A 57,671-nucleotide genomic window follows, 5' to 3' on the forward strand; every position below is an offset into this window, starting at 1 on the left:
AAAAGCAATTCCAAGCTTTTCGCAATATTGCAACGTATCTTCGTTTTCTAAATGAACTGGAGAATATTGATTTTGTACTGCTACTAGCTTTTCTCCTAAAATATTGCGCGCAATGTCGATTTGTTCCACAGAAGCGTTAGAAATACCAATCTCTCGAGCTACACCTTCGTCAAGAAGTTGTTGCATTGCTTCAATAGACTCATTGTATGGAACCTCAGGATCTGGCCTGTGGAAGTAAAGAAGATCAATAGTATCGACTCCCAAAACCATTGCCGATTCTTTTGCATGACGAATCAAATGCTCTGGCTTACCATCCTTGCCCCATGTTGGACGACCGTCAGTGAAGTTGCGGAAATGACCGACTTTCGTTGCTACAAGAATAGAAGACTTGTCACCTTTCCAGCTTTCCAAAGCTTCGTGCACAAGCTTTTCTCCAGTTTGTTCTTCACCCCCGGAGCAGTAATACGCCCATGCGGTATCAATATGCGTGCAACCTGCATCAAGAGCTGCATGAATAGTTTCAATACCCATATCATGACCAAGATTATTTTCGATAGTAAGCGGCATTTCACCAAATCCAATAGCTGTTGTATCAAACGAGCCTATTGTGCGATGCATTACCATATTTCCACCCCTATTTTGTAAATCTTATGTTTTAGTAAGTATTTAGTATTGCATTACGCTACTTTACGCAGTAGCAATATATTATTACTTTTATATTTTATTTTATTGCACAGATTGCATAAAACATTTTAAATCACTATCGACAAGAAATGCCTCCAAACGCAAACGCAGCTTGAAGGCATTTCTATAAATATTTATTTTTATTTAGTATTTAATAACAAATTTTGTTTTAATACTATTTACGCAATTAATCCTCATCAAACGGATCAAAATCGCGACGCACACGACGGCGAGGGCGTTCAGTACGCTCTTCGCGTGCTGAACGATATTCATCATAGTGATCATCGTCTGCAGCATAACGCGGATTGCGATCAGAGCCTCGACGACCTTCTGAAATACGACGGCTCGAACGGTCCGCACGCTCATCACGGCTTTCACGAGTATCGCGCTCGTCGCGATCTTCATAATGATCATCACGACGAGAAACACGACGAGGACGATCGTCAAAATCGTTGTCATTGTAACGATCCTCGCGACGAACATTGCGTTCTTCATAACGACTTTCACGATCGCTATAACGATCATCACGGTCGTCACGCATGCGACGACGAGGGCGATCATCTCGATCCGAGCGTTCACGACTATCTCGGTCATCTCGACGAGCGCGACCGCGGTAATCACCACGGCTATCCCTATCATCACGGGAGTTGCGACTACGATTTTCACGACCAGTAGAAGTAGAAGATTCTTGATCTTCAAAACCTGGAATTGCCAAGGAAATCTTGCCACGCTCATCTACGCTTTGGACGATAACTTCAACATTATCGCCTTCCTTAAGCACATCTTCAACAGTGTCAATACGCTCACCATTCGCTAAATTGCGAATCTGAGAAATATGCAACAAACCATCAGTACCAGGTGTTAAATTCACGAAAGCACCAAAACTTGTAGTTTTCACTACCTTACCCGTGAAAGTCTCACCAGCCTTTGGAACGCGAGGATTTGCAATAGAATCAATAATTTCCTTTGCCTTCTGAGCAGCTTCGCCACCTTCGGAAGCAATATAAACAGTACCATCATCTTCAATAGCGATCTCAGCACCAGTTTCTTCTTGAATCTGGTTAATCATCTTGCCCTTAGGACCAATAACTTCGCCAATCTTATCGACAGGAATGGTGGTTGTGATAATGCGTGGAGCAAATGGACTCATCTCTGCAGGGCAATCAATGCACTCGTTAATAACTTCAAGAATAGTTGTACGAGCTTCGTGAGCCTGTTGCAAAGCCGCAGCCAAAATATCTGCTGGAATACCATCGAGCTTAGTGTCAAGCTGCAAAGCAGTAATGAACTCGGAAGTACCAGCAACCTTAAAGTCCATGTCTCCAAATGCATCTTCTGCACCGAGAATATCGGTTAAGGTCTTAAAGATATGCTTACCATCAACATCGCCAGAAACCAAGCCCATAGCAATGCCCGCAACTGGAGCCTTCAAAGGAACGCCTGCTGCAAGCAGGGAAAGCGTAGAAGCGCACACAGAACCCATAGAAGTGGAGCCGTTGGAACCAATAGCCTCAGACACCTGACGAATAGCATATGGGAACTCTTCGCGACTTGGCAATACTGGCACCAAAGCCTTCTCTGCCAAAGCACCGTGACCAATCTCACGACGCTTTGGAGAACCAACGCGACCCGTTTCGCCAGTGGAATATGGAGGCATTTCGTAGTTGTGCATATAGCGCTTAGTCTGTGGACCGGAAAGCGCATCCACCTGCTGCTCCATCTTAAGCATGTTCAAAGTTGTTACGCCCAAAATCTGAGTTTCACCACGCTGGAAAAGTGCAGAACCATGAACACGAGGAACAATATCAACTTCTGCAGAAAGTGTACGAATATCACGCAAACCGCGTCCATCAATACGATAGTCTTCAGTCAAAATACGACGACGCACAATTTGACGCTGTAATTCCTTAAAGGCGTTGCCGAGTTCCTTTTCTTTCTCAGCTTCGTCCATATCAGTGAACTCTTCAGCGATTGTTGCTCGTACATTTTCTTTAATTTCTGCAATACGATCTTGACGAGGAAGTTTTTCAGCAATAGAAAGTGCCTCATTTAAATCAGCATGCGCAATCTCATCAATGCGAGCATAAAGATCATCAGTATACTCTGGGAAGAGCTGGAATTCCTTAGTTTCTTTAGCTGCAATACGCTTCAACTCGTTCTGAGCGTCGCAAATTACCTTAATAAATGGCTTAGCAGCTTCTAAACCACCAGCAACAACTTCCTCATCCGGCTTAGTTTGACCTTCATCGTAAATCAAATTCCAAGCGTTCTTGCCAGCTCCAGCTTCAATCATTGCTATTGCAACATCACCATTGTCAATAACACGACCAGCGACCACAATCTCAAATACAGCGCGCTCACGCTCACTCCAGCGTGGGAAAGCAACCCATTGTCCATCAATGAGAGCTAAACGCACGCCAGAAACCGGACCTTCAAATGGCAAGCCAGAAATCATAGTTGACGCAGACGCAGCATTCAAAGCGATTACATCGTAGGCATCGTCTGGATTAATAGATAAAACTGTTTCCACAACTTGCACTTCGTTACGCAAAGTATGTGGGAATAGTGGTCGCAACGGGCGATCAATAATACGGCATGCAAGCGTCGCTTCGTTAGAAGGACGACCTTCGCGGCGGAAGAAAGATCCTGGAATCTTCCCAGCAGCATACATTTTCTCTTCCACATCAACAGTTAATGGGAAGAAGTCATAATTTTCCTTCGGACTAGATCCTGCGGTCGTTGTCGACAAAATCATGGAATCATCGTCCAAATATGCAGCAACAGCACCGTCAGCTTGTTGTGCAAGACGACCAGTTTCAAAGCGCAACGTACGCTTACCAAATGAACCATTATCAATAACGGCTTCTACAGCCTTAATTTCGGGACCCTCCACGGGTTCCTCCTTTTCTTAACTTACCTAATCAACCAACATGCGTAATAATATTGGCGAATTCGCACCATTACCATCTATGCGAATACTTGCACTCTTTGCAACCCTTGCGTTACGCCAACATTTCGTAGTGTTTTTTGTTTCGGCTACTTCAATCATCCGTATTCAGTTATGCTTCATTTTTCAATTATGTGTTGAATTATGCAGTAATTCTTTTTAGTTATAAATCTTACTTTTTCAGTTATAAATCCTCAATATTGCTTAACGTATCCCCATAATCTTTTACTCGATCAACCCAACTCGCACATACGCAAGTAATACAAAAGCAATACAAAAAGCCCGAGCTTAAGCCCGGGCTACAAGACTATCGGCGCAAGCCGAGTCGCTCAATCAAAGAACGATAACGATTGATATCAACACGCTTCAAGTAATCGAGAAGACGGCGACGATCACCAACCATAAGCAGCAAACCACGACGAGAATGATGATCGTGCTTATGCTCCTTCAAGTGCTCAGTCAGGTCAGCAATACGCTTGCTCAGTAAAGCAACCTGCACTTCTGGGGAACCCGTGTCACCCTCATGCGTCGCGTATTCGTTGATAATATTCTTCTTATCTTCAGCCGTTAATGCCACGGCGTCCTCCTTAATATCACTGCGCGGTGCTATAACCTTCTGCCATAGCGCTCTCGATCCGCGGGCGTTACACGCCGAATTTCTATTGTACAACTACTCGCCAACAACTTATTTTGTTGATCAAAATTTCCCATGCAAAATATCACATTGCTGTCATAAAACCGCCAAAAATCACCACTAGTATCGCCAAAACTTCAACCGCATAAAACATAATAAAAGATGCCCAGCTGCGAGTTAGCACATTTAGACGCGATTTTTTAGGAATAATAACAAGCAAACCAACGAATAATACAGCAAAAACAGCCACAGCAAATCCTGCAGAAATAATACCAAGATTAGCAGCATTTGCTAAGCCAGAAGCCGAACCGTATACAACGTATGTTGAATACCAAAAACTCATACTTAGCATACATAGACCTGCAATAAGCTGCTCCAACGAAAGAAATACCACAAGAACAAAACGCCAAATCCACCGATGCGATTCGATAAGTGCCATCGCAAGACTCGTAAAGGTAGCAACAGTAACCACCCAAGAAAGAAATACTACACCCTGAGCGGATAATCCTGCACAATGTGAGACCACCCATGACGTATACTGAACTGCAAGAGTACGACCAATCCAATATGGAACAACAATTGCAGTGAGCAATACTCCCAAATACACCCACCAGCGCTTAGGATTCGCATGTTTGCGCGAAAAATCAGCAATTGACAACTCTGTTTCTGGTAACTCTGGGCTTAAATATTCGGTAGCAACTATTTTTTCACCAGCGTGGTTATGAGTAGCTGTAGCGCAATTATGAAACTCAGCAGATTTAACTTCATTTTTTGCAACTGGAGTTCTTGCAGAAGTCACCTTCGATACAGCAGCGCGCTTTCTTGTTTTAATCGGTGTAAAGCTTTGAGGACGCTCCGTATTATGTTCATTATTCGACGCCATGAACTACTTCTCCTGCTCATCTTTAGTATTTATCTAATTTCGTAAGTCTTAATTTTGCAGCATTCCAATACCGCTTATCATTGTATGTTATAGCGTGCGCAATCAGTAGTACATACACTATATGCGTCCGTTTATGCCGACTGCTAAGCTCATAGGAAATGCATGCTTGCATGCGATTTTTGCTTACACAGCGGCACAAGACCCGCAAAACTACGACAGGATATCATGGAATTTATTCATTTTATTGTCAACTTACTTAAGGATCCACGCTCCGCTATTGCAAGTTGGATTGCGATGGGTACAGCTCCAGCATTAGGTCTTATTTTTCTCATTATTTTTATTGAAACCGGTGTAGTATTTTTCCCATTCCTTCCAGGCGACTCGTTACTGTTTGCAGCCGGCTTCTTCGCAGCACCGGACGCACAAACAGGACATAGTGCACTACCATTACCACTACTGCTCGCAATAGTATGGCTTGCTCCAATTATTGGCGATCAGTGTAATTATTTCATTGGTCATTTCTTTGGTCGTCGCATCGTAGAATCCGGCAAAGTTAAGGTACTTACGAAAGAGCGAGTTGCTAAAACTGAAGCCATGATTGAAAAATGGGGACCATTAGCCGTATTCCTCGGTCGATTCTTCCCATTTATTCGTACGTTTATGCCGTTTATTTCAGGCGTTTCTGGCATGCGTTGGATTCGATTTACACCATTCTCAATTCTTGGTGGTGTCATATGGTCGTCGCTTTTTACGTTACTTGGATATTTCTTTGGCAATATTCCGTTTGTGCAGAAAAATTTTGAATTAGTAATTGTTGCGATTTTGTTAATTTCTCTCGTTCCAACGTTTATTGGTTTATACAAAGCACATCAAGCAAAGAAAACAAACTGCAACTTACCTAACGACACAAACAACAATGCTCATACTGAAACAACGCAGGAGTAGCATATACACTTTCAAATAATTATTTTGCGACACTCAAGCACACTGCACTTATGAAATATTGTTTTTTTACATGATTTGTAGTACAGTGTGCAGAGTTGTCGTAAGATAGCATGTTGTTAGAACATTGGGGCTATAGCTCAGTTGGTAGAGCGCTTCGTTCGCATCGAAGAGGTCGTGGTTTCGATTACCATTAGCTCCACGGAGCCCACTGCATTCATTCCACCGCAGTGGGCTTTTAAATTTTTATGCGATTTTTAATATTCGACCCATGCAATAAAATCACGCTTTCACTTATTATCAGTTATTTATTATTTGTTTATGCCTCTTATTACGAAATACACTAATGCCGAGTGCTACACACAGAATTGCAATAACGCCAATGCCACAGTAGGCAACTGTTGCTAAAGAATTCGCAGACTCTTTTTGCCATGAACCCGCTTCGTATGCTACCGCACGAGAAGGTTCTTGTACTTGTGAATTAATTATCCAGTTGGTACGATTGTTATCATTTTTCTCACTTTCTTTACTAGTATGATTCGTTACAACTTCTTTCGCTGTTACACGCTGTATTGGCTTAGTACGATTCACAGCCTTATGCAAAATGGGCATAACCGTAACATTGTCATATTGCAACACCGTTACGTTCCCTGCATAATCAGTTGCTTCCACTAACACATTATGAGCAATACCGTCTGGTTTCATGAATAGTGACAACATTGGCTTATTGGCTGCTTTACCACGCCAAGTACGTTGCGTTTTGCCATCAATGCTATATGTTACTGATTGTAAATCTGCATTATCTTTGGCACTGATTCGTATTAATTTACCTTTTTTAGGAGTTTGATACACTTCATTACTACGCATATCAAAAACCGCTACTTTTGGCGCAAGATTATCTACTATAAATTGCAAGGTTGCAGAGTATACTTTCAATTTGCGTTGTTGCTTACTTGCACTATTTTCATTACAAGAATAATTACCAGCTTTATCTACTGAAGCAATAAGCACACGATAATGCGCATTATCTGCAAAATTACGACGAAAAATAGTATAGGTTAATCGATGCCAACCATGCTGCATACTACGATTTACAGAAAAATCTTGCCGCGATAATATTCGTGAAACACCGTCTTGTACAATACTCACTTTTGCAGGAGCTACTAGTCCACTCGGATTAAGCTCCTCAATATGTACATCCTGAGCATGTTGTAGTTGTTGATTATTCATTGCTGCTGTGGACTTGTCAACAGTAAATCTTGAACCACCACGGTTCATAGAAAATTGCAATAATCCACGAACAGTATTGTTCACTACATCTTGCGCACTCCATTGTAACTGGTAAACGTCATCGTCTTGTTTACCGTGATAAAACCCAGTATATTGCACCTTTACACCACGATTACTAGCCTTCACAGGCGTAGAAGGACGCAGAATTTGTGAAGCATGCATGCGACGTAACGAATATGTTATACTTTTGGTTTTTAGCCAACGATCCCTAATGGTCACTGTTGGCGTTACACTATGCGCATATGCTCCACCATTTTGAACTCCAGTAATAGTAACCTCTGGCGGATGTGTATCGATTATAAACGTATCGTGCCGCGAAGATGCCATGTTGCCAGATAAATCCTTCGCATAATATTTCACATCCCAAATAGCGTCACGTGCAAAAGAAATATCCGTATACCACACTTCTGGATTCCTACTGTCATTCTTTAAATTTTGCGCTGTTATATTCAAAACTTGTTTACCATCTGCAAATACTTTCGCAATTGATGTTGCATCATGGAGCAAATGCGCAAAAACGAAATAATCATCTTTAATAAGTATTCTCACAGAACGATTTTTTCGGAAATATTTACCTTCAGACGCACTGTTATTATCATAATTCAAACTTAGTTGAGGAGCAGTGTTATCAATAATCACAAATCGCAAAGGAATTTTGCGCTTAGTAGAATTTAATGTACGTAAACGCTGTTGTGCAATGACAGCATGCTCATTATTAGTCCTACGCAAAGGCTGTAAACTATGAGATTGATTACCTTGATGAAGTAGCACTTTCGGCAGGTATACGCTTACTCCAGCTATACGAACTGACACAGTACGTAAATCGTAAATCCCCTCATTGTTCAACTCAACTTTCGCTACACCAATCAATGTAGCACGATGCTTTTTGCAACGAAAATCTGTTACGACTGAAACTAGTTGTGATTTTGTTAACGTATTTACTTGTGTTACTCGATACTTATTCACGTTTACTGTAACTTTATGAATCTCTTTAGCTACAGTGGCATCTATACCGCTGATTGTTACAAGCAACGTAACTGAATGTCTAGCAAATACGTATTCTCCTTTCGTACGAACAGCGCGCTGCTTCGGCATAATAGCAATATTATTGATGTGTGCAATGTTCGAAATATGCTGCTGAAGTTCTTGTGCTTGCATCGGAAACTTTTGAGAATGCACTGACTTATGCAACGATGCTGTATGCGTAGTTGTTGTTGCGTGAGCAACAGAATTTACTGGCAATAGCAACGATGCAACACCCACACATACGAGTAACGCAGCATACGCACACGCCTGAATATTCATAAAACATGAGTCAAGAGTCTTATTAATACGTAGTTTCCAATTAATACGTAGTTTCCAAGATTGAGAACAATTCTTACACAATGTATTGTTCACTTGCGACCAAAAAATTATCCAGAATTCTCTCATATTTGCTAATACATGATTTTGTCGTGTCATCCGATTCCCCCCTTGTCATTGACACAAAATTGTTAGTATGCAAATTTGATTTACAATATTTTTCTTTTCACCTCCTGCATAGTTATGCTTCAACATCACACAAGATAATGCCGATCGTTTTAATAGCATTATTTTTCATCTTGTATTATTATTTTCGGCAAAAACTGCTGCAATCTCCTCTCGCACCTGCGGAACATTATTCAAAGCAATTCTTTGACGGTTTTCCGATTCATCGTTCACTACACGTGCCTGTTTAAGAAGATCATATGCATCATCACATAATTGCTGTAGCTCTTGCTTATTCACCCCACTTTCATAAAACATATGAAGCCATGAATGTAATGATTGCAATACAAGCTCTCCAGTATCCACACACAATACATCCTTTTGATTGCGCTGTGCTATTTGCACAAGCTGTTGCAACTGACGTACATATTGCTGATATGTTGTTGCATTCGGAGCATCCTGCACAACATCAACTATTCGCATATAACAGTCAGCAAGAGCAATGTATATATTCAATACAGATTTATGCGAAGTATCATGCAATATTCGTTCAGACGCAGATGCTACAGAAGATGATAAATCATCTTTTTTATGCTTTTCCTTTTCATATTTTTGAGCTTCACGGAACCAAACTTGCGCAACACGCATGCGTGCAAGCCTTTCTGTAGGCATAACTTTGCCAGAAAATCCCGCAAAATAGTACCAATATGCTTTAGCTATATCACCAGCAAATTGTGCCCATGCTTGAGTAGTTTCATGCAATTGTTGCTCATATACACTAATCAAACTCATAAGCTTCTGCTCTTCAACAGTACTCCACTGCTGATCGGCAAGTTGAACACGCAACAACACTCGAAGCGGACGCAAAGACATCTTACGAACATAATGTTTTTTCACCATGTTATTTTGTATTTGCATAGCATGGGCAACATAACGTCCTGCAACATCCGTCTTACTTTCACGTTCTGCTAAACGCACGTATGAATCATAATCAGCTTTATTACGACGTATTACATTCATACGTTTACGTTGCGATATGGATGTAGATGCTTGCTGTGTTTGTTTCATAGCAGCGTTACTACTGAGCACACCTAAGCAATTGAATAATATAGCTGTTAATACTATTACTGCAGCTAATACTCCTAGCGTTATGCCGTGTTTATTTTGTAGTAAGCGCCGCTTATTACGTTGCCTAGGATGACTACAATCCTTACGCTGTTTACTAGCATCACATTTCATATGTCGATAATGCTGAATCCGTTCCTTATGATGTTTACGTTTTATTCGTTTTGCATCAACATCATTATTTCGAGAACGATGTTCTTCATTATCATCGCATGCCTCTAATGCAGCAAACATAGCTTCACAATCTTGATATCGTTGCGTAGACTGCGTCGCTGTAGCAGTTGCAAGCACTGATACCAGTTGATCCAGCATTGCACAATGATTGCGATATGGTGATGCAACATGTAATCCCACATGCGAGGTTTCACTCGGCAATAATGCGTATAACAATGTCATACCAACTGAATACACATCACTTGCAGGAGTTACCACATTATTGTTCAACACTTCAGGAGCCGTAAACCGTGGCGTCGCAAACTGCACATCATTCTGCTCTATACTGCGCAGATCAAGAACACCAGTATGCGTATACCATTGTGTTGCAGCACCAAAATCAATTAAGCGTACCGACCCATCGTCAGCAATCATAACATGTGAAGGCTTAAGATCGCCGTATATAATCGGCGGGTAATGCGCATGCAAGTATGAAAGTATTGCACACAATTGCATACCCCAGTCACGTATTACTGTAGCATCTTGTAAACCATGCTCTCTCACTAACGTTTTCAGCGAACAACCTTTTACATAGTCACGAACAGCATATGCTCGACCATTTTCTTCAAAAAAGTCAACGATTCGAGGAATAGCAGGATGATCACATTCTTTTAACACATCAACTTCTGCACGTAACGATTGAACAAGACCCTTTTGGTATTCCTCATTACCTTGCAACACAGTTTCTTTTACAGCCCACTGTTTGTGTAATACAGTATCAACCGCAAGAAAAACGGTTGACATACCGCCATGACCCAATTCACCAAGTAACTGGTATCTACCACCTACGCAAACCACAATCAAGCCTCCGCAATGTTAACATCCTGCATTGTTCAGCGAATATTTCAACACATTGCTGAGCAATTGAATAACAATTGCGACTACTGTATCGATAAATTTGCGTAGCGCAAAGCTTTTTTAAGCTTTGTGGTTAAAAGGTCAAAGCCTAGCAAAAACTGAACACTTAACAATAAAGTATTCAGTCACCTAATAATATTTCTATATGAAAGAACGTGTATTAAATAAACGTTATCGTAGCAAAAATTGTACTAATCGATATTGGCCCCTAGTGCAAGCAACTTACCGCGGAAATCAGCATAACCACGATCAATTAACGAAATACCACGCACATTCGATGGACCTTGAGCAGTAAGAGCTGCAATCAAATGACTAAAGCCACCGCGCAAATCTGGAACATCAATATCTTGACCAGTTAACGGAGTAGGTCCAAAAATCACTGCAGAATGCTTGTAATTCCGCTGTTGGAAACGACAAGGCAAAGAACCCAAGCATTCACGATACAACTGAATCATAGCACCCATCTGTACAAGCGGCTTTGTAAAACCAAAACGATTTTCATATACCGTTTCATGCACAATACTCAAACCCTTAGCTTGTGTTAATGCCACAACAAGCGGTTGCTGCCAATCTGTCATGAAACCAGGATGTACGTCTGTTTCAATAGCAACAGGATGCAAATCTCCACCTGGATGCCAGAAACGAATGCCTTTATCCGTAACATCAAATTGTCCACCAACCTTACGGAATACATTCAAGAATGTCATCATTTCTGGCTGCGTTGCGCCCTTAATAAACACATCACCGTGGGTTGCAAGAGCAGCAGAAGCCCAAGATGCGGCTTCAATACGATCTGTTAACGCAGTATGCGTATAACCCTGTAACTCTTTTACTCCCTCAATACGGAATGTACGATCGACATCTACAGAAATAATGGCACCCATCTTTTGTAAAACGGCTACCAAATCCATAATTTCCGGCTCAATAGCAGCGCCAGAAAGCTCAGTACGACCTTCTGCAAGAACGGCTGCAAGAAGCGTCTGCTCGGTTGCACCAACCGAAGGATATGGCAAATGAATTTTAGTACCATGCAAACCATGAGGAGCAGTAATATGAATGCCATCCTCATGGTCTTTATCTACATTCGCGCCCAACTTTCGTAAAGTTTCAAGATGGAAATCAATTGGACGACCACCAATATTGCATCCACCGAGTGCTGGAATAAACGCTTCACCTAAACGATGCAACAATGGGCCTGAGAACAAAATAGGAATACGCGAAGAACCAGAAAGCGTATCAACATCCGCAACATCAGCAAGCTGCACTTTCGTAGCATCGATAGTAACAACACCATCTGAACCGTTTACTTCAACATTTACACCGTGCAAGCGCAATAAATCAGAGACAACGTGCACATCTCGAATTTCTGGCACGTTTTTTAACACAGACTTGCCTGGCGCTAAAAGAGCTGCAACCATGGCTTTGCTTACAAAATTCTTCGCACCACGAACCTTAATAGTTCCATTAAGCGGCTTACCACCTTCTACATGCAACACATCTGCAGCATCGACGCCACTATTGCTGTTCTGTTCAGCCGTATTACGTGCGGACACATTTACCTCTTTCGTTCGCGCTCAAACACTATTCACTATCATACCGACATACTTGCCAACGCGCTCATATAACTTATACAAAACTACTGTATTACACCAACATTTTTAATGAACAGAATACTGAGATTGAGCTTGATGCTGATGCTGAGCAGAATGCTGACGCCAACGACGCACCAATTTAGCAAATAATGATGGTTTACGAAGCAAATCCACCTCTGGTAACTCATGTTCGGATTCTGCAGTAAGACCATATGTATATGCTTTTTTAGATGAAGGCTTTCCAACAAGATCGCCAAATTCCAGCATTTGAGTGCGCGGTTCATATGGGTGACGAATATCGAACTCAAGTAAACGCACGCCACGCTTTGCAGGCTCAGGACCATAAGATCCAAAACCACAAGTAGGGGTTGCAACAAGAAGCATATTACCTTCAGGTTCCTTACCAGCAAAGGCATTGCGGTGATCGTGACCGGCAATAACAGCAAATGCACCAGATCGAGTTAGCACAGCATACTCGCCACTATCTTCGTCTGGGCAACTGATACCTTCCCCCAAATAGCCATCTGGAAGCACATACATATTATCAAGAACATAATAGTGACCAGCAAAAGCGCGATAACCTTCAATCGCACGCTCTTGCGCAGCTAATTCTTGAGGAACCTCACGTAGAACACGATAGAATTGCGGTAATGGAAAATGTTGGAAAACACAGAAATGCGGAGGTAAAGAAGCAGGCAATTTTGCTAGAAAATCAAGTGCTTGCTGAGAAGGTTTACCATAACCGCCTGATTGAGCATAATCGCCAGAATCTACCAGAACTATTGAAAAAACAACATTCTCATGCTTTTCATCCATAACAGGCAGAGCGAAAGTCCCTGGTTCACACGGAAGGATGATTTGTTTCGATAACACGGATTTCGTAGACTGCATAGCGCCTGTTGATGCTGTAACTATAGCATTACGATTCATACAGCATGAAAACTTTTGGTATATAACATCAAGATCTTCATTACTTAATCCACACTGAAAATCATGATTACCATATGTTACAACCCATGGAATCCTGCGCGTTTCAAGAGGTTCAACTAAACGAGCTATGCCACTCTTAATTTGCTGCAATAATTGCTGTTTATCAACAGATGAAGCATATTCAGATTTCTGCCACCGTCTACGGATAAAAGTTCGCGAAAACACTTTTTCATAGCCAGCAATTTGATTACCCGTAAACACCACTAAATCTGGACGCACAGCATCACAAGCAGATTCAATTAATCGAATTGTGTCCGATGACACTTTCGGCACATCTTGAACATCGGCGCATTGCAATACACGAAACTTTCCAGAAAGATGAAACTGCAAACGCCCTAAACGCGATGAAATTGATAAAGGAAGCGCAGCTGTATTAGCAGTAGCTTCAGATAGTGCAGAACCTGTCATACTTTAAGCATACGGCAGACACATCACGACTCACTCAATGTTTATAGAGTTTCATAAATTATAATGAAATTAGTGTTGCAAAATTTGTACTCCAATACAACATACACCCATATAACACTGCAAACAGGGAATGAAGAATACAATTTTGCAAATCAAAAAACTAAAATCAGTAGAATTATATTAAATTATTAGGAAATTCTCAGCTAATTATATTATTGCATCCAGCATATGGTGGTTATGATAGAGACATCAAAACAAGATGGACTACAAACAGTTCGGATTGACTTTATAATTTAACCTCTCTTCTTCTCTTCTTTCTCTAACCCCGGTCTTGTACCGGGGTTTTTGATTTTAAGCTACAAATAGCCATCTGGGGATTCATTCGTGAGAGTAATTCCAAAATGCAGGTTATAGGCCAAAAAGTGTGTAAGAAATCATGTCTCACGCATTGCAATACAAGCGTTTTGCGGTAATCGAATCTGTTTGCTGCACATTCGCCACCCGGACAAAAAGTGTGTAAAAAATAAGCTCATAACCCTTATAGCAGTAAGGCTCAATGTATATCGAATGTGGGTTATTTCTTATGCTAAGCGGCGTTCAAAGTAGGTATTAGCTGAATATTTAACAATAAATCGTCAAACTTTGTTACTAATGCAGATTACGTACTGCGCGAATAACGCTAAATCGCAATTATTCGTTACTAATGCAGATTACGTACTGCACCAGTAACATATGACTGTTCTTTCTCAGTTTGTTAGCTAAGTTTTTAATGCTGTTTAGATTATGGATTATAGACACATAATATTCATCATCATAGTTTTACACACTTTTTGGCCTATAACCCCAAAATGCAGGTAAGTAAACTGCAGATAAGTAACAAAAAAGCTCTCGACTTACGAGAGCTATTCGCTGGGGTACCTGGACTCGAACCAAGAATGGATGAACCAGAATCACCTGTGTTGCCAATTACACCATACCCCAATTGGCAGGCTTCGCGGCTCTTGGAACCGTTCCGTCTTTCGTACCCCCGACCGGATTTGAACCGGTGTTGGCGCCGTGAGAGGGCGTAGTCCTAGACCGCTAGACGACGGGGGCTTCATTTATTGCTACGCTCTTGACGCAACAAACGTCAACTCTACAACATAAAAGGATAATAAGCAAGAGCGGCGTGTTGAAAAAAATAATGTACAGTTTCATACACGCGCACCAATTCTTTTAAGACATTATGTGTTGACAACAAATACAACTCATTAATCAAAATAAATACACACTACACTGCCAAATAAACTAAAGAAAAAGGCGAAAACGTAGCTATATTGCCAAGTTCTCGCCTTATTCAAATTTTATTTGCGCTTATACATTATTTGCAATTTACAAATGCTCACGCAATCCAGCCAAACGCGCCAAAGTCACGTCTTTGCCCACGATTTCCATGGACTCAAACAATGGCGGAGAAACGCGACGACCAGAAAGTGCAACTCGCACAGGACCAAATGCCAAGCGCGGCTTGTAACCAGCTTCCTCAACAAGCTTCTTGTTCAAAAGCTCATGCAAGGAATCAGTGTGCCAATCAGAAGCATCAACGCCCTGCAGAGCAGCGATTGCGGCGTCAAGAACCTCGCCTGCAGATTCCTTCAACTGCTTACGAGCGTCGTCATCTGGCGCAATGTAGCCATCTTCGCTTAACAGGCTACCAACCATTCCAGCAACCTCACCAAGCAAACGCACGCGAGGCTGTACAAGAGGAGCTGCAGCGCTAAGCACCTCACGCTCGCGATCAGTCAACGCATCCCAAGAATCCGCGCTAACTACACCATCCTTATGCAAGTAAGGCACGGAACGGTTCAAGAAATCTTGAGGCTCAAGCATGCGAATATGCTCAGCGTTAATCGAAATTGCTTTATCCAAGTCAAAGTGCGCAGGATTTGCCTTAACGTCTCGCACATCGAACTTTTCAACCATCTCGTCCATAGTGAACACGTCACGATCAGGCGCAATAGACCATCCAAGCAAAGCCAAGTAATTCAACAAGCCTTCTGGAATAAAGCCGTTATCTCTATGCAAGAACAAGTTGGACTCTGGATCTCGCTTAGAAAGCTTCTTCTTACCTTCGCCCATAACGTAAGGCATATGACCGTAAAGTGGAGTTTCCTTAGCAATACCCATTTCCATAAGGTAACGGTACAGCACAATCTGACGAGGCGTAGAGCTCAAAATATCCTCACCGCGCAAAACCACGTTCACATCCATCAACGCGTCATCAACAGGATTTGTAAGCGTGTACAGCGGATCACCATTCGGGCGCACAATCACATAATCTGGAACAGATCCAGCTTTAAAAGTAATCTCACCACGAATCAAATCGTTAAAAGTAATGTCTTCATTTGGCATCTTCAAACGAAGCGCAGGTTTGCGACCTTCGTCGCGAAAAGCTTGCTTCTGCTCTTCAGTAAGATTGCGATCGTATCCATCGTAACCAAACTCAGCTGGACGACCTGCAGCAACGTTACGTTCCTTAATTTCTTCTGGAGTAGAGAAGGATTCGTAGGCATATCCTGCATCAAAAAGCTTTTTCGCTACGTCCTTATAAATCTCCATGCGCTGGGACTGGCGATATGGACCATTATCTCCACCAACGTCAATACCTTCATCCCAATCGATATTAAGCCAACGAAGAGCCTCAATAATCTGCTGGTAGCTTTCCTCGCTATCACGCTCATTGTCGGTATCTTCAATACGGAACAGCAATTTGCCATGAGTATGGCGAGCCTCAGCCCAGTTAAACAGCGCGGTACGAACCATACCCACGTGAGGCGTGCCGGTTGGCGAAGGGCAAAAACGCACACGAACATTTTTTGGAAGTTCAGGCTTTGCGGATTTTGTTGCATTATTAGCAACTTCTTGAGTTTCCTCGATATCAGTCATAGGTTCCATTGTGCCGCGCGTTACGGACGTGCCGTATGTACAGGTGAACATCAACCTATCAACAATGCTAATCTAAAGTTTGAGTTGATTCCTTATTGCCTTCAACATGCGCAAACTTAGCCGCTAGCGCTTCACGAGATTTGCGATCGTCTTCTTCTTTTGCACGCTTTTTAGCCTCTTCAGGATCCCACAGCACATCTTCACGATGCTTTTTCCACTCCGCAGCTAACAAAGGCGACGCAAAATTAATTATCGCGCTAATACTATTTTCATTACTTTCGCTATTTTTATTACTTTCACTGCAATCTACTTGCAAATTGCGCACGCAATCAACAAGCTCACGCCACTGAGTATCTTTAAACATCATGCGAGGCACACCAGCGCACTCACACACCTCGTTGATATAAAGGAAAATTGGTAAAGTTTCATAAATATCGCTAGCTTTTGCAACTAGCTTGATAAGAATACACAAAATCAGCATAATTTTTTGCGACTCTACAGATTCTTTGTATTCAAAGGATTGCTTTTTTGCGTATTCGATAGCGTTTTGCAAATCTTCAGCAACCCAATTTCCTTGCACTCCCAACGTATCTGCAGCGCTATTAATTGCATCGGCATCTTCAGAGGCGTGCGAGTAAAGTTCATTAAAAATGGTTTCTATATTATTTGCATTGTTTTCTAAAATTTCTGCTTCCGCTTCGTTGTAATGAGGCTCATAGCACGAATCCATTTCATCGTAGGCGTCCGCAGCCGCAAGCAAAGCATCCACAATTTCTTGCGGACGACCAGGGATTTCGTCTGCGCCTTCATACACAAACTCAGCGTCCGGCACAGTAACGTCAAGATTTGTAAGTATTCGCGCTATCGCTAACATTGAGCGCACTTCCAGATTTTCAGCATATTTTGCATCATTATCAAGATGACGAGCTTCGCTAAGAGGCCATAATTCCGTTAAGTCAGCTGCAGTTTGAGAAGCATTGCGTAGCATTGATACACATTCCGTATATTTAGCACATTCAGAACCATTCACCATTCCGATACTCCTTTGCATCACACAAAATATGGTATTACAAACTTATTTAATAAGCTCATTACATAGCTTCCATTCGCCGAAATAATGAGTTTACTTCACAACTTATTGAACATTCGCAGCAGGATCTACATACGTAATAGAAAGCACGCGCAAAGTCTTGCAATCGTAAGTAATAGAAGTAATTGATGCCAATGCCGTGTGCCTAAGAAGCATATTATGCTCAGCATGACCAGTTTCTAGCAGGTGGCGATAAGACCAAATCGGCGATTCGTGAGTGACTGCAACGATTTGCTCGCCAGGGTGCTTACGAACCTGCTCGCGCGCAAAATCACCAACGCGAGCGGCGATGCTTTTGTAGGATTCTCCCCAACTCGGCTTCCACAAATTTGCAACAAGCTTCCAGTTATTATTCTTCCAAAGTGCGCCCTCTCCGTAGCCAATGCGTTTTCCACGGAAATTATTACCAGCTTCAATCAAGCGCTTATCTAAAATAATGTCGCTTTCATGAGACTGAACCGAAGATTGCGAAGAAGATTGCTCAGAATCCTCACCGCAGTGCGCTTTTACATAGTAAGAATTTGTGATATCACGCAAAGCATCCTCAATTTCGCGCGCTGTTTCGCGAGTGCGATCAAGAGGCGACGAGTAAATTGCGCTAATTCCTCGCATTTGCGGAACTGTTGCAATATATTGCGCTGTAGCTCTTGCCATCCGCACACCTCGCGCAGAAAGATGAAAGCCTGGCAAGCGCTCGTACAGCACATGATTCGGATTATCTACTTCCCCATGACGCACAAAATGAATTGTTGTAGCCAGCATTCCTAACTCCTACTTTTACTTCCAACCTTTTGGCGTATGATGTAGCGACCACTGCCCTAGGCGATGTGCAAAACTCGTATCTTTTTCGGCAACATAATCAGGCTGCTTAGACTTAGTGTCATCAAGCAGCCACTTGCGAATCACAAAATTCCATACTGCCACAACAACCGTCGCAATTAACTTACCAATATTCGTTCTAAGCACGTATATTGCAGTTTTGCTCATAGCTGCTGTCATTCCCAAAGTACTCGCCCAAATAATCACATCGTTAATAAGCAAGCCAATAACCGCGGAAATAACAAAAATCAGCAATTCCATCCAACGAGCCATGTCTTCGCGGTGCTTAAACACGTATTTCATACTGGCAATATAGTTAAAAATAAGCGAAATAATAAACGAAATAGTGCCAGCAACCACGTTATTTACGTGCACAAGCAGCAACAAATTCAGCAGCGCGACGTCAATAATCAACGCAATAATGCCGACAATACCGAATTTCACAACCTGTTCAATAAGCTTTTTCATACATTCCATTAAACACGCGACGGCTAACAATTAACATATAATTGTTACGTAATATTGGAAGTAATATTGTGGAGTAATAAAACTTACTAAATTTAGCAAAGGAGCGATTATGCCAGTTATTCATACTCATGTTTCTGTAAGCACAACACCTGCCCAGCGCGACGCATTAAAAGCTGCTTACGGCAAGGCGATTAGCGCAGTTCCAGGCAAAAGTGAGCATTGGCTTATGTGCCCATTCGAAGATAATATGCCGATTTATTTTGCAGGAGATAATTCCAAGCCTGCAGCTTACGTTGAGGTGAATGTGTTTGGTTCCAGCGTGCCTGGTTCGGCTTGGGAAAAGTTGACTGAGCAGATTATGGCAGCTTTGGAGCGCGAGCTTGGCGTACCTCAAGACCGCACTTACATTCGTTACACTGCAACCACCGACTGGGGTTGGAACGGCGGCAACTTCTAAGCGCAAATCGCAAGCCTTCTACATGGGGACAATTTGTCCCCATGTAGGCATCTAACTGCTAGTCACGAATCGCATAAAATCGACATCAAATAACTTAAAGAAAAGCCTACAGCACGTGAAAACGTACCGTAGGCTTTTGGTTTAAAATCACCTAAGTCATTCAGTCTCTTTAGCAACATCCTCAATAAGTTTCCCAAAGTCAATTGCATTTTGCGATGTGACAACTGGTTTACCTGTTTCCTTTTCAATCTCTTTTCTAGCATTTCCAGCAATGCTTCCACCGCGTTTAGCAACTTGCTTATTTTCTGCTAAACCCTGTGGATTATTGGTTTTAGTAAGCTCGGTAGTTGTTGCTTCCGCAAGCATATTCAGAACTATTTCAAGAGTTGTCATGTTATCTCTAAGATTTTCTTTCTTAAGACCCTTAAAATCTTTATATGCTCTCGTCGTCATCCCCGACCAAGCTTTAGACACTTCGTCAGTTAGAATTGCATATTCTTTCCCAGCCTTCACACCATGATCTTGCCAAGCATCAGTCAATTCTTTTCTTACTTGAATTGACTGAAGTCTTTGATTAATCCATTCGCGCGAATAACCTTTTTTCAAATACGTTGCTAAAGCCCTATCAATAGCTTGCTCAGGGTCTATTACTTCATCAATTCTCTCTTTACCAACTGTTGCTAACCACATTTTGAATGGTTCAGCTTTGGGAGATGGTATTGATTGAATAATGCGCAAAATTCCTTGCATATCAGCAGCGTCTGTCTCATATTTTTTCCCGTCAGACGATGTAAGCTTCAGTTGTCGACAAAATGTCGACAACTCACTTTTTTCTTCCTCACTCATGCGCCTTTTTACACGATACCAATAGTCTCTTGGATTCTTGCTATCTGTCAAAACAGCAACTACATCCACTACCGAAAAATACCATTCTTCTTTTTCGTTATCCCAAGTGGAACGCACTTGCTTGCCTTCAAATAATTTAATTTCATTACCCATGTTGATCCCCTTCAACTACAGTTATCCCCTCTTTAAATATCAATTTTATAATATTGCTTGATTGCTAACAATATGAATTAACAATCGAAACGACTATAACTTCTAGGCAAAACCGCAAAATATATTAAAGCCAATTACTTCTTAAGAGGAGCTGCCCCAACCGATTCACGCACGATGAAGGCAGTTCCTAGTTTTTTATGCGAAACAGGCAAAGCTTCTTCATCAAAGCGTATTTGATCAATCAAACTTTCTGCAGCCAAGCGTCCTTTTGAAGTAATTGGCTGATGAACCGTAGTTAATCGTGGCGTACAAATTGTAGACAAAGGCAAATCATCATAACCAGTAATAGAAAGATCTTCAGGAACGCGTAATCCTTGCGCTTGAGCTGCTCCAAGCACACCCAACGCAATAATGTCACTAAACGACACAATCGCAGTAGGCCTACATTCGAGATTAGTATCATTCCACATTTTATTAAAAACATCAGCGCCACCCTGATACGTGCAAGGCGTTTCTATAACGGTAATCTCTTTATCTTCCGGCGATAAGTTGTGCTTTTTAAGCGCGCGCACAACACTTGCCATGCGCCTACCGACTATTCCTTGCCATCCCGGATAATCAGTATGCGATTTCGTTTCAATTGCCGCAATACCAATATTCCTATGACCTAAATCAATAAGTCGATCTACTAAATCTTCAAAATCATGCTCATCGTCAACTTCTACAGTCGGAACGTTGATAGGTTGAGCAGGATCCACAATCACGACAGGAACATGCTTATTCAAAATTTCAACAACTTCTGCACGTTCAGCTTCCAAGCCGCAAATTATAAAACCGCTTACTGCAGCTGTAGGAATAGCTTTTAACATTGAACCTCTTAGCGGAGGAACAAGCATCAAAGTGTAGCCTTCTGACTGGCAAACCTGCCCAATGCCTTGAATCAAAAGTGAATAATAAGGATTTTGCAAAATCGTATCAATACCTTGCGGAAGTAACAAGCCCAACGCATTCGAAGAATTTGTGCGCAATGCTCTAGCTGTTGCACTTCGCACATATCCCATTTCTTCAGCAGTTTGCATAATATGCTCAACCGTCGCCTCAGACAGTTTTGACGGATCATTATATGCAAAAGACACTGCAGACTTGGAAACATTAGCTTTCTTTGCAACATCCTTAATAGTCACTCTACGAACATTCATAGCTTCCCCACTGCTTCACCTTCATACAATATAATGGATTTTTCTCCCATACGGTATTGATTACCTATTATACTTGGCACACCAAATAGAGCACGATCCATACGCACTGGCAAATCATCACAATTGATGTAAACTCCAGATCCGCGATGCACTAAGCATAAGCACGCACGCCCCGAAGGTAAGTTGCGCGTAATACACACAGTATGTTTACCTAAAGCAGCTACATGCTGCCTGCCATATTGGAGAGCAGCATTTTCTCTACGCAGACGCATTAATTTGCAAACTGTTTTACGAACAGATAAATTCCAAGCATTCTCATTCCAAATCATAGGAGCACGGCAACCCGGATCATTTTCTCCTTCCATGCCATTTTCATCGCCGTAGTACACCATAGGAGCACCATCAGCAGCGAATAACAGCGCATAAGCTAAATTCTCAGCGTCTTCAGCAGGCGTATCCCAAGCATATTCATGAGCTTTTGTGCGCGTAAGTAATCGCTCAGTATCGTGACTCCCAAGCAAATTCAACATACAAGAGCGGTGCTCTTCTGGAATATCGTTATACAAAGCATTCATGCCATCTGCAAAATCATAAGCATCCAAAGTTTCATCAGTGCAAAAACCTAGGACTAAATCACGAACAGTATAATTCATGGTTCCATCCATAAGTTCAGGCGTAAGCCATTGAGAAGGGTTACGCCATTCTTCAGCTACTAAGTATTTATCATCTCCAAAAGATTTCACTATATTATGGAAACCTTTCCAAAATGTTTTATTGACGAAATATGGAACATCTAAACGCCAACCATCAATACCACGATTTAACCAATATTTAGCAACGTTATAGTGATGTCTACGAACTTCTGGATTATATACATTCCATTTTGGCAAATAGTAGCAGCCGGAACATGTTTTATAATTTGGTTCCGGATGAGACACTACAGGAAAACCCTCTACTGAAAACCAATTAACATATTGCGATTGTTCGCCATTACGCACAACATCTTGGAAAGCCCAGTGGCCTATTCCACAATGATTGAATACACCATCTAAAACTACGCGAATCTGCAATTCATGAGCACGCTTAATAAACTCATCAAAATCTGCATCATTGCCAAGTCGAGAATCAATTTTGAAATAATCAGTAGCGTCATAGCGATGATTCGTATCTGCTTGGAAAATTGGGGTAAGATACAGAGCATTGATACCCATATCCGCAAGATATGGCAGATGCTCCCTAATCCCTTTCAAATCACCACCGAAAAAATTATCTCTAGTTGGAGATTTATCCCATGATTCTACAGGATTAGGGTTAATAGAAGCATTTGCATTTGCGAATCGCTCCGGAAAAATCTGATAAAATACACTTGATTTTACCCATTCAGGTTGCATGACTTGTTCCTAACAAATAGTAAATTTTACAAATTGCGAAAGTTTTAGCACTTCTTCAATCTTTAAGACCAGTAGAGGCTATTCCTCGTTCAAGAGCTTTTTGGAAGAAGAAGAAAATAATAATTGATGGCAAAGTTGACGTCAAAGTTCCAGCCATTAAATAATTCCATGAAGTACCATAACGTCCAACAAAACCGCTTAATCCGATTTGAATAGTACGCATTTCTTCTGCATTTGTAACCAGCAGAGGCCACAGGAAATCATTCCATGCGAATAGGAATGAGAATACGCCAAGAGTTGCAAGAGCTGGCTTAGAAAGCGGCAGAATAACTTTAATAAAAATACCAAGACTTGAACATCCATCAATTCGTGCAGCTTCATCAAGTTCACGCGGAATAGTGCTAAAATGCTGTCGCAGCAAAATAATGCCGAACACATCAGCCAAACGTGGAACTGTTAAGGCTGCCATAGTATCAATCCAACGCAACTGAGCGATAATACCGTACATAGGTATAACTGTTACGAAAGCAGGAACCATAAAAGCCGAAAGCAGCAATATGAACAATACTTTCTTTCCAGGAAACTCTAATCGCGCAAAAGCAAAAGCTGCCATAGCATCAAACGCAAGATGACCAACTACAATAATTGCCGACATAATCAAGCTATTAATATAATAATTTGCAAATGGAGCGCTTTGCCAAGCATGCAAATAATTTTCCCAATGCCATGATGTTGGAATTACTGATTGAACAGCATACGTTTCGGCTTTTGTTTGCAACGAGGTTGTAAACATCCACATAAATGGAATAAGTACCGAAGCTGCACCAATAATGAGCACAATATGTCGAGCAAGATGCAACGAACGCAATCTCGTAAAGACTTTACTTATTTTCTGCATTGCTTACCTTCCATTGCACAAGAGTTACGATAAGTACCAATACCAGCGACGCTATTGCGATTGCTGTGCCATAACCGAAATTGCCTAACCTAAATGCTTGACGATACATAAACATTCCTAGTACGTCAGTGCCCCCTCGAGGACCACCTTCAGTAAACACGTAAATTAAATCAAATGATTGGAAACTGCTAATCAACGCTTGCACAACCACAAAGAATGTCATTGGCCTCAACAGAGGAACTGTAATATAACGCAGCTGTTGCCAGCTCGTAGCACCATCAAGACTTGCCGCTTCATAAGTTGATTTAGAAAGAGATTGCAAAGCAGTCAAATATAGAATGATATTAAAACCGAGGTTCTTCCAAACTGTAAGAAATATAGTAGCGAGTAATGCTAGCCACTTATTGTGGAGCCAGTCGGGTCCTGCAATACCTAGGGATGAGAGTACAGAATTTACAAGACCCGATGGATCCAACATATATTTCCACACAATTGCTACAGCCACCGAGGAGGTAACGACAGGAAGGAAATATATGGTGCGATACAATCCGCGAGCGCGAATTGGCGCATCTAGTAATACCGCAAAAATCAAGCCAGAAACAACCGATAACACAGCTACGCCAAACGCATATATAACAGTCACGGTTAAACTATTCCAAAATTCTGGATTTTGAGATAGTTTTACATAATTCTTCAATCCAATAAAATCTGGATTTGCAGAAAAACCGTTCCAATTCGTTAAGCTCGTGTATGCTGCAGAAATAATTGGATAAAAAGTGAAGATGACGAGAATCACTAATCCCGGAAGTAACAACCCCCATGCTGTGAGAATTTGCTCCCATTTTCCTACAGTTTTATGACCATTTTGCATCAGCTTACTACTGCCAACTTTTACGTTGTCAATAGCAGCTGTCTGCTTATTTTTTAGCTGTGCTATCGGGTTACGCATGATTACTTACCTTGCGCTATTACGTCGTTGACTGCTTTTTCTGCATTCTTTAATGCAGTATCAACATTTACTTCGCCAGAAAATGCTTTTTCCATTTCCTTTGCGAATGCCAACGAAATCTGTGGATATAGTTTGGTGTTTGGACGAGTATGAGCAGTTGCCATTTGTTCAATGTATGGCATCAAGCGAGGCTCTTTCTTCTCAACCCAAGAACGATACTCTGCGTTGCTAGCAGCACTCTTTGTTGCAGGCAGGAAGCCGGTAGATTCACACCAATCAAGAACTTGTTTATCTTGCAAGAACCAAGTCACAAATTCAGCAGCGGCTTTTACTTTTGCATCATCATTATTAAATAGCATTGCCTGCTCTCCGCCAAGGTTGGTAGATGGCTTACCACCTTCAGGGGTTGGCAATGGCGCTGCAGCAAAATCAAACGGCGGATCAGCAGCCCAAATACCTACCATCCATGAACCTTCCTGAGCAGAACCACCTTGACCTTTTTCAAACTTGCCCCATCCTGCGTATGGGCTCACTCCACTTTTAATAAGATCCATCCAGAAGTTTGCAGCTTTCTTACCTGCAGGAGTGTTAAATGCTGCAGCAGAGTTATCTTTCTTTAAGAATTCGCCACCAGCTTGCCAAAGATTGACTTGGAAGTTCCAGGTAAGAGCCTCACCACTGTCTCCTGCTTCAGTTGGCAAATCGTAACCTGGAAGACCAGTCTTATCTTTAATCTGCTTGGCCATTTGCTTTAATTCATCCCAAGTTTTTGGCGGCTTATCTGGATCTAAACCAGCCTTCTTAAATACTGTGCGATTGTACATGTACGCAAGATTATTGGCTGACATTGGAACTGATACTAAATGACCGTCAATTGAACCGAAATTCTTTAACGCTGGGTTAATATTATCAATTACTTCAGGCTTGAGAAGCTTTTTTAAGTCTGCAGATTTGCCAATTTGCGCCATTTGAGGCATCCAAATCAAATCACCTATGGCCATATCAGGCAAAGTATTTGACGTAGCAGATGCACGTAATTTTGTTAAGAAATCAGCATTAGGAACATTTGTAGTTTTAATCTCAATGTTCTTGTGCGAAGCATTAAATGCTTTTACTTTTTTATCGAAAGCATCTGCATTAGCACCATCCCAGTAGTGCCAAACAGAAACGGTTGTTTTACCTTGAGTATTACTTGTAGAGCTTGCGCCGCCACCACATGCAGTAAGAGACAGCGCAGCAGCGAGCATCATCGAGATTGCTCCAAACTTTTTTAGTTTCAACATCGTTGTTCTTCCTTAGAAATATTTAGAGAAACTTAAAGGTTCTTGGACATGCCGCCCAATGAATCATTTGATATATAGCAACGCCAGACTTATGCTGCAAACAGCGTCGTTTACTCCTTTCACTCATGAACAACCACTTTTGCTAATGCCTCAACATCGAGCATTAGACGCGTGCCTTTTGTATCTTGCTTTACTGGCTAAGCGAGAATTACTTTAGATTGCACATTATTTTGTTCGTTATTGAAATATACTAAATCGTTCCAATAAATAAGTCAAGCGCGAGTTTTATACAAAAATCGCCATATCACAGCTCATACGAGCGGTAATATGGCGATTATTTATTATTACAACTATCTATACAACTAGTTGTGAATTAGTCACTAGGATTGCTCACTAAAATTAGGTTCGTCAGCAGCAGACTCGTTAAACTCAGCATCGCTTGAAGAATAATCATCTTCGCTAGCAACACTGCCTTCAAGATTTGGCCCAACAGCCGCACGAGCCACCTCTTCCATACCTTTGTTATCAGATAAAACCTTGCAAACATAGCCAACAACAAATCCAACAACAGCTGGGCAAACCCAAGCCATGCCAAATTCCGAGAACGGCAACCAGTTTTGAGCAACAATCAACATATCGTTCATATGCAATGCGTTGCGCAAAGCTGTTGGCGAACTATTCAAAAAGTCAAATACAGCTGCAACGCCAGTAAAACCAAGTGTCCAAGCGTACACGACTTTGGAATTTCCAAAAAGTCGACCGCACAAAGCCAAAAGAATAAGCACGATTGACAGTGGATACAAGAACATTAATACTGGAACAGCGTATTCGATGATTGCGCTCAAACCAAAGTTTGCAAGACCAAACGAAACAAGCGTAATCAATACAGCCCAAACACGGTAGCTAGGCCCCTTAGGGAATAACTTAGAGAAGGTTTCCGAGCAGCTTACGATTAAGCCAACCGCAGTCTTTAAGCAGGCAAGCGTTACAGTTGCAGCAAGCACAAACAAGCCAACGTTTCCAAGATGGTATCGTGCAACTTGTGCCAAAGTTACTCCACCATTTTCCGCAGGTGGGAACAGAGCGCGGCTACGCACACCAACAATAACAATCGCAACGTAAATCAACGCCATAAGCAAGCAGCTAAAGAAACCAGAGCGAGCAGTATTCACTGCCACATCTTTAGGATCTTTTACACCGAACTGACGAATAGTACTAACAACCACAATTCCAAATGCCAAGCTAGCTAAAGCATCCATTGTGTTGTAGCCATCTAAGAATCCTGTAAAGAATGACTTATTAACGTAATTTCCCATAGGAGCAGCATCCGCAGAAGCGCCACTTACAGGAGAAAATAGTGCTGTAAATACCAAAATCGCTAGGAACACAAGGAAGATTGGCGTAAGAACTTTACCAACCCACGTGAGTATGCCGCTTGGCTTCATAGCAAAGAAGAACGCGAGCGCAAAGAACACTACGGAGAACAAGAACAAGTAAAGCTGACCGTTTCCATCCTGCGGAACAACGCGCTCTAAGCCAACAGTGTATGAAGTTGTTGCGCAACGCGGAATTGCAAAGAACGGGCCAATCGTTAGATACAGCACACAAGTGAAGAACATGCCGTACTTTTTGCTAGCTTTGCTCGAAAGCTCAAAAAGACCGTTTGCGCGGCTCATTGCGAGTGCTGTAACGCCAAGCAATGGCAAACCAACGCCAGTAACAATAAAGCCTAATGCTGCAGGCGCAGAATTAGTTCCTGCATTAGCACCAAGAAACACAGGGAAAATCAGGTTTCCAGCGCCAAAGAACATGCCAAACAACATGACCGCCACGTACGCGGACTCAATAATTGTCAGGTTCCTTTTTTTCGGGGCACTGTCTGTGCTGACACTTTGTGTTGTGACGCTCATGCTTACACCTCCTATATGGTGAAAATTGTTTAAGCATATTATTCAGCTAAATCCCTGACTTTCTTGTGGATTTAAAGCGAAAATAATATTAGGGGGTATATTAATAAATCGCATGTACTTAATTGGCATAAATTTACCATCTCGCGCGTGTCTTCTCATCAAAAATACGTAGGACGCTGGCATAGTACCAACGTCCTACTTAATCAAAAAATGCTCTATATTTTTGCTCTAAACCTTATATAAAATAAACAAAATCACATCTTTTCTGGAGCAGAAACACCAAGCAAATCAAGGCCTTCTGCAATTACCGTGCGCACAGCCGAGTTAAGCTTAAGTCGAGCTGCAGCGCGCGCAGGCTCTGGGCACTTTGCAATGCGAACTGCTTCGCGCTCTGCTTCTGGCAAACGATTTTCTGGATCGCTTAACTCCATTGGCACTACGCGCTCAAGGTTGTACCACTTGTGGTAGCTGGCAGCCAAATCCTCAAGATAATGCGCAACTCTGTGAGGAGCGCGCAAATCGCCAGCTTGTGCAAGAGCTGCAGGCCATTGCGCCAAAGCAGCCAGCACTTCGCCGTCAGCCTCGGTATTAAGCAGGCTTAAATCAGCGCCATCTTGCGTAATTCCGGCATCCGCTGCGTTTCGAGCAACATTGCAGCTGCGTGCGTGAGCGTATTGCACATAATACACAGGATTATCGTTGCTGTGAGAAGCAAGCAAATCCAAATCAATATCAACACTTGTGTTGTAGTCGGTGCGAGCAAGCGAATAGCGCGAAGCGTCAACACCAATTGCATCAACTAAATCGTCAATCGTAATAACGTTTCCAGCACGCTTGCTCATGCGCACAGGCTTTCCGTCCTTCATAACGTTTACAAGCTGGCCAATAAGAATCTGCATGTTTTCGCCCGGCTTGTCTCCAAAAGCCGCGCACATTGCCATCATTCTGCCAATATAGCCATGATGATCCGCACCGAGCATGTAGATTGCTACGTCTGCAGGATTCTGCTCGCGGTGACGCTTGTCGCGATAGTAAGCAATATCTGCAGCAAAGTAAGCGTAGTTGCCGTCGGATTTAATAATTACGCGATCCTTGTCGTCGCCATGCTTAGTGGATTCAAACCAAGTTGCGCCGTCTTTTTCGAAAATATCTCCACGCTCACGCAAGTCTGCAATAGCGCGCTCAACTTCGCCATCCTCGTACAGGCTGTTTTCGTGGAACCACACGTCGAAGCCAACGCGAAAATCGCGCATCGACTTGCGAATTTCAGCAAACATCATTGGCACTGCGCGCTTGCGGAACTCTTCACGCTGCTCAGAGTCGCCCTCGCCAAGCGGCAAACCTTCCTCGTCTTTACCAAGATCAATTCGAGGTAAGGAAAGAACATCAACGCCGTCTGCTTGTGCTTCTTTTATAACAGCGTCAGCAATTTCGTTAATATACGCGCCTTTGTAGCCGTCTGCAGGCGTTTCTTCGCCGTGAGCTGCAGCAACTAAAGACTTAGCAAAACGGTTAATTTGCTCGCCGTGATCGTTGAAATAGTATTCGCGTACAACTTTTGCGCCGTTCGCTTCCAAAACTCGAGCCATAGAATCGCCAACTGCCGCCCAGCGAGTGCCACCAATATGAATTGGGCCAGTTGGGTTTGCGGAAACAAACTCAAGATTTAAAGTTTTGCCACCCAAATGCGCATTTTTACCAAAATCCGCACCCTGCTTTAAGACTTCGTCAACAACAGCCGCTGCAGACGCAGAATCAAGCGTTATGTTAATAAAGCCAGGACCTGCAACTTCTACAGACGCAATACCTTCTGCTTCTTGCAAACGCTCGGCAAAAAGTTCAGCTAAATCGTGAGGCTTCATACCAGCTTTTTTAGCGAGCTGCATAGCAACATTCGTAGCCCAATCGCCGTGTGCGCGATCTTTTGGCCTCATAACTGCAAGTTTTTCGGCTGCAGGAATCAAATCTTCTGTTAGACTGCCAGCTTTACCGTTTGCTACTAAATCTTTAGCAATTTTTTCAATTAATTCACTTAAGCTTTCTGGATTCATGGTTTACAGTCTAGCGTTACCGCGCGATGCTTATCGATTATTGCGCATTGGATTGCATTATTCTGCATGTAAGGTAATATATGTTTTACATGTTTTACAATGGAGATTAGAAATGGCTGCAACAATTACAGGATTAAGAGTACCTTCTAACGTTTTAGATCGTTATAATCAGCTCGCTAAAACCACTCACCGCACTCGTTCATTTTACATGAATCAAGCACTAGAGGCTCAAATCGATGAACTTGAACATGAATATGGTCTAATGGCAGATATTGAAGCATATAAGCGTGGAGAATTAGAAACATCTCCACTCGACGACGTGGTGAAGCGCCTTGATTTGGAAAATTAATTTATCTAAAAGAGCTGAAAAACAGCTAGGGAAAATTGACAAAACAATTGCTAAGCAAATCGTTAAGGAACTTCGCGAAATTAGCAATCTCGACAATCCTCGAATCAGAGGCAAAGCGCTAACTGGCAACTATTCGGGGTTTTGGAGATATAGAGTAAGGGATTACAGAATAATTTGTGCAATTGAAAATAATGTACTGACCGTTTTTGTTGTAGATATTGATCATCACAGCAGAATTTATAGCAAGTGACGATGCTTAGCGATTAAATACACAAAAAGCGCTGGAGTCGAAGATTGACTTCCAGCGCTTTTGTTTTGCAATTAATTATTTTCGATTACTTGCAATTACTGGCAATTACTTCTTTTTTGCAGGAGCTTCACCGAGTTCGCTTTGAGCAACAGAAACGTTTACGTTAGTTGCATCAGATTCCGCAGATTCAGATTCAGATTCAGAAGAATCTCCAGCATCTGCAGCCTTAACAGCGTTAAGCTTTACTTCTCCAGTAACGCGACCCGCTTCCGCAACGTCATCCAAAGTCTCTTCAACAGACTTGTAAGCATTTTCTGCTACGTTCAAAGTCACTTGCAAAATAGGAGTCTTCATAGAAACTTTTGCTTCAGACTTAATCTTGCGCAAAGCAGCCAAAGCCTCGCCCGCGTAAGCCAAAGTATCTACAGAAACACCATTTGCAGCAGCCTCATACGCCTTAGCGCATGGCCAGCTTGCACGATGCACAGAGCCTTCACCGTCATGCATCCAACTCCACACTTCTTCCGTAGCATAAGGCAAGTAAGGAGCAAGCAGGCGAGCCAAAGCGTCGAGCGCAAGACCAAGAGTTGTGCGAGCAGACTTTACAGCAGCTTCACTTGGAGTACGTCCAGTGGATTCTGCAGTACCGTAAGCACGATTCTTTGCAAGCTCAATGTAATCGTCACAGAACTCCCAGAAGAAGGTTTCGATTGCTTCCAAAGCCTTAGAATGCTCGTAAGACTCAAGCGCATCAGTTGCAGTACGAATTACAGATGCAAGCTTTGCCATAACGGAACGATCCAAAACTTCCGTAACGTCTGCAAAATTCCAGTCCGCATTAGCATGCTCAAGAACCTGATGTTCCTCGTCTTCGCGGCCAATCGCGAGCGCAAACTTCGTAGCGTTCAAAAGCTTAATCGCCAAACGGCGACCAATCTTCATTTGACCTTCGTCGTAAGTTGCATCCAAGCCAAGCTTTGCAGAAGTTGCCCAGTAGCGAACAGCATCCGCACCAAACTCTTCGATTGGCTTATTTGGCACAACCACGTTGCCTTTAGATTTAGACATCTTCTTATGGTCAGGATCAAGAATCCAACCAGAAAGTGCAGCATGCTTCCAAGGCAAGCAGCCGTTTTCAAGATGCGCACGATCAACCGTACTAAACAGCCAAGTACGAATAATATCTTGGCCTTGTGGACGCAAATCCATTGGGAAAGTAGCCTTAAACAGAGCTTGATTTTCCTCACCTGGCTCTTCCCAACGAGTCACGATTTGTGGAGTTAAGGAAGATGTAGCCCAAGTGTCCATAATGTCTTGCTCAGCAGTAAAGCCGTTTGGCTGGTCGCGCTGAGATTCGTCGAATCCTTCTGGAACGTCAATAGTTGGGTCGATTGGCAAACAATCTTCGCTAGGAGTCAAAGGATGCTCGTAATCCACTTCCCCATTTTCGTTTACTGGATACCACAGTGGGAATGGCACACCAAAGAAGCGTTGGCGAGAAATAAGCCAGTCACCGTTCAAGCCGTGAACCCAATTCTCGTAGCGCACGCGCATAAAGTCTGGGTGGAAGTTAAGTTCCTTGCCGCGCTCAATAAGCTCAGCGTTCAGCTTTTCGTCCGTACCGCCGTTCTTTAAGTACCATTGACGAGAAGTGACGATTTCCAAAGGCTTATCGCCCTTTTCGTAGAAGTTCGTCATACGCTTTGTTGGCTTTGGCTCACCTTCCATATCTCCAGCAGCTTGCAAAGCTTCAACAACTTCCTTGCGAGCAGAGAACGTGGTTTTACCAGCAATTTTCTCAAACATTTCACGACCGGACTCATCCGTAATCCAATCAGGAGTGGTCATAACAATGCGACCGTTTCGCTGAATGATTGGTCGAGTTGGAAGATTCAAGTCACGCCACCACTCAACGTCTGTTACGTCACCGAAAGTGCAGCACATTGCGATGCCAGCACCCTTGTCCATTTGAGCAGCAGAATGAGCCAAAATCGGAACCTTCACCTTAAACAGCGGTGAGTAAACTTCCTGGCCAAAGTACTTCTTGTAACGCTCATCATTTGGATTTGCAATCAAAGATGTGCAAGCAGCAAGCAATTCTGGACGTGTAGTTTCAATATAAATTGGCGTACCATCTTCAAAACGGAACGCAATCTTATGATAGAAACCAGGATATTCGCGCGATTCAAGCTCAGCTTGAGCAACAGCAGTCTGGAAAGTCACATCCCACAAGCCTGGAGCATCTTTCTGATACGCTTCTCCGCGAGCAAGATTGCGCAAGAATGCTTTTTGTGCAACTCGGCGAGGCTGCTCGCCAATCGTGTGGTAAGTTTGCGACCAGTCCACAGAAAGACCGAGCCTGCGCCACAAAGCCTCAAACAGCTTCTCGTCTTGGGAAGTTAAACGCTCACAAAGTTCAATAAAGTTCTGTCGGCTTACAGGAACCTGATCTTTTGCCTCAATCTTCTTGCCTTCAGTACCTTCAAAAGGCGGCTTAAAATCAGGATCATATTTCAACGAAGTGTCTACGCGCACGCCGTAATAGTTTTGCACTCGACGCTCTGTTGGCAAGCCGTTATCATCCCAACCCATTGGGTAGAACACGTCAAAGCCTTGCATTCGCTTATAGCGCGCAACCACATCAGTATGCGTGTAGGAGAATACGTGACCAACATGCAAATGACCACTTACAGTTGGAGGTGGAGTATCAATAGAATATACGGCCTTGCGGTCGCGGGAATTATGGAAAGCGTAAGTCTTGGCTTCTTCCCAATTATTACGCCATTTGTCTTCGAGGCCATCAACGCTCACTTTGTTAGGAAGCGGCGTTAAATGCGCATGCTTTACTGTGTTATCCTGTTCACTCATGAACTGAATATTAGAAACTTAGCGCGACAACACAAACAATCACAGTGAGATAAATATAGGGCTAAGTAGCAAAAAGCGCCACTTTGCAACGTTATTTAGCATAATAATTACAACAAAGTTAATTACAACAAAGTGCCGCTTGCGAAGAAAAATACGATACATTTTACTGATAAGAGTGAGCATTTTTCTATTTCACATTCACATCATGCAATGGTAATAATTGATCTGTCATATTTTTCGCGTAACCACTTACGTTGGTTTTCACAGCCATCACACTTTTACGAGCATACAACCAGCGAGCTGCATTATTATTAACAACTTCACGAGCATAAGCACGAGCATTAGTTTCGTATTCACTGGCATTTTTAGCATGAACGGCATTTGCCCAAGCTTGCTGTGCGCGCGCATCCTGAAGTACAAATGGTGAACCATTCTCCGCAAATGCACCCTGATCTAACGTATGATTCATAGTGGCGAGCGCAATATCGTACTTTCCTTCGTTTACGCGTTGCTGTAGCGTTGACTGGTTCACTTCTTCGAGATTAATTTTAAAACCACTGACAGAGCTAATCTGTTTTGATAACTCACGACCAACATTTCCCTCACCTTGTGGCACGAGAAAAGTAATAGTGCCCAAATAACTTGCACTAAAATAATGGAAAAGCGAAGCAGCTTTATTCGGATTATATTGATATATTCCAGTTAAATCTTCATAACCTGTTGAAAGCGGATCAATAGGACCTCCAACAAGCACACCACCGTTGCCATCAGATGCAATCACTGTTTGGGGATTAACAGCATAGGCAACTGCTTTGCGAGCTTGTTCATCACAAAAAATGGACGCTACAGTAGTATTAATCGCAATAAATCGAACGCGAGTACTTTGCCCATCTACCATTTGAGTATTGGCAATTGCAGCAAGACGCTTATTTTCGTTACCTTCAAGCGGAACTGCCATTTGAATATTGCCATGCTCCATAGCTTCTGCCAAAGCTGTATCATTAGCGAAATATTGTAGAGTGATACTTGCGCATACTGCAGGAGATCCCCAGTATCTGTTATTGCGCAAAAGTACTAAAGAATTACCTTTGCTATAGCTGTTCACAATGAAAGGACCAGTACCGAGCGCACTACTCGAGTAGTCAACTACTGCTTTTGTGTCATATACAATACCTGCACGTCCTGAAAGGCGACGCAACAGTAACGCATCCGGCTTATGTAAAGTAATTTCTAAAGTAGTATCATCCGGATTAGTAACAGTTTTAATATTTGTTAGTGCGCTATAGCCTGGATAATTTTTAGTAATGCCTTGTTGTAATGATTGAAGCACGGATTCAGAATTCATGGAATCGCCATTGGAAAAATGTACACCTTGCCGCAAATTAAAACTATATACTAATCCATCTTTTGAAACATTCCACGACTGTGCTAACCCTGGTCGCAAGCTATTATCATCACCACGCTTAACCAATGTTTCGTAAACGTTGTCAAGCAAAGCCTGCTGTAAAGCATCACTATCGTCAGTGCGAATATCAAGAGAGTCAGGCGCTGTTCGCAAACCAACTTTTAATACAGAATTACCTGCAGGATGAGCGATCATTTCAATGGGTGAATGACCTTGATACATTTGCCATCCGCACCACAAAACACCGATCATTACTACCGACACAACTATGAATACAACCCACGGAATCCAACCTGTTGTTGACTTATGATGAGTTGCGTTGGAAGCTGCAAATTCATAATCACCTGTTCTTGACATAGCTTACAGTCTATACCAAGAGCTGAATGGGAAGAATATGCTTCTCATATGTGAGCAGACGGACAAGTTGCTTTTAACGGGCACAATAAGCACTGCGGGTTGCGCGCAGTACAAATTCTTCGTCCATGCAAGATAAGTCGATGTGAAAGATTAGTCCACTCTTCAGGCTTAAAACACGCTGTTATTTCACGCTCGATAGCATAAGGGTCTGGATGTTTACTCGTCTTATTCCAGTCTTTCCTCCAACCAAGACGACCAGTAACACGTATTACGTGAGTATCTACAGGGAAACCAGGCAATCCAAAAGCATTACCAAGCACAACATTAGCAGTTTTGCGACCAACACCCGGCAGTGATATTAAATCTTCCATATTTGAAGGCACTACACCGTTAAAATTACTACATAATCGAGCAGATAATGCAATAATATTCTGTGCTTTTACACGATAAAAGCCAAGTGGGTGAATAATAGCTTCAACTTGTGCATCTGAAGCTACAGCTAACCTACTTGCATCAGGAAAAGTAGAAAAAAGTTTTGGTGTGACTGTATTAACTCTTTTATCTGTTGTTTGTGCACTTAAAACCGTTGCAATAAGCAGCTCAAATGGATTAGAAAAATTAAGAGCACACTGCGGATTTGGTATTTCTTGACACAACAACGCATATTCAGCATGCATCCGCGCCAACTTTTCTTGTTTTGATTCGCGCATCATAAAATTTTACCGACTAATGTTATTACAACACCATCAATAGTGTTATTGAACTAATTCTCAGCAAAGCTATTCGTCATTATTATTGTCATCATTATTGTTATTAACATTACTATCGTTTGCGTAATTTTTATCTGCACTATCAGCATTATCCGCAACATGCTCAGTCATTTCACTATCTTCTTCAATTTCAGACGGATCAAACCGATAACCGACATTACGAACAGTGCCAATAAGATGCTCATATTCAACACCAAGCTTTGCACGAAGACGACGAATATGCACATCAACCGTGCGAGTACCGCCGTAGTAATCATAGCCCCATACTTCTTGCAATAAATGCGCCCGAGTAAATACTCTCCGGGGATGTTGCACAAAATACTTCAATAATTCAAATTCTTTATAGGCTAAATCAACAGGATGTCCATGCAAGCTCACAGTATAACTACGCATATCAACAACAAGATCACCAGAACGCATAATCCCATTATCTTCAACAGGCACATCAGCTACTGCAATATCTTGCGAATGCATAAACGAAACACCAGCATCTGGATGCTGCGAAGCTAAACGCAAACGACCTTCCACCTCTGCAGGAGAAGCGCTAGTGAGCACAACATCATCAATATTCCACGAAGAATTCACTACCGTAAAACCGCCCTCAGTAAGGATCAACATAACAGGAACGGTAATACTAGCCGCTTGCAAAGCAGCACACAACGATTTAGCTAAAGCCAAATCTTCACGAGCATCAAGAAGCAGAACAGTTTGCGCGGGAAGTTTTGCTAAACTCGTTGCATCCATAGGAAGCACACGCACACGATGTGAAAGTAACGCAAGCGAAGGTAAAACAGAAGCAGGAGAGGCACACGAAGTCATCAATGTGATATCAGTCATAAGAGGCCTCCAACCAACACGTGATATAGCACCAAATTCAAGCCGTTACAGGCATTGTAAACCATACTAGGAAGAATGCAACCTACTCTTAATATTTTTGCACGACTTACGTAACGTATCAAATCAAAGCTTTATCAACACGCAAATTTACATAATCTTCATAGCAGGAAACGTAGTGCAGGTTATAGACTACATTAGTAATAGACGTTATTAGTAATAGATATTACAATACTGTGCTGCAATTTTGCAGGCACATAGTGCTTTGTAAGAATATTTATTAACATTCAGGAGTACGTATGAGCGATACAACACATGCTTACCATAATGAAGCGCAGCACGATTCTGCTTCCTGTGCCACCACTCATGAAAAGCAAGCTCACGCACCTCATATTCATGCATCAGCAATGGCGATAACCCAGATTATTGTTGTAATACTTCTTGCAAGCGCAGCAGCTTCACCGATAGCAACAGCAAAAATATTACTCACCTTTTGTATGCTGATACTTCTTACATTCCTCACTTTTTGGCCTTTGCACGGAAATATGATTGATCGCGCTATTGCTTTATGCGCAGGTATCGCTTCCGCTTGGTGCGCAACTCTTGCCTTGAAAGGTTGGCTTCCACAGAGTGTCATTACTGACAATGAGACTGTGTCAATGAGTAAATTCATTGCAGCAATACGACCTTATGAACGCTGGGCAGTATCGTTTGCACTGATTCTCGTTGCAACAACATTTGTTACTTTCATCCGCCAAATGCTACGTGAACATCGCACAAATTTGGTACGAAATCTTTCTCATACCTTAATTGCAAGTATTGCATGCGCAGCACTTCCTGGCTGGCTATTTTTGCCGTCAATTATTCGATTTATGCCATCATTACGCAGTACAGATGGCGGCATACTAGTAGTTGTTTTATGCATATTTATGGTAATAATACTTTCGAGTCTTTCTTACTTATGGATGCGCAATAATTGTGGTGAATACTATGAAAATATCAAAAATGGTACAACTCATAGCATTGCGTTTGCCATATTACCAATTATGCTTTCAGGCATGTTGATTTATATTGCCGGACTCGGCATGCTCATTGCTGCGTAGTGGTGCTGTAAAAATACTTTTCACCTGCATATGCGATTTACTCTTTTGCGATTTATTCTTTTATTTGTTGCCAAAATTGGCAAGAATATTCATAGAACAAAGAGTATTTTATAAAATAAAACGTCGAAAACATAAGGCAATGTTTCCGACGTTTTATACATTTTTACAATCAATTTATTACAAGCGAATCTTACTTTTCACTTTCAGCAAGACGCTTGCGAGCTGCAACAATTTCCTTTTCTGCTTGCTCTACACCAGCCCAGAAGTCACCAGGGAGAACTTCCTTACCTGGCTCCAAAGCCTTGTACTGCTCGAAGAAGTGCTTGATTTCAGCCTTGTGATACTCGTTCACGTCATCAATATCCTTGATGTCATCGAAACGAACATCTGCTGGCACGCACAAAACCTTGTCGTCTCCACCGGCTTCATCAACCATGTGATATAAACCAACAGCGCGGCATTCAACAACACATCCTGGGAATACAGAATTTGGAATCATCACAAGAGCATCAAGCGGATCGCCATCTTCACCCAAAGTACCGTCAATATAACCGTAATCATCTGGATAACCCATAGCGGTAAACAAAGTGCGATCCAAGAACACGCGACCAGTTTCGTGATCTACTTCATACTTATTCTTAGAACCGCGTGGAATCTCAACCACAACGTTAAAAGTTTCTGCCATATTGGCTCCTTTAGTAACTTTAATAACAATTCATATGACTGTTCTATCTCACTCTACCGCGCACCAACGAACGGCATAGTATAAGTAGTGCCATTCCCCATACTATTGCACATAATTGTGAACAAAGAACATAACGAAAAATATTTCAAAAAATCCCACAAAAATCCACCATTTTCAACGATATATTAGGTATTGTAATAAGACACGCTTTATGGAACAAAACTGTCTCAAGACGCAGTTATCATAGCTCTGTTTTACACACGATAAGTTGCATACACACACCAGTATGGTTGACGAAGCGCAGGCAAGATGACAGAAAAAAGACGCGTGAATACTTCCACTGTTTCACTGGTCAATCAAACCCCCAACAAAACGGAGGTTTCAACCGAAAATAATGCTAGTAAGGCACGTGTAAGCCAAGAGTTTGCTGACACTTCATCTACTCAAAAACAATCTTCCAGCGTTAAAAGAAATCCTGCGATTGATGGTTTGCGTGCGCTAGCAATTATTGGCATCATATGCTTTCACATGCGCCCAAGCACTCTTGCTGGCGGATTCCTCGGTGTCACATTATTCTTAGTATTAGCAGGTTATTTTTGCACACGTGCTGTGTTGAATTACTTAAACGCAAACAAAAATGAAAAAGCTGCACGTGGTGGCTACGATACTGCCAGTCAACAAACTCAAGCTAACCAAATCAATGGTATCAAAGCAACAGTCGGCAACACTGCAAATACTATTAATAGCAGCGGTAACGCTACACAGAAGACTACGCATTACTGGCAATACATCTGGCACCGTATTCAACGAATCTGGCCGCCAACACTGGGCATTATCGCTATTACAGCACCCAGCATGTGGCTGGTTTCACCAAGTTTATTGCCAAAATTACAAGCAGATGCTCTTCCAGGAGTCAGTTTCTTCAGTAACGTCATGTACGTAATACGTAAGCTGTCATACTTTGAACAATCAGGATTGCCTTCTCCGATTAAACATCTTTGGTATCTCGGACTGATTATGCAAGCCTTCATTGTTTGGCCGCTTATTCTTACAGTGCTCGTAAAATTCGTATACAGCGCAATGAGTCGCATGTATATTACTGCGTGCCTTGTCATACTGTCTTCCGCTTTAACCATTACCTTTGCACACTTATTCGGCAATTACACAACGCCGGCGCGAGTCTATTATTCACTCGATACACGAGCATCAGAATTCTTATTAGGCGCAATGCTGGCAATGTATGGTGCGTGGTTTGCGAAACATTCATTACATGAATGGCTGATTCGCTTATGGTATTGGCTACGCGGCAATAAGCAAGTGACGGTTATTTCTGCTACAGCAACATACGACATTAACCACAACAACCCAGATAGTGCTAATACTACTGAACAAGTTTTTACTGATGTCACGCAGGCTGCAATTAAGGAAGGTATTCCGGAAGATTTGCGAGAAGGATTGCAAATTGACTTCTCTCAGAACGCCGCCACCACCGAAACATCTGATTTACGTGAACTTCCAGACAACGTATTTAACAAGCCAAAAACTGTGCTTTACAATCCTTTGCACCCATGGCAACGCTCTTGTATTGGCTTAATGGCAACAATTATATTGTGTTACTGTTTCGTATATGCAGATGGCACATCGTCTGTATTCACTTTTGGTGGATACACACTAACAGCTGCCGCATGCACATTAATACTCTGGTCATGCACGCAAACTGACAACATATGCTCACGATTATTTGCATGGAAGCCATTAGCATATCTCGGCAAACGCTCATTTGCTATTTATTTAGTGCACTTCCCTATTTTGGAATTGTGCAACCCAGCAACACGAACGACTGCAATTTCTTGGTGGGAGCAACTCTTGCAAATAGCAATCATTATTGTGATTGCTGAATGCTTCTATCAATTATTTGAAAAGCCGCTAAACAACCAGCATTTACTTAAGATTATTCGCTACATAGCAATAACATTATGCTGCTTCATTCTTATTGCATTGATTGCATTGCCTATAAATTGGAATAGCATTGCTCAACAGCGATCGATTCAACTTCGCCCAGAGTTGACGACTGCTACAATTCAGCCGTCAGAACAAAACAAAAACCATACTCAGCAAGCTCAATCTTCTTCTAAAGAACGTGATGTAAAAGGTGTACACAAAAATATAACAAAACAATCCTTACCACCAGTACCATCGCCATATCGCGTACTTTTCCCTATCGCAGAAAAAGTACCACACAATCTTGCCGCATCGCATACTCGCATTAATAAGCAGCGCAATACCTGTTCTGTAAACTTAACCATGGTTGGCGACTCCATTACTGAAGGCGCAAAACCATACTTATTGCAAGTAATGCCTAATGCTTTTATTGACGGAAAAGTAAGTCGACAAATTTTCCATGGTGCTGATGAATATGAGCAAGATATTGCGAGTAAACACGCTGGAGATGTAGTTATTTTTGCTCTTGGCACCAACGGCCCTCCGCGCGACGACAGTGTACTGCAACGTATGGTTGACGCCGCAAAAGGTAAGCCAGTTTACTTTGTTACTACGCGCGTACCGCAGCCATGGCAAGATGTAACTAACGAACATTTGCGAAAGTTTGCTGCAACACATTCTAATGTTGGAATTATTGATTGGCACGGCTTTAGTGAAGGTCACTCTGAATATCTGACCGACGATGGCGTGCATTTAACTCCAGTTGGCGGTCCGCAATATGCAAAAATGATTCGACTTGCTTTGTGCGGAGCGTGAAACGTTACGTTGAAACTCAAAGAGCTTAGTAGATTAGTATCAGTATTGCAATCTTGCAGCTGATACAAGAAAAGCTTATAGCGAAAATGTAATTAAAAATAGCAACCCGAGTAGGAAAAATAGCGTCAAAACATTACGATGGTATGTATGACTGAGTTGAGGATTCCTTTTGACATGCAGTATGCTGCAAATAACAAGTCTGTGTGGACAAACCCGTTACGAGACCCGCGCGACTTACGTTTGGCTCGCATTGCAGGCCCGTGCAGCCTAGTAATTTTTGGTATTACTGGCGATTTAGCACGCAAAAAACTGATGCCAGCCGTATATGATTTAGCTAATCGTGGACTTTTACCCCCAGGATTTGGTTTAACTGGTTTCGCAAGACGCGATTGGACAGATGAGCATTTCGTAAACTTTGTGCGCGAAAATATTGAGCAGCATTGCCGCACGCCATTTCGTGAATCAACTTGGATTAATCTTGCAAAAGGAATACGTTTCGTACGCGGCACTTTTGACGATGCAACAGCGTTTGAGCGTTTAAGTAAAACTGTTAACGAACTAGATAGGGATCGTGGCACGCGCGGAAACCACGCATTTTACATGTCTATTCCGCCTTCAAGCTTCCCTATTGTTGCACAACAGTTGGCAGCATCTGGACTTTCTCACTCTTCTGAACACGCGTGGCGCCGCGTAATTATTGAGAAACCTTTCGGCCATGATTTAGCGAGCGCTCGCGAATTAGACCGCGTCGTCTCGGAGGTTTTTGACCCTAATTCTGTATTCCGTATTGATCATTACCTAGGTAAGGAAACCGTACAAAATTTGTTGGCTTTCCGTTTTGCTAACGCAATGTACGAGCCGATTTGGAATGCGAATTATGTTGATCACGTGCAAATTACGATGGCTGAAGATATTGGTATTGGCGGACGCGCAGGCTATTACGATGGCATTGGTGCTGCAAGAGACGTGATTCAGAACCATTTGCTTCAGCTTATGGCGCTTACTGCTATGGAAGAGCCAGTAAGTTTCCGTGCTAGCGATTTGACTGCAGAAAAAACGAAAGTTTTATCTGCTATTCGTTTGCCTCAAGATTTGGCAGCAAATACTGCTCGCGGGCAATACGCAGCAGGATGGCAAGGCTCTTATAAAGCAGTTGGTTATTTGGAAGAGCAAGGAATCGACCCTAAAAGCACTACTGAAACGTATGCTGCTGTGCGACTAGACGTTGATACTCGCCGCTGGGCTGGAGTGCCCTTCTATTTGCGTACTGGCAAACGTTTAGGCAAGCGGGTTACGGAAATTGCTGTAATTTTTAAGCGCGCTCCACACTTGCCGTTTGAATCAACCGCAGTTCGAGAACTTGGTAGCAATGCAATTGTAATTCGCGTGCAGCCAGACGAGGGTGTTACTATGCGCTTTGGCGCTAAGGTTCCTGGCGGGACCGCTATGGAAGTTCGCGATGTTTCTATGGACTTTAGCTACGGACGATCCTTTACTGAAAGTTCGCCTGAAGCTTATGAACGTTTAATTCTTGATGTGCTCCTTGGTGAGCCACCGCTGTTCCCAACTACTGAAGAAGTAGATTTGAGCTGGAAGATTTTGGATCCGATTGAGGAATTCTGGAGTTCGCTTGGCACACAACCTCAATCGTATCGCGCTGGCACTTGGGGTCCAGCGGAAGCAGATAATATGCTCGCTCGCGATAATCGTCATTGGAGGCTGCCATGATTATCAATCTTCCCGATACGAATACCAGCAAAATTGCAGCAAAAATCGACGAATTGCACGAAGAGCGCGGCGAATCTGCTACTGGTCGAGTGCTCACTTTGCTTATTGATACAACTCTTAAAGAGTTAGAACATGCACTTGATGCAGCAAACGCAGCTAGCCGCGAGCATCCTTGCCGAGTTATTGCTATGGTTCGCGATTGGTCTAGCGAGCATGCTGCTGAGCGCGGAGAAATTGTGCCAAATCTTGACGCTCAAGTTCGTTTTGGTGCTGATGCTGGAGCTGGCGAGATTATTATTTTGTATCCTCATAACGGCTTGGTTCGTCATCCAGATACGCTTGTTATTCCGCTACTTGTGCCCGATGCGCCGATTGTTGCTTGGTGGCCGACGAACGCTCCGGAAGATCCTGCTCACGATTTGCTTGGAGCGATGGCTAGTAGCAGAATTACTGACGCACAGCGAGCAGACGATACTCTTAAAACTGTGCAAAACTTGCGCAAAAACTGGTCCCCGCAAGATGCAGACTTATCTTGGACGCGTTTAACTCCTTGGCGCGCGTTACTTGCTTCTATGCTCGATCAACCTCCACATTTGCCTATTCTCAGCGCGAAGGTTGTGGGTCCTACTCATTACGTATCTTTGCATTTACTGGCCGCTTGGCTTAAGAGCAGTTTGCGCGTGCCTGTAGAAATAGTTGAGAATCCTGATGCTCAAGCAATTACCTCCGTAACTTTAGAGCGCGAGGACGGCACGTTGTCTCTTACTCGCCCTGCTGGCGGAGATCAGGCTTTAATTAGTCTTCCCGGTCAGACTGCTCAGCCTATTGCGCTTCCTATTCGCACTTTGGATGATTGCTTAAGCGAAGAATTGCGACGCATTGATCCGGACGAAATTTACGCGCAGCTGGTACGAGATAATCCTACAGAAAATGCGTGAAGCATAGTAAAAATGCATAAAACAAATAACAAAGCATAGCGTGAAACAACGCATGAAACATTTTTAATGGCATAAAAGGAATAGCTATGACAGATAATGAAGTTACTTTTGCACACAACGCAAACGTTTACGGCTACAATAATCCCGACGTACTTTCAGCCATTGCAGCTCAACGCTTGGCAATTCTTATTATGGAATCACAAGCTAATGTACAAAATCTCGACAAGCCATTCCATTTACTTATTACTGGCGGCACGGATTCAATTCGCATGTTCCAAATGCTTGCCAGCAACCCACTTTTGACGGTGATTGATTGGGATTTAGTGCATATTTGGTGGGCAGATGAACGTTTCGTAGCTTACGATAGCGAGGACCGCAACGCACGCAAAACTCGCAAAGCGCTGCTTGACTTACTTACTTCTCATAAAGCTTTGGCAGAATCTCATATTCACGAAATGCCTGCAGATGAACGCAACGCTGAAGAAATTGCAGCAGCCAGTGACGCTGAAAATGACGCTATTTTAGATGCTGCAGCGCGCGACTATGAGGAAGAGATTACAGGATTACTTGGCAAAGAGCCAGTGTTTGATTTAGCAATTCTTGGCATGGGTCCGGACGCGCATATGGCTTCGTTGTTCCCAGAATTGCCGCAGGTTAATAATCGTGAGCGCATTGTTGTTGGCGTAAACCACTCCCCTAAACTTCCACCAATGCGATTGTCGCTTACAGTTCCTGTGCTGGCTCACAGTCGTCGCACTTGGTTTTTGACTGCAGGCGCAGAAAAGGGCGCTGCTTTAATGAATTCACTTTCGGGAGCTAATAATCCTGAATATCCTGCGTCTTTTGCAAACGGAACTGACGAAATCTCCTGGATGACCACAGCAGGCACACTGCAAGCTGCTATTGAATAAGGAAGCACAGTACTCACATACCGTTAACTGAAACTTATTATCCCAAATTAGTACTCAAATTACTGTAACAGTTAATCAATAATTGAGTATGCTATTATTACGCATTTTCCTTCAATGATGTAGCTACTTTTTGCTTTTCACAAAGAATAAAAATGCGAGCAAATTGATAAATATAAAAATTCAAAAACTCCTACAAAACACTAACTTCCCTATGCAAAATATAAATGCAAATCCGTCTAGGGGGGGGTAGCCTACAAAAGACATGTGTACTTGTGTTGTTCATAGATAAATAGATAAAGAGAAGGGTTAAGTTAGCTACATTTCACATGTGCCATAATACTATTTGACTTAGCACCAATATCTTTTTGTCTTAGAGAAAAAGGAGACGATTTTCATGGCAAGTACTTTCAAGAGCAATCTGGAAACATTGGACATCGATTACTCTGGTCCAGTCGTTCAAGCATACAATGATGCAAAGCAGCAATTAACCCAAGTTCGCACAGCAAATCTTGAGGGTCCAGATCGTGCACTTCCAGATGATTTAACTCAAAAGTTGGATTCAACGAATGCTGAGTTTGTTGCAGGTAAAGCAAATCTTGCTTCTCAGCTTGCTCCTCAACGCGAAGAACTCAACAAGAAGCATATGACTTTTCTAGCTATAAAGTGTGCTTTGATTGTACTCGGCATTCTTTGCCTGTTTGTCTCAGCAATAAGCATTCTGGGTATAATCATGATTATTGCAGGCATCATTTGCCACTTTGTATTTAAGAACATCGATGAAAAAGCTTCATATGAATTGTCTTCGCGCTGGAGAAGCTACTTTGCTCATTACCAAGATGTATTTGGTCATAAGGAAACACTACATGAAATGGCTTGTGGCTTATACAAGGAAGTAGACGACCTCTACTTGAAGAGTCTTGATGATCAAGCACGTGGCTTCGAAATGCAAAGGCGCCAAATGCAAAAACAGATGGATGCTCAGAACGAGCAACATCAGCAGTCAATGGCAATGCAAGCTGCGCAAATGGAAGCCATGCAGCAAATGGTCAATGAGCAGCGTGCAGGAAATATCATTTCTTTGATGAAAAAATAATTAAGGTTATTTTATGCCAACAGTTAATAAAGAGATGGTATGCCCTGGATGCGGGGCATCCATCTCTTCTAAAGATACCGTATGTGAAAGTTGTGGGCGTAAATTAGTAATTACTTCTTTAACTTTTAAAGAAGTAAGACGAGCAACTTTCCAGGATTCTTCAAAATTTCTTGATGCTTATAAAGGTGCTCTCAAAAACTCACCTGATAGTCCTGAGATACTTACTTCTTTGGGCTATGTTTTGTTAGACAGAGGTCAGTATCAAGAAGCAGCAGATACGCTTAATAAAGCAATGATAAACGGTGGATCTGATCCCGATACTCTGTTCACTGCTGTAATAGCACAGTATAAATCAAAAAAGCCATTCCAAATTAAACTCAAAGAGGCTGAAGAGCTTATTGCTAAGTTAGACTCGGCAATAGCTATGAGCCAAAAACCGGAATACTTTCTTCTTAAGGCAGAACTTATTAAATCACTATTTGAAAAAAGATATGTGAAATATAAAGAAAGTTCTGCAACAGTAATGCAGCAATCAACAGAAGTGGGATTGACTGAAGCCGATAAAATGGATGTCCAGTCTTTATTGGCTGAATGAACTTTTAATATGCCAATATAACCAGTAAGAAGAGAAAATAATCATGACATATTATCAAATCAATGACTTGTTAAATTACAAAAAACAAATGGCTCTGAAAGTATGCGGAATTTTTGACGAAGAAGAAGTCAATAGAATCGAGCCAATTTCTTATATCGATTACAGTAACGGAAATACGTTTGTTACTGTTTGGATGTTCGGTAATAAGAAGATTTATTCTGCCGTGATTGAGTTACGTCCAGGTGAGTTAGATGATCCTGTAGATGGCACTCATAGAACGTTCTTCGATGTTTACAGGTTTAAAAATATCGATGATATTCGTGTTGATGATTATGGCTGCGTCATTACCCTAAAAACAGGCAAAAAGTTGGAGTTAAAATCAGGTTGCCTTGAGGGAGCTGACAGCTTCAAATTCTCCGCACATGGCCTAGTTAGCTTGTGGGATGAGTACGACGATTAGTCAATTTACGAGCTTATAAAGCTCGTAATTCTTTGTTTAGACGAGGATAGTAATTATGTCTTTATTCGGCAAAAATCCTAATGAAGTAAATTATGTAGGCGGAGAAAAACATTTTGTTGATATTATCAAAAATCGCTCCGATAATGATACCTTCATTTTCAAAAATCCAGAAGAAGATTTCAATCATGGCTCTACGCTTGTAGTACAACCTGGCGAGCAAGCAATATTTATCAACGAAGGCAATATTGAGCAAGTTTTTGAGGCTGGAACTTATACGCTTAGTACAGCTAACTACCCATTTATTTCAAGATTGCGTAACGCACTTTCTGGAGGGATATCGTCATTCCATTGCATTGTGTACTTTGTACGCACAGCAACGGGTCGCGAAATCAAATGGGGAACTGCTGATCCAATTCAAGTTTACGATAAAGCTTATCTTGATCCTTTCACCGGAATTGGCGTAGAAACCAAAGTCGGTGCAAATGGCGCATACAAGGTTAGCGTAACCGACGCTGGTCTTCTATTAACTAACTTGATTGGCGGAAACTACGATTTAACAAATCAAGAATCAATCCGAGAATTCTTCCGCGATCAATTTATGAATGAATTATCTTCAAAGCTTGCTGAAGAGCTTAATGCTTGGGATGGTCCATTAAACACTATTCAATCGCAAGGAAGCAATCTTGCGCATAAAATGGAGACGCTTTTATCTCCATACATGGAAGAATATGGTCTTCGTCCGCACGATATGAGTCTTAAGATTCATATTTTCGACAACGAAGAGCGCAGAAAAGCACAAGAGCTGGTTAGTAAAAACCGCGAAACCTACTATAGCAATATGGCTGCTGGCGCTGGAAAAGCCGCGTTTGCACAAGGTCAACAGCAGGCTTATCAAACTTACGGGACTAATTATCAGCAAGCTGAAGTGCTAAAAGCATTGAATAATGTTGCTTCTAATCCTGGCTCTGAAGGTTCTTCTCTTATGGGCGCAGGAATGGGTCTTACAATGGGTGCTGGATTAGGGCAAATGCTTCCAGGAATGCTGAATCAAACTCTTAATGCAGCGAATCAACAAAATCCTATAGCAACTCCAAACATACAAACCTCTGCAGTTCCACAGCAACCTACAACGATGCCACAGCAACCTACACCTGTTGCTCCTGCAGCACAAACTACTGCTGACAATGATCCAGTTGCTCGCTTAAAAAAGCTGAAAAGTTTATTGGATGCAGAATTAATCAGTCAAGAAGAATATGAGGCTAAGAAAGCCAATATTCTTAAGGAATTGTAAGGTAATCAGTAAAATGCGATATATAACTTCCATTATTTCTACAGTCTTCTTCGCTGTAGCAACTTGTGCACTTGGAATGCAATTAGCCACTTATGGATTTGCTCCAATTGCTCAATACGTTGTTATTGCATTCATGTTTTTATTTGTAGCAATGATGTGGGCTGCTGACGTAGAAGCTATTCGTGCAAACATCGGAGCAGATCTGTTCTACAGGGTTCTTCCTACCAATACAGTATTTCCTGCTATTGGATTTGCAATCCAATGCGTACTAGCCATTGCCTATGCGTCAGCATGGAATAATAATCTCAACTCCACAACTCTTGCATTGCGAAATATCCTACCACAGGGATTATTCACTGTTTTAATTATCGAATTGGTAATTACAACTGTACTCGTAGTTTTGTGGTCAGGGAACAATCAAGCTAATAAACACACTGTTAGACTTCATACGCAACAACAAGCAAAGATTGCTCAAAAGGAACAACTAAAAGGGCAAATTTTGCTACTGAAGCAAAAGATTGATAGTTCAGATCAGGTAAGTGTTAATACAATTCGCCAGATTGAACAAAAAATTAACTCATTACCTTTGAACTTGAATCCAAACACGGTAATTTTTTATCAGCAAGCTATGCAAGAAATTATTTCTGCAAATCAGCAACCTGGAACTATTAGTGCTGAAAATCTGCAGAATATAAAGAGACTTGTTTCATCTATTCGCTAGAAATCAATTCAATCAATGTGGGTTTATTGGAAATAATTCGATAAACCCACATTTTTATATCTACATATACTAATAAAAATAAAATAGTCTATTTTATGCAAACTTATGTATAAAATAGACTATCACTAGAATAATCTTATCTACATAAACTGGCGCAAATGCGAAAATAGCATGTTCAAAACATGGCGCATTTGGGAAAATCGACCCCTAAAAACATGGCGCATTTGCGAAAAGTGCCATAAAATCGTTGAAATATCAAGGAAATCAATCAATTTAGAAAAATTAATAAAATTCAGCAACAAAATATATTAAAAACTATAGAATAAAAAAAAACAGGCCTTTGCATTGCTATGCAGAGGCCTGTTAGTTCTAAATATTATTTTGATTTAATCTTGCTTTACTTCTGGGCGATTAGGCTCTGCCCACAAAGTGTGGAATACGCCTGGCTCGTCAATGCGACCGTAAGTGTGCGCACCGAAGAAATCGCGCTGAGCCTGAATAAGCGAAGCTGGCAAACGCTTGGAACGCAAGCCATCGTAGTACGCAAGCAAGCTGGAGAACGCTGGAACAGGAACACCATGCTCAACTGCACGCGCAATAACACGACGCCAAGCAGCCTGAGACTTCTCAATAGCAGCCTTAAAGTACGGTGCAAAAAGCAAAGAAACGCTTGCTTCACCGGACTCAAAAGCCTCAGAAACGCGGTTCAAGAACTGAGCGCGAATAATGCAGCCACCACGCCAAATGCGAGCAACCGCAGCCTGATCAATCTTCCAATCATGCTCAATTGCAGCAGCCGCAATCTCATCGAAGCCTTGCGCGTAAGAAACAATCTTAGAAGCGTATAAAGCTTGGCGAATATCCTCAATAAACGCCTTACGCTCAGCATCGTTCAAATCAAAATGCACATTAGGACCAGTCAAACCCTGGCTTTCAGCAGCTTCACGCAAAGCAACCTGGCTAGAAAGTCCGCGAGCAAACACAGCTTCAGCAATACCCGTAACTGGTATGCCGAGCGAAAGTGCAGACTGCACAGTCCAAGTGCCAGTGCCCTTCATGCCAGCGTGATCCACCATCATCTCAACCAAAGGCTTACCAGTCTTAGCATCCTTCTGACGAAGCACATCAGCTGTAATTTCAATCAAATAAGAATCAAGTTCGCCCTTATTCCACTCGCTAAACACGTCCGCAATTTCGTCGGACTTCATTCCCAAACCGCGAAGCATTAAATCGTAGCTTTCGGCAATAAGCTGCATATCCGAGTACTCAATGCCATTGTGAACCATTTTTACAAAGTGGCCAGCACCATCCGTACCAATATGAGTTACGCAAGGCTCACCTTCAGCAACAGCCGCAATAGACTTCAAAATAGGACCAAGAGTCTTCCAAGATTCCTCAGTGCCACCAGGCATCATAGAAGGACCACGAAGCGCACCTTCTTCGCCACCAGAAACACCGCAACCAACGTAATGAAGACCGCGCGCGCGAATGTCACGCTCTCTGCGAATCGTATCTTCAAAATAAGAGTTTCCGCCGTCGACAATAATATCTCCCGGCTCCATAGCATTCGCAAGTTCTTCAATAACAGCATCCGTAGGAGCACCAGCTTTTACCATGATGATTGCGGTGCGCGGACGCTTCAGAGAAGCCACAAAATCTTCAACAGTTTTTGAAGGCACGAAAGCACCTTCACTACCATGCTCATTCATTAAGGTTTCAGTACGAGAATAATGACGGTTATACACAGCAACCGTGTTGCCGTGATGCGCAAGATTACGCGCTAGATTAGAACCCATAGCCGCCAAACCGACAACACCAATATTTGCCTGAGCTTCCGTCATGATGACACCTCTTATCTTGTCTTTTGTTTTATTTGCACGCACGCTTTGCGTACTCAAGCAATCTGCATTAACTCTCAATGCACAATTTTTTATTTTGCGTTACGCCCCTTCAAGAAACGCACTTATTAAGTTTATAGGCGGATATGCACAAGGCTCCGCAATCTATAAATCAACGAGTCGGAAATATAAATTTTGTGAGAAAGATTACATTTTTCATTGTTAAAGTTAGACTTACATTTTCCTCATAAAACACGACACGCTTACAAACACGCTATTTTTAGCTATTTTAAACAATAACTATATGTAGTGTTTACACAATCGACACACCACTATAAATAGTGCCTATTGGGAGTAAGCTAACTATTTGGCTTTTGCTGATACAACCTGGAATTACCAAATTCCCCATCACCAGAGGAGATTACAATGACCATTACAGTATTCACCAAACCTCATTGCCCACAGTGTGATGCCACTAAACGACAGTTCACTAAACTTGGCGTGAACTTTGAAACTGTTGATTTATCCAAAAGTCCTGAAGCATTAGAACAGTTGCGCAATGCTGGATACCGTCAAGCTCCAGTAGTGATTGCTCCGGATGCTTCCTGGAGTGGATACCGACCAGATTTAATAGCGCAAATTGCAGATAAACTCGGGACTTCCACAACTTCAGCACAGTAAAAGAAAAAATAAGTGAAATTTAGTAAATAAACGCAATACATATTGACATTCTCCACCAAAAATAGCAAACAAAGAAGCTGAGATAATGAGCGAACAAGAAAATATCACACAACCAAGTGCACCAGAGGCACAAGCACAAGGTGAACCAATTGGTGCCGTAGTGTATTTTTCTTCTGTTTCCGAAAACACATTACGATTCGTGCAAAATTGCGATTTTCCTAGCAATAATGTGAACGTATACCGTATACCACTGCGACCAAAAGAGCCAGAATTAAACGTACGCGAACCATACGTGCTCATCGTACCAACATATGGAGGCGGCAATATTGCAAAAGCAATACCAATGCAAGTTCGAAAATTCCTCAATAATCGCGAGAATCGCTCGTTTATTCGAGGCGTAATTTCTTCCGGAAACACGAATTTTGGCGATGCTTATTGCGCTGCAGGAGGTCAGATTGCCGGAAAGTGCGGCATTCCGAATATGTACTCGTTTGAGTTGACGGGAACTGCGGAAGATATTGAAAAAGTAGCGCAGGGAATACCAAAATTTCTCAGACAATTAAAAGAAACAAAGTAAACAAAAACAGACAAACAAACAGTATTTGAAAAGTAAGCATAACGCGGAAAGAAAGGAATAAAAACCCCATGAATAGCACGGATCCGATGAGCGAATCTACTGCTCTTAATCTTGACAACACTGACTCTGCTAGCAGCACTGAATCCGCTGCCAGTACAACCGCCAGCAGCACGGCAGAACGCATTCGCAACAGCCGCGACTACCACGTTCTTAACGCTATGCTCGGTCTTTTCGATCCAGAAAAAGGAATTCAGTTTGATAAGGATCAGGAAGCAGAAAAGCTTTACGTTTCGGGTTACGTGCAAGAGCACAGCATGAAGTTTGCTTCCACTCGCGAGCGCTTGAATTATTTAATTGACAACTACTACTACAACAGCAACGTGTTCGGAAAGTACAGCGACGAATTTCTCGATAAATTCTACGAGCATGCTGAAGCAGCTCACCATACTTTTGGCACATTCTTGGGCGCTTTTAAGTTCTACACTTCTTACGCCTTGAAGACTTTTGACGGCAAACAGTATTTGGAAAACTTCGCTCAGCGCGCAGCTGCCGTAGCTTTGGAACTCGCAGACGGCGACGAAAAAGCAGCACTCAACTATTTAGACGAGATGCTTGCAGGCCGATTCCAGCCAGCCACTCCAACGTTCTTAAATCTTGGTAAAGCTCAACGCGGAGAGGCTGTAAGCTGCTTCCTCGTGCGTTTGGAAGATAACATGGAGTCTATTGCGCGCGGAATTAATTCTGCTTTGCAGCTTTCTAAGCGCGGCGGCGGCGTGGCTCTGCTCCTTACGAATTTGCGCGAGCTTGGCGCTCCTATTAAGCGCATCGAGAATCAGTCGAGTGGCGTTGTGCCTGTTATGAAGCTTTTGGAAGATTCATTCTCTTATGCCAATCAGCTTGGCGCTCGCCAAGGTGCCGGTGCCGTGTATATTAGCGCCCACCACCCAGATATTATGCGATTCCTTGATACTAAGCGCGAGAACGCAGACGAGAAGATTCGTATTAAGTCACTTTCTTTGGGTGTTGTAATTCCAGATATTACTTTTGAGCTTGCTAAGCGTAAGGAAAAGATGGCTTTGTTCAGCCCTTACGACGTTGAGCGCGAATACGGAAAGCCTTTTGCAGACATTTCTGTTACAGAACATTACGATGAGATGGTTGCAAATCCTCGCATTCACAAGAAGTACATTGATGCTCGCGAATTCTTTATGACGATTGCGGAAATCCAGTTTGAATCTGGCTACCCTTACATTTTGTTTGAGGATACTGTAAATCGCACAAATCCTATTGAGGGCCGCATTACTATGAGTAACTTGTGCTCAGAAATTTTGCAAACTCAAGAAGCAAGCACGTATAACGCCGACTTGTCTTATAGCCACGTTGGTCGCGATATTTCTTGCAATCTTGGCTCTCTTAATATCGCTAAGGCAATGGACGGCGACTTGGGTGCAAGCGTTGAGCTTGCTGTGCGCGCACTCACTTCTGTTTCGGAGCAAACTTCAATTGATTCCGTGCCTTCTATCCGTCGCGGAAACGCGGAAGGCCACGCTATTGGCTTGGGTCAAATGAATTTGCACGGTTTCCTTGCTCGCGAGCACATGCAGTATGGAAGCGAGGAAGCTCTTGACTTTACAGACATGTACTTTATGACTGTTGCTTACCATGCTTATAAAGCTTCTCATGCTTTGGCTGTGGAGCGTGGCCGCGCTTTTGCAAGCTTTAAGACAAGCGCTTACGCTAAGCCTGCAGGCAAAGGCAACTATTTCGATAAATACACCGATGGCAGCCGCTCTCTTGAGCCTCGTACTCAAGCGGTTCGCGATTTGTTTGCTCGTTTTAACGTTGCAATTCCAACCGTTTCGGACTGGGAGCAGTTGCGCGACGAGATTTTACGCGATGGCATTTACAACGAGTATTTGCAGGCTGTTCCTCCAACTGGTTCCATCTCGTATATCAACCATTCCACGAGTTCGATTCACCCGATTGCTTCGCGCATTGAGATTCGCAAAGAGGGCAAAGTTGGACGCGTCTACTACCCTGCCGCTTACATGACGAACGACAATATGCAGTACTTTAAGGACGCTTACGAGATTGGTTGGAAGGCAATTATTGACACTTACGCTGAAGCGACTCAGCATGTGGATCAGGGATTGTCGCTTACTTTGTTCTTCCCAGACACTACTACTACTCGCGATTTGAACAAGGCTCAGATTTACGCATGGCGTAAGGGCATTAAGACTCTTTACTACATTCGTATTCGCCAGAAGGCTTTGGAAGGTACGGAAATCGAGGGTTGCGTAAGCTGCACGCTGTAAGGAGTAGCGCTAAAAATCTTAGTGACGTAAATCTATCAGCGTAAATCTTTTGCAAATTAAATCAAAAACTTAAGAAATTTTATAAAACGTAAACACAAAATCAGGAGTAATAATGACAGAACTCAGCCCAACCGAGCTCGATCCAACAGCACTCGACCCAACTGCACTGCGCAGTAGCCTCGATAAGCCTTTCGGCACGAATCGCGTCATCGCAAGCGACGAGATGATGACAGCTTCTATCACACCAGCTCAGTACCGCTACCATCACGGATCGCGCGTGCGCCCAGTTAATTGGAATAATATTGTTGATGACAAAGATTTAGACGTTTGGAATCGCCTTATTGCTAACTTCTGGCTTCCTGAAAAAGTGCCACTGAGCAACGATATTCCTTCTTGGCGTTCCCTCACCGATCTTGAACGCAAAACAACTACTCGCGTTTTTACGGGCTTGACTTTGCTTGATACCAGCCAAGCAACTATTGGTGAGCTTTGCCAGATTGAGCACGCTCGCACTGAGCACGAACAGGCTATTTACACGAATATTGCTTTTATGCAGTCAATTCACGCTCGCTCCTACTCCTCTATTTTCTCTACTCTTTGCTCTAGCGAAGAAATTGACGAAGCTTACCGTTGGGCTGTTGGCAACGACGTTTTACAGCAGCGCGTTACCACCGTGCTTTGCGAGTATGAGAGCGAAGATCCGCTTAAGCGCAAGATTGCAGCAACTATGCTTTCTTCGCTGCTTCTTTACGCAGGCTTCTATCTTCCGCTTTACTTTGCTTCTCGCGGCAAGATGATGAATACTGCGGACATGATTCGTTTGATTTTGCGCGATAAAGCTATTCACGGCTATTATTCCGGCTACAAGTTCCAGCGCGGTTTGGAGCTTAGAAGCGAGAACGATAAGAAGAATCTTGAAAAGTTCACTATGAACTTGCTTGACACTTTGTACGATTTGGAAGTTGAGTATTCTGGTCAGATTTATGAAGGATTTGACTTCCACGATGACGTTTTTGATTTCGTGCGTTACAACGCTAACAAGGCTTTGATGAACCTTGGCTACCCTGCCAAGTACAGCGAAGAAGAAACTCACGTAAGCCCAGAAATTCTCGCAGCTCTTTCTCCTGCAGCCGACGAAAATCACGACTTCTTCTCCGGCTCTGGTTCCAGCTACATTATGGGCAAGTCTGTTGAAACTGACGACGATGATTGGGACTTCTAATCTCACAGTTGGCTAACTGACTGATTTACTAAATAACTGAATAACTAACTGATTGGTTAACTAATTAATTTAATTAGTTAACCAATTTTAATTTAGTTAGGTCAATTATTGCAGCAAAATAGATCCTATATAAAAACTAGAAGTCAAAAAATAACACAGGTCACTCAGTCTTTATGGTACACTATGTGAAAAGGAACCGGTCTTGTTGATTCATTTATGCAAAAATCGGCAGTGGCCATCACTTCCTACTCACGTTCAAACCAAGATTTTAAACTGAACTGAGCGGGCACTAAAGTTGGAGTCCAAGTTATAAGGATAACTAACAGCCGTTAGACGCATCTACAAGAAGAAAGAAGCCCATTTATGGGGAAAATGACTTATAAAAAATTGCTTTGTGTTGTAGTGCTATTCAGTTCGCTGGTGGGGCTAGCAGCCTGCGGTAGTCCCAATGCAAACAAACCAGCGCCAACAAAAATAGCCCACCATTCGACTAAAAAACATCCAAAATCAGTCAAAAAAGCCTCAAAGAAGAAAATCGCCGAAGCCTTTGTAAAGGGACAAGAAGGTACTTTGGAAGCCCTAGGCGAAACTAAACGCGTTATTTGGGACGCTTATCCTGATCAGTTGGCTTACGTTAAAGATGCTTTCTACCACTGGACTCTTCAAGACGACTGGTTCCAGGTTAATACTGGCCATTATATGGTTGTCGACCGTTTGAATAGTTCAGGCATCTTATTAAAGAAACTCCAAAAAGGCATGCCAGTTAAATTAAACGGCAAAGATTACAAAGTGGCGGATTATAAAGACTTTGAGGGTGGCGGAAGCTCGGATAGGTTGCTAAAAGTATTCAAAGAGTACGTTGATCAATTCCCTAAATCTGCTTACTTCATTCAAACTTGTCTTGATGCCAGAACTTATGGCGGACAACGTCTAGTAGTTCTTGACGTAGCAAAATAGTAAACGATTTAGCCGCAAAATTTAGATTATTTACCAAATTTTGTTGTTTTGAAAATATTGCCTGTGCATCAACGAGGTTGATGAACAGGCAATATTTTTTAACTGATCACGCGACAATAGTTACGCAACTTTAATTGCACAGTCGCTATGTTATACGAGTTATCGTGGCAAAAATCGCAAAATTAGCAAAAACTGCCACGATAACTCCATAAGTAAGCCTATATTTAAAAATAGTTCCAAAACGGAAATATTCTTAAATGTTGATTGTTTAGAACATGCAAACTGCCAATAGTAAAAGTTTTTTAAAAGTTTTTCTAAAAGCACTATCGTTAAAAATAGGTACGCCTATTTGTGTAGATAAAATCTGCACGTTAGTATGTTGATAATTTACAAAACAAGAATCACGAGGAGGTGCTTATTATGACTAATCCTTTGCGCGGTATACGAGAAGAGGATATTGTTAAGTACTTTAAAGCGCATAATCTTTCAGTGGG

The 57,671-nt window shown here is 42.3% G+C and carries 46 protein-coding genes and 3 tRNA genes (2 of these 49 only partly in view); 21 read left to right on the forward strand and 28 right to left on the reverse strand.

What is annotated here, in order from left to right; translation table 11 throughout:
- From HXT28_RS04905 to HXT28_RS04920, 4 genes are all read right to left on the reverse strand, one after another.
- A protein-coding gene (locus tag HXT28_RS04905; RefSeq protein WP_016636735.1) for an aldo/keto reductase crosses the window boundary here: on the reverse strand, positions 1–624 show its 5' portion. The gene continues 240 nt to the left of window position 1, outside the view; 624 of the gene's 864 nt are visible here — the first part of the coding sequence; it begins with the start codon at positions 622–624; the stop codon falls past the left edge of the window.
- Between the two features lie 247 nt (positions 625–871).
- Positions 872–3,577 carry a polyribonucleotide nucleotidyltransferase gene (locus HXT28_RS04910; protein ID WP_064346868.1) on the reverse strand — a complete coding sequence of 902 codons (2,706 nt, stop codon included), beginning with the start codon at positions 3,575–3,577 and terminating at the stop codon, positions 872–874.
- A 361-nt stretch (positions 3,578–3,938) separates the two neighbouring features.
- Complete coding sequence (gene rpsO, locus HXT28_RS04915) at positions 3,939–4,208, reverse strand: 30S ribosomal protein S15 (protein WP_004109774.1); 270 nt, start codon at positions 4,206–4,208, stop codon at positions 3,939–3,941.
- 142 nt (positions 4,209–4,350) lie between these two features.
- Positions 4,351–5,148 carry a hypothetical protein gene (locus HXT28_RS04920; RefSeq protein ID WP_016636758.1) on the reverse strand — a complete coding sequence of 266 codons (798 nt, stop codon included), beginning with the start codon at positions 5,146–5,148 and terminating at the stop codon, positions 4,351–4,353.
- A 225-nt stretch (positions 5,149–5,373) separates the two neighbouring features.
- On the opposite strand from HXT28_RS04920, the gene HXT28_RS04925 reads away from it, so the two are divergent.
- Positions 5,374–6,093, forward strand: coding sequence for a DedA family protein (locus HXT28_RS04925; RefSeq protein WP_032814793.1), 720 nt, complete (start codon positions 5,374–5,376; stop codon positions 6,091–6,093).
- Positions 6,094–6,219: 126 nt separating this feature from the next.
- Positions 6,220–6,292, forward strand: a tRNA-Ala gene (locus tag HXT28_RS04930).
- 98 nt (positions 6,293–6,390) lie between these two features.
- Here the strand turns inward: HXT28_RS04930 and HXT28_RS04935 are convergent.
- The 10 genes from HXT28_RS04935 to HXT28_RS04980 all read right to left on the reverse strand — a co-directional run bounded on the left by HXT28_RS04935 (position 6,391) and on the right by HXT28_RS04980 (position 19,335).
- Entirely contained in the window at positions 6,391–8,841 is a 2,451-nt protein-coding gene (locus HXT28_RS04935) for a hypothetical protein (protein ID WP_422113337.1), read from the reverse strand.
- A gap of 135 nt (positions 8,842–8,976) precedes the next feature.
- A complete protein-coding gene (locus HXT28_RS04940; RefSeq protein ID WP_016636762.1) occupies positions 8,977–10,983 on the reverse strand; it encodes a serine/threonine protein kinase in 2,007 nt (668 codons plus the stop codon).
- A gap of 251 nt (positions 10,984–11,234) precedes the next feature.
- The gene (murA, locus tag HXT28_RS04945) at positions 11,235–12,596 is read right to left on the reverse strand and encodes a UDP-N-acetylglucosamine 1-carboxyvinyltransferase (protein ID WP_016636763.1); all 1,362 of its coding nucleotides are present in this window, start codon (positions 12,594–12,596) and stop codon (positions 11,235–11,237) included.
- Between the two features lie 105 nt (positions 12,597–12,701).
- Complete coding sequence (locus tag HXT28_RS04950) at positions 12,702–14,033, reverse strand: metallophosphoesterase (protein WP_016636764.1); 1,332 nt, start codon at positions 14,031–14,033, stop codon at positions 12,702–12,704.
- Between the two features lie 909 nt (positions 14,034–14,942).
- Positions 14,943–15,014 (reverse strand) — tRNA-Gln (locus HXT28_RS04955).
- Between the two features lie 41 nt (positions 15,015–15,055).
- A tRNA-Glu gene (locus HXT28_RS04960) sits at positions 15,056–15,128 on the reverse strand.
- Positions 15,129–15,404: 276 nt separating this feature from the next.
- On the reverse strand, positions 15,405–16,967 hold the full coding sequence (gene gltX, locus HXT28_RS04965; protein ID WP_016636844.1) for a glutamate--tRNA ligase: 1,563 nt from the start codon (positions 16,965–16,967) through the stop codon (positions 15,405–15,407).
- 58 nt (positions 16,968–17,025) lie between these two features.
- Entirely contained in the window at positions 17,026–17,991 is a 966-nt protein-coding gene (locus tag HXT28_RS04970; RefSeq protein WP_032814079.1) for a hypothetical protein, read from the reverse strand.
- A gap of 102 nt (positions 17,992–18,093) precedes the next feature.
- Positions 18,094–18,810, reverse strand: a complete 717-nt coding sequence (locus HXT28_RS04975; RefSeq protein ID WP_016636846.1) for a histidine phosphatase family protein — start codon at positions 18,808–18,810, stop codon at positions 18,094–18,096.
- A 15-nt stretch (positions 18,811–18,825) separates the two neighbouring features.
- On the reverse strand, positions 18,826–19,335 hold the full coding sequence (locus HXT28_RS04980; RefSeq protein WP_032814082.1) for a GtrA family protein: 510 nt from the start codon (positions 19,333–19,335) through the stop codon (positions 18,826–18,828).
- Positions 19,336–19,444: 109 nt separating this feature from the next.
- On the opposite strand from HXT28_RS04980, the gene HXT28_RS04985 reads away from it, so the two are divergent.
- Positions 19,445–19,792 (forward strand): phenylpyruvate tautomerase MIF-related protein, encoded by a 348-nt coding sequence (locus tag HXT28_RS04985; RefSeq protein WP_016636848.1) that lies wholly within the window; start codon positions 19,445–19,447, stop codon positions 19,790–19,792.
- Between the two features lie 156 nt (positions 19,793–19,948).
- Here HXT28_RS04985 and HXT28_RS04990 read toward each other — a convergent pair whose 3' ends face one another.
- The 8 genes from HXT28_RS04990 to argS all read right to left on the reverse strand — a co-directional run bounded on the left by HXT28_RS04990 (position 19,949) and on the right by argS (position 30,472).
- Positions 19,949–20,791, reverse strand: coding sequence for a BRO family protein (locus HXT28_RS04990; RefSeq protein WP_016636849.1), 843 nt, complete (start codon positions 20,789–20,791; stop codon positions 19,949–19,951).
- Positions 20,792–20,925: 134 nt separating this feature from the next.
- A complete protein-coding gene (locus tag HXT28_RS04995; protein WP_422113338.1) occupies positions 20,926–21,990 on the reverse strand; it encodes a LacI family DNA-binding transcriptional regulator in 1,065 nt (354 codons plus the stop codon).
- Positions 21,987–23,381 carry a glycoside hydrolase family 13 protein gene (locus HXT28_RS05000; RefSeq protein ID WP_016636851.1) on the reverse strand — a complete coding sequence of 465 codons (1,395 nt, stop codon included), beginning with the start codon at positions 23,379–23,381 and terminating at the stop codon, positions 21,987–21,989. Before HXT28_RS05000 ends, HXT28_RS04995 begins: the two co-directional genes overlap by 4 nt.
- A gap of 55 nt (positions 23,382–23,436) precedes the next feature.
- Complete coding sequence (locus HXT28_RS05005; protein WP_016636852.1) at positions 23,437–24,279, reverse strand: carbohydrate ABC transporter permease; 843 nt, start codon at positions 24,277–24,279, stop codon at positions 23,437–23,439.
- Complete coding sequence (locus HXT28_RS05010; RefSeq protein WP_016636853.1) at positions 24,263–25,228, reverse strand: carbohydrate ABC transporter permease; 966 nt, start codon at positions 25,226–25,228, stop codon at positions 24,263–24,265. The genes HXT28_RS05005 and HXT28_RS05010 overlap by 17 nt, the downstream gene beginning before the upstream one ends.
- Positions 25,229–25,230: 2 nt before the next feature.
- Positions 25,231–26,511 carry an ABC transporter substrate-binding protein gene (locus HXT28_RS05015; protein WP_422113339.1) on the reverse strand — a complete coding sequence of 427 codons (1,281 nt, stop codon included), beginning with the start codon at positions 26,509–26,511 and terminating at the stop codon, positions 25,231–25,233.
- Between the two features lie 380 nt (positions 26,512–26,891).
- Positions 26,892–28,421 (reverse strand): branched-chain amino acid transport system II carrier protein, encoded by a 1,530-nt coding sequence (brnQ, locus tag HXT28_RS05020; protein WP_016636856.1) that lies wholly within the window; start codon positions 28,419–28,421, stop codon positions 26,892–26,894.
- Positions 28,422–28,675: 254 nt separating this feature from the next.
- Positions 28,676–30,472, reverse strand: a complete 1,797-nt coding sequence (argS, locus tag HXT28_RS05025) for an arginine--tRNA ligase (RefSeq protein ID WP_016636858.1) — start codon at positions 30,470–30,472, stop codon at positions 28,676–28,678.
- Between the two features lie 112 nt (positions 30,473–30,584).
- On the opposite strand from argS, the gene relB reads away from it, so the two are divergent.
- The gene (gene relB, locus HXT28_RS05030) at positions 30,585–30,821 is read left to right on the forward strand and encodes a type II toxin-antitoxin system RelB family antitoxin (protein WP_032814835.1); all 237 of its coding nucleotides are present in this window, start codon (positions 30,585–30,587) and stop codon (positions 30,819–30,821) included.
- Entirely contained in the window at positions 30,805–31,071 is a 267-nt protein-coding gene (locus tag HXT28_RS05035) for a type II toxin-antitoxin system RelE family toxin (protein ID WP_016636859.1), read from the forward strand. Before relB ends, HXT28_RS05035 begins: the two co-directional genes overlap by 17 nt.
- Before the next feature lie 105 nt (positions 31,072–31,176).
- Here HXT28_RS05035 and valS read toward each other — a convergent pair whose 3' ends face one another.
- The 4 genes from valS to HXT28_RS05055 all read right to left on the reverse strand — a co-directional run bounded on the left by valS (position 31,177) and on the right by HXT28_RS05055 (position 37,308).
- Entirely contained in the window at positions 31,177–33,939 is a 2,763-nt protein-coding gene (gene valS, locus HXT28_RS05040; protein WP_016636860.1) for a valine--tRNA ligase, read from the reverse strand.
- 187 nt (positions 33,940–34,126) lie between these two features.
- Positions 34,127–35,701, reverse strand: a complete 1,575-nt coding sequence (locus tag HXT28_RS05045; protein ID WP_016636862.1) for an ABC transporter substrate-binding protein — start codon at positions 35,699–35,701, stop codon at positions 34,127–34,129.
- 44 nt (positions 35,702–35,745) lie between these two features.
- A complete protein-coding gene (gene nth, locus HXT28_RS05050) occupies positions 35,746–36,411 on the reverse strand; it encodes an endonuclease III (RefSeq protein WP_032814840.1) in 666 nt (221 codons plus the stop codon).
- 69 nt (positions 36,412–36,480) lie between these two features.
- On the reverse strand, positions 36,481–37,308 hold the full coding sequence (locus HXT28_RS05055; RefSeq protein ID WP_032814833.1) for a winged helix-turn-helix domain-containing protein: 828 nt from the start codon (positions 37,306–37,308) through the stop codon (positions 36,481–36,483).
- A 296-nt stretch (positions 37,309–37,604) separates the two neighbouring features.
- On the opposite strand from HXT28_RS05055, the gene HXT28_RS05060 reads away from it, so the two are divergent.
- Positions 37,605–38,408 (forward strand): hypothetical protein, encoded by an 804-nt coding sequence (locus HXT28_RS05060; protein ID WP_016636865.1) that lies wholly within the window; start codon positions 37,605–37,607, stop codon positions 38,406–38,408.
- A 190-nt stretch (positions 38,409–38,598) separates the two neighbouring features.
- On the opposite strand, the gene HXT28_RS05065 is transcribed toward HXT28_RS05060, so the two are convergent.
- Positions 38,599–39,093: an inorganic diphosphatase gene (locus HXT28_RS05065; protein ID WP_016636866.1), complete on the reverse strand. Its 495-nt coding sequence runs from the start codon at positions 39,091–39,093 to the stop codon at positions 38,599–38,601.
- A 309-nt stretch (positions 39,094–39,402) separates the two neighbouring features.
- On the opposite strand from HXT28_RS05065, the gene HXT28_RS05070 reads away from it, so the two are divergent.
- The 9 genes from HXT28_RS05070 to HXT28_RS05110 all read left to right on the forward strand — a co-directional run bounded on the left by HXT28_RS05070 (position 39,403) and on the right by HXT28_RS05110 (position 49,587).
- Positions 39,403–41,850, forward strand: a complete 2,448-nt coding sequence (locus HXT28_RS05070; protein ID WP_422113340.1) for an acyltransferase family protein — start codon at positions 39,403–39,405, stop codon at positions 41,848–41,850.
- A gap of 147 nt (positions 41,851–41,997) precedes the next feature.
- The gene (gene zwf, locus HXT28_RS05075; protein WP_016636868.1) at positions 41,998–43,578 is read left to right on the forward strand and encodes a glucose-6-phosphate dehydrogenase; all 1,581 of its coding nucleotides are present in this window, start codon (positions 41,998–42,000) and stop codon (positions 43,576–43,578) included.
- Positions 43,575–44,516 carry a glucose-6-phosphate dehydrogenase assembly protein OpcA gene (locus HXT28_RS05080; RefSeq protein WP_016636869.1) on the forward strand — a complete coding sequence of 314 codons (942 nt, stop codon included), beginning with the start codon at positions 43,575–43,577 and terminating at the stop codon, positions 44,514–44,516. The genes zwf and HXT28_RS05080 overlap by 4 nt, the downstream gene beginning before the upstream one ends.
- 86 nt (positions 44,517–44,602) lie before the next feature.
- A complete protein-coding gene (pgl, locus tag HXT28_RS05085) occupies positions 44,603–45,427 on the forward strand; it encodes a 6-phosphogluconolactonase (RefSeq protein ID WP_016636870.1) in 825 nt (274 codons plus the stop codon).
- Positions 45,428–45,821: 394 nt separating this feature from the next.
- Complete coding sequence (locus HXT28_RS05090; protein WP_016636871.1) at positions 45,822–46,520, forward strand: hypothetical protein; 699 nt, start codon at positions 45,822–45,824, stop codon at positions 46,518–46,520.
- Positions 46,521–46,533: 13 nt separating this feature from the next.
- On the forward strand, positions 46,534–47,115 hold the full coding sequence (locus HXT28_RS05095) for a tetratricopeptide repeat protein (RefSeq protein WP_016636872.1): 582 nt from the start codon (positions 46,534–46,536) through the stop codon (positions 47,113–47,115).
- 88 nt (positions 47,116–47,203) lie between these two features.
- Positions 47,204–47,575 (forward strand): hypothetical protein, encoded by a 372-nt coding sequence (locus HXT28_RS05100; protein WP_422113341.1) that lies wholly within the window; start codon positions 47,204–47,206, stop codon positions 47,573–47,575.
- A 55-nt stretch (positions 47,576–47,630) separates the two neighbouring features.
- Positions 47,631–48,866 (forward strand): SPFH domain-containing protein, encoded by a 1,236-nt coding sequence (locus tag HXT28_RS05105; protein ID WP_016636874.1) that lies wholly within the window; start codon positions 47,631–47,633, stop codon positions 48,864–48,866.
- A gap of 13 nt (positions 48,867–48,879) precedes the next feature.
- On the forward strand, positions 48,880–49,587 hold the full coding sequence (locus HXT28_RS05110) for a hypothetical protein (RefSeq protein ID WP_016636875.1): 708 nt from the start codon (positions 48,880–48,882) through the stop codon (positions 49,585–49,587).
- 386 nt (positions 49,588–49,973) lie between these two features.
- Here the strand turns inward: HXT28_RS05110 and gndA are convergent, their stop codons facing one another.
- Positions 49,974–51,428 (reverse strand): NADP-dependent phosphogluconate dehydrogenase, encoded by a 1,455-nt coding sequence (gndA, locus tag HXT28_RS05115; RefSeq protein WP_032814830.1) that lies wholly within the window; start codon positions 51,426–51,428, stop codon positions 49,974–49,976.
- Between the two features lie 423 nt (positions 51,429–51,851).
- On the opposite strand from gndA, the gene nrdH reads away from it, so the two are divergent.
- The 6 genes from nrdH to HXT28_RS05145 all read left to right on the forward strand — a co-directional run.
- Positions 51,852–52,106 (forward strand): glutaredoxin-like protein NrdH, encoded by a 255-nt coding sequence (gene nrdH, locus HXT28_RS05120; protein ID WP_016636878.1) that lies wholly within the window; start codon positions 51,852–51,854, stop codon positions 52,104–52,106.
- Positions 52,107–52,191: 85 nt separating this feature from the next.
- Positions 52,192–52,683, forward strand: a complete 492-nt coding sequence (gene nrdI / locus HXT28_RS05125; RefSeq protein WP_016636879.1) for a class Ib ribonucleoside-diphosphate reductase assembly flavoprotein NrdI — start codon at positions 52,192–52,194, stop codon at positions 52,681–52,683.
- 68 nt (positions 52,684–52,751) lie between these two features.
- The gene (nrdE, locus tag HXT28_RS05130; RefSeq protein WP_016636880.1) at positions 52,752–54,998 is read left to right on the forward strand and encodes a class 1b ribonucleoside-diphosphate reductase subunit alpha; all 2,247 of its coding nucleotides are present in this window, start codon (positions 52,752–52,754) and stop codon (positions 54,996–54,998) included.
- Between the two features lie 112 nt (positions 54,999–55,110).
- Positions 55,111–56,220, forward strand: a complete 1,110-nt coding sequence (nrdF, locus tag HXT28_RS05135; protein WP_016636881.1) for a class 1b ribonucleoside-diphosphate reductase subunit beta — start codon at positions 55,111–55,113, stop codon at positions 56,218–56,220.
- 363 nt (positions 56,221–56,583) lie between these two features.
- The gene (locus HXT28_RS05140; protein ID WP_016636882.1) at positions 56,584–57,177 is read left to right on the forward strand and encodes a hypothetical protein; all 594 of its coding nucleotides are present in this window, start codon (positions 56,584–56,586) and stop codon (positions 57,175–57,177) included.
- Positions 57,178–57,597: 420 nt separating this feature from the next.
- Positions 57,598–57,671, forward strand: partial view of a hypothetical protein gene (locus HXT28_RS05145; RefSeq protein WP_004129675.1) — the 5' portion only. Its footprint extends 388 nt past the window's final position; the window shows 74 of its 462 coding nt (coding positions 1–74); it begins with the start codon at positions 57,598–57,600; its stop codon lies off the right edge, out of view.

Source organism: Gardnerella washingtoni, assembly GCF_049262705.1.
GTDB lineage: Bacteria > Actinomycetota > Actinomycetes > Actinomycetales > Bifidobacteriaceae > Bifidobacterium > Bifidobacterium vaginale_D.

Coding starts and splice junctions, on each gene's coding strand:
- HXT28_RS04925 (WP_032814793.1), top strand. CDS start 5,374: ATGGAATTTATTCATTTTATTGTCAACTTACTTAAGGATCCACGCTCC.
- HXT28_RS04950 (WP_016636764.1), bottom strand. CDS start 14,033: ATGACAGGTTCTGCACTATCTGAAGCTACTGCTAATACAGCTGCGCTT.
- HXT28_RS04935 (WP_422113337.1), bottom strand. CDS start 8,841: ATGACACGACAAAATCATGTATTAGCAAATATGAGAGAATTCTGGATA.
- HXT28_RS05100 (WP_422113341.1), top strand. CDS start 47,204: ATGGCTCTGAAAGTATGCGGAATTTTTGACGAAGAAGAAGTCAATAGA.
- HXT28_RS04995 (WP_422113338.1), bottom strand. CDS start 21,990: ATGAATGTTCGTAGAGTGACTATTAAGGATGTTGCAAAGAAAGCTAAT.
- gltX (WP_016636844.1), bottom strand. CDS start 16,967: ATGGAACCTATGACTGATATCGAGGAAACTCAAGAAGTTGCTAATAAT.
- HXT28_RS05045 (WP_016636862.1), bottom strand. CDS start 35,701: ATGTCAAGAACAGGTGATTATGAATTTGCAGCTTCCAACGCAACTCAT.
- gndA (WP_032814830.1), bottom strand. CDS start 51,428: ATGACGGAAGCTCAGGCAAATATTGGTGTTGTCGGTTTGGCGGCTATG.
- HXT28_RS05080 (WP_016636869.1), top strand. CDS start 43,575: ATGATTATCAATCTTCCCGATACGAATACCAGCAAAATTGCAGCAAAA.
- HXT28_RS04985 (WP_016636848.1), top strand. CDS start 19,445: ATGCCAGTTATTCATACTCATGTTTCTGTAAGCACAACACCTGCCCAG.
- pgl (WP_016636870.1), top strand. CDS start 44,603: ATGACAGATAATGAAGTTACTTTTGCACACAACGCAAACGTTTACGGC.
- valS (WP_016636860.1), bottom strand. CDS start 33,939: ATGAGTGAACAGGATAACACAGTAAAGCATGCGCATTTAACGCCGCTT.
- nrdI (WP_016636879.1), top strand. CDS start 52,192: ATGAGCGAACAAGAAAATATCACACAACCAAGTGCACCAGAGGCACAA.
- HXT28_RS04970 (WP_032814079.1), bottom strand. CDS start 17,991: ATGGTGAATGGTTCTGAATGTGCTAAATATACGGAATGTGTATCAATG.
- HXT28_RS05110 (WP_016636875.1), top strand. CDS start 48,880: ATGCGATATATAACTTCCATTATTTCTACAGTCTTCTTCGCTGTAGCA.
- HXT28_RS04980 (WP_032814082.1), bottom strand. CDS start 19,335: ATGAAAAAGCTTATTGAACAGGTTGTGAAATTCGGTATTGTCGGCATT.
- nrdE (WP_016636880.1), top strand. CDS start 52,752: ATGAATAGCACGGATCCGATGAGCGAATCTACTGCTCTTAATCTTGAC.
- HXT28_RS05095 (WP_016636872.1), top strand. CDS start 46,534: ATGCCAACAGTTAATAAAGAGATGGTATGCCCTGGATGCGGGGCATCC.
- relB (WP_032814835.1), top strand. CDS start 30,585: ATGGCTGCAACAATTACAGGATTAAGAGTACCTTCTAACGTTTTAGAT.
- brnQ (WP_016636856.1), bottom strand. CDS start 28,421: ATGAGCGTCACAACACAAAGTGTCAGCACAGACAGTGCCCCGAAAAAA.
- HXT28_RS05090 (WP_016636871.1), top strand. CDS start 45,822: ATGGCAAGTACTTTCAAGAGCAATCTGGAAACATTGGACATCGATTAC.
- HXT28_RS05015 (WP_422113339.1), bottom strand. CDS start 26,511: ATGTTGAAACTAAAAAAGTTTGGAGCAATCTCGATGATGCTCGCTGCT.
- nth (WP_032814840.1), bottom strand. CDS start 36,411: ATGCGCGAATCAAAACAAGAAAAGTTGGCGCGGATGCATGCTGAATAT.
- HXT28_RS05140 (WP_016636882.1), top strand. CDS start 56,584: ATGGGGAAAATGACTTATAAAAAATTGCTTTGTGTTGTAGTGCTATTC.
- HXT28_RS04990 (WP_016636849.1), bottom strand. CDS start 20,791: ATGGGTAATGAAATTAAATTATTTGAAGGCAAGCAAGTGCGTTCCACT.
- nrdF (WP_016636881.1), top strand. CDS start 55,111: ATGACAGAACTCAGCCCAACCGAGCTCGATCCAACAGCACTCGACCCA.
- HXT28_RS05055 (WP_032814833.1), bottom strand. CDS start 37,308: ATGACTGATATCACATTGATGACTTCGTGTGCCTCTCCTGCTTCTGTT.
- HXT28_RS05070 (WP_422113340.1), top strand. CDS start 39,403: ATGACAGAAAAAAGACGCGTGAATACTTCCACTGTTTCACTGGTCAAT.
- HXT28_RS04920 (WP_016636758.1), bottom strand. CDS start 5,148: ATGGCGTCGAATAATGAACATAATACGGAGCGTCCTCAAAGCTTTACA.
- HXT28_RS05060 (WP_016636865.1), top strand. CDS start 37,605: ATGAGCGATACAACACATGCTTACCATAATGAAGCGCAGCACGATTCT.
- HXT28_RS05005 (WP_016636852.1), bottom strand. CDS start 24,279: ATGCAGAAAATAAGTAAAGTCTTTACGAGATTGCGTTCGTTGCATCTT.
- HXT28_RS05000 (WP_016636851.1), bottom strand. CDS start 23,381: ATGCAACCTGAATGGGTAAAATCAAGTGTATTTTATCAGATTTTTCCG.
- nrdH (WP_016636878.1), top strand. CDS start 51,852: ATGACCATTACAGTATTCACCAAACCTCATTGCCCACAGTGTGATGCC.
- HXT28_RS04975 (WP_016636846.1), bottom strand. CDS start 18,810: ATGCTGGCTACAACAATTCATTTTGTGCGTCATGGGGAAGTAGATAAT.
- HXT28_RS05105 (WP_016636874.1), top strand. CDS start 47,631: ATGTCTTTATTCGGCAAAAATCCTAATGAAGTAAATTATGTAGGCGGA.
- HXT28_RS05065 (WP_016636866.1), bottom strand. CDS start 39,093: ATGGCAGAAACTTTTAACGTTGTGGTTGAGATTCCACGCGGTTCTAAG.
- zwf (WP_016636868.1), top strand. CDS start 41,998: ATGACTGAGTTGAGGATTCCTTTTGACATGCAGTATGCTGCAAATAAC.
- argS (WP_016636858.1), bottom strand. CDS start 30,472: ATGAATCCAGAAAGCTTAAGTGAATTAATTGAAAAAATTGCTAAAGAT.
- HXT28_RS05010 (WP_016636853.1), bottom strand. CDS start 25,228: ATGCGTAACCCGATAGCACAGCTAAAAAATAAGCAGACAGCTGCTATT.